45 protein-coding genes and 1 tRNA gene (2 of these 46 running past the window's edge) are annotated in these 57,671 nt (G+C 69.5%); 24 read left to right on the top strand and 22 right to left on the bottom strand.

The window, feature by feature from the left end:
• Window positions 1–1,311, bottom strand: partial view of a 5-methyltetrahydropteroyltriglutamate--homocysteine S-methyltransferase gene (gene metE, locus ACFO27_RS13980; protein ID WP_376817867.1) — the 5' portion only. The gene continues 987 nt to the left of window position 1, outside the view; the window shows 1,311 of its 2,298 coding nt (coding positions 1–1,311); its start codon is at window positions 1,309–1,311; its stop codon lies beyond the left edge, outside the window.
• Between the two features lie 102 nt (window positions 1,312–1,413).
• Between metE and ACFO27_RS13975 the strand changes: the two genes are divergently transcribed.
• Window positions 1,414–2,328: a LysR family transcriptional regulator gene (locus ACFO27_RS13975; RefSeq protein WP_376817866.1), complete on the top strand. Its 915-nt coding sequence runs from the start codon at window positions 1,414–1,416 to the stop codon at window positions 2,326–2,328.
• Here ACFO27_RS13975 and recX read toward each other — a convergent pair whose 3' ends face one another.
• Window positions 2,329–2,868 (bottom strand): recombination regulator RecX, encoded by a 540-nt coding sequence (gene recX / locus ACFO27_RS13970; RefSeq protein ID WP_376817865.1) that lies wholly within the window; start codon window positions 2,866–2,868, stop codon window positions 2,329–2,331. It lies immediately after the preceding gene.
• The gene (gene recA / locus ACFO27_RS13965; protein WP_376817864.1) at window positions 2,858–3,910 is read right to left on the bottom strand and encodes a recombinase RecA; all 1,053 of its coding nucleotides are present in this window, start codon (window positions 3,908–3,910) and stop codon (window positions 2,858–2,860) included. The genes recX and recA overlap by 11 nt, the downstream gene beginning before the upstream one ends.
• A 284-nt stretch (window positions 3,911–4,194) precedes the next feature.
• Between recA and ACFO27_RS13960 the strand changes: the two genes are divergently transcribed.
• The 4 genes from ACFO27_RS13960 to nirK all read left to right on the top strand — a co-directional run bounded on the left by ACFO27_RS13960 (window position 4,195) and on the right by nirK (window position 9,571).
• Window positions 4,195–4,896 carry a response regulator gene (locus ACFO27_RS13960; protein ID WP_376817863.1) on the top strand — a complete coding sequence of 234 codons (702 nt, stop codon included), beginning with the start codon at window positions 4,195–4,197 and terminating at the stop codon, window positions 4,894–4,896.
• Between the two features lie 15 nt (window positions 4,897–4,911).
• Entirely contained in the window at window positions 4,912–6,363 is a 1,452-nt protein-coding gene (locus tag ACFO27_RS13955) for a sensor histidine kinase (protein ID WP_376817862.1), read from the top strand.
• Window positions 6,364–6,377: 14 nt separating this feature from the next.
• On the top strand, window positions 6,378–8,042 hold the full coding sequence (locus tag ACFO27_RS13950) for an MFS transporter (RefSeq protein ID WP_376818067.1): 1,665 nt from the start codon (window positions 6,378–6,380) through the stop codon (window positions 8,040–8,042).
• A 344-nt stretch (window positions 8,043–8,386) separates the two neighbouring features.
• A complete protein-coding gene (gene nirK, locus ACFO27_RS13945; protein ID WP_376817861.1) occupies window positions 8,387–9,571 on the top strand; it encodes a copper-containing nitrite reductase in 1,185 nt (394 codons plus the stop codon).
• A 295-nt stretch (window positions 9,572–9,866) separates the two neighbouring features.
• On the opposite strand, the gene asnB is transcribed toward nirK, so the two are convergent.
• The gene (gene asnB, locus ACFO27_RS13940) at window positions 9,867–11,819 is read right to left on the bottom strand and encodes an asparagine synthase (glutamine-hydrolyzing) (protein ID WP_376817860.1); all 1,953 of its coding nucleotides are present in this window, start codon (window positions 11,817–11,819) and stop codon (window positions 9,867–9,869) included.
• Between the two features lie 119 nt (window positions 11,820–11,938).
• Between asnB and ACFO27_RS13935 the strand changes: the two genes are divergently transcribed.
• From ACFO27_RS13935 to ACFO27_RS13905, 7 genes are all read left to right on the top strand, one after another.
• Window positions 11,939–13,255, top strand: coding sequence for a hypothetical protein (locus tag ACFO27_RS13935; RefSeq protein ID WP_376817859.1), 1,317 nt, complete (start codon window positions 11,939–11,941; stop codon window positions 13,253–13,255).
• Complete coding sequence (locus tag ACFO27_RS13930; RefSeq protein WP_376817858.1) at window positions 13,248–14,036, top strand: hypothetical protein; 789 nt, start codon at window positions 13,248–13,250, stop codon at window positions 14,034–14,036. The genes ACFO27_RS13935 and ACFO27_RS13930 overlap by 8 nt, the downstream gene beginning before the upstream one ends.
• Entirely contained in the window at window positions 14,036–16,849 is a 2,814-nt protein-coding gene (locus ACFO27_RS13925; protein WP_376817857.1) for an ATP-binding protein, read from the top strand. Before ACFO27_RS13930 ends, ACFO27_RS13925 begins: the two co-directional genes overlap by 1 nt.
• Before the next feature lie 10 nt (window positions 16,850–16,859).
• Window positions 16,860–18,086 carry a DUF2399 domain-containing protein gene (locus tag ACFO27_RS13920; RefSeq protein WP_376817856.1) on the top strand — a complete coding sequence of 409 codons (1,227 nt, stop codon included), beginning with the start codon at window positions 16,860–16,862 and terminating at the stop codon, window positions 18,084–18,086.
• 182 nt (window positions 18,087–18,268) lie between these two features.
• Window positions 18,269–19,147, top strand: a complete 879-nt coding sequence (rfbA, locus tag ACFO27_RS13915) for a glucose-1-phosphate thymidylyltransferase RfbA (protein ID WP_376817855.1) — start codon at window positions 18,269–18,271, stop codon at window positions 19,145–19,147.
• Window positions 19,144–19,692 carry a dTDP-4-dehydrorhamnose 3,5-epimerase gene (rfbC, locus tag ACFO27_RS13910; RefSeq protein ID WP_376817854.1) on the top strand — a complete coding sequence of 183 codons (549 nt, stop codon included), beginning with the start codon at window positions 19,144–19,146 and terminating at the stop codon, window positions 19,690–19,692. Before rfbA ends, rfbC begins: the two co-directional genes overlap by 4 nt.
• Before the next feature lie 140 nt (window positions 19,693–19,832).
• Window positions 19,833–20,738: a recombination-associated protein RdgC gene (locus ACFO27_RS13905; protein ID WP_376817853.1), complete on the top strand. Its 906-nt coding sequence runs from the start codon at window positions 19,833–19,835 to the stop codon at window positions 20,736–20,738.
• A gap of 184 nt (window positions 20,739–20,922) precedes the next feature.
• On the opposite strand, the gene ACFO27_RS13900 is transcribed toward ACFO27_RS13905, so the two are convergent.
• A complete protein-coding gene (locus ACFO27_RS13900; RefSeq protein WP_376817852.1) occupies window positions 20,923–21,627 on the bottom strand; it encodes an SDR family oxidoreductase in 705 nt (234 codons plus the stop codon).
• Window positions 21,628–21,731: 104 nt separating this feature from the next.
• On the opposite strand from ACFO27_RS13900, the gene ACFO27_RS13895 reads away from it, so the two are divergent.
• From ACFO27_RS13895 to ACFO27_RS13885, 3 genes are all read left to right on the top strand, one after another.
• Window positions 21,732–22,619, top strand: a complete 888-nt coding sequence (locus ACFO27_RS13895; protein ID WP_376817851.1) for a LysR substrate-binding domain-containing protein — start codon at window positions 21,732–21,734, stop codon at window positions 22,617–22,619.
• 290 nt (window positions 22,620–22,909) lie between these two features.
• Window positions 22,910–23,812 (top strand): ChaN family lipoprotein, encoded by a 903-nt coding sequence (locus ACFO27_RS13890; protein ID WP_376817850.1) that lies wholly within the window; start codon window positions 22,910–22,912, stop codon window positions 23,810–23,812.
• 43 nt (window positions 23,813–23,855) lie between these two features.
• Complete coding sequence (locus tag ACFO27_RS13885; RefSeq protein ID WP_376817849.1) at window positions 23,856–25,058, top strand: YncE family protein; 1,203 nt, start codon at window positions 23,856–23,858, stop codon at window positions 25,056–25,058.
• Between the two features lie 125 nt (window positions 25,059–25,183).
• Here ACFO27_RS13885 and ACFO27_RS13880 read toward each other — a convergent pair whose 3' ends face one another.
• From ACFO27_RS13880 to ACFO27_RS13865, 4 genes are all read right to left on the bottom strand, one after another.
• Window positions 25,184–26,476 (bottom strand): aspartate carbamoyltransferase, encoded by a 1,293-nt coding sequence (locus tag ACFO27_RS13880; protein ID WP_376818066.1) that lies wholly within the window; start codon window positions 26,474–26,476, stop codon window positions 25,184–25,186.
• 195 nt (window positions 26,477–26,671) lie between these two features.
• Window positions 26,672–27,271: a hypothetical protein gene (locus ACFO27_RS13875; RefSeq protein ID WP_376817848.1), complete on the bottom strand. Its 600-nt coding sequence runs from the start codon at window positions 27,269–27,271 to the stop codon at window positions 26,672–26,674.
• Between the two features lie 55 nt (window positions 27,272–27,326).
• Window positions 27,327–29,606 carry a penicillin-binding protein 1C gene (gene pbpC / locus ACFO27_RS13870; RefSeq protein WP_376817847.1) on the bottom strand — a complete coding sequence of 760 codons (2,280 nt, stop codon included), beginning with the start codon at window positions 29,604–29,606 and terminating at the stop codon, window positions 27,327–27,329.
• Window positions 29,607–29,623: 17 nt separating this feature from the next.
• Window positions 29,624–35,599 (bottom strand): alpha-2-macroglobulin family protein, encoded by a 5,976-nt coding sequence (locus ACFO27_RS13865; protein WP_376817846.1) that lies wholly within the window; start codon window positions 35,597–35,599, stop codon window positions 29,624–29,626.
• 229 nt (window positions 35,600–35,828) lie between these two features.
• On the opposite strand from ACFO27_RS13865, the gene ACFO27_RS13860 reads away from it, so the two are divergent.
• A tRNA-Ile gene (locus tag ACFO27_RS13860) sits at window positions 35,829–35,907 on the top strand.
• A 157-nt stretch (window positions 35,908–36,064) separates the two neighbouring features.
• A complete protein-coding gene (locus ACFO27_RS13855) occupies window positions 36,065–36,319 on the top strand; it encodes a hypothetical protein (protein ID WP_376817845.1) in 255 nt (84 codons plus the stop codon).
• Here the strand turns inward: ACFO27_RS13855 and ACFO27_RS13850 are convergent.
• The gene (locus ACFO27_RS13850; protein ID WP_376817844.1) at window positions 36,301–38,268 is read right to left on the bottom strand and encodes a helix-turn-helix domain-containing protein; all 1,968 of its coding nucleotides are present in this window, start codon (window positions 38,266–38,268) and stop codon (window positions 36,301–36,303) included. The genes ACFO27_RS13855 and ACFO27_RS13850 overlap by 19 nt on opposite strands.
• A 151-nt stretch (window positions 38,269–38,419) precedes the next feature.
• On the opposite strand from ACFO27_RS13850, the gene ACFO27_RS13845 reads away from it, so the two are divergent.
• Window positions 38,420–39,712: a hydroxymethylglutaryl-CoA reductase, degradative gene (locus ACFO27_RS13845; RefSeq protein WP_376817843.1), complete on the top strand. Its 1,293-nt coding sequence runs from the start codon at window positions 38,420–38,422 to the stop codon at window positions 39,710–39,712.
• A 118-nt stretch (window positions 39,713–39,830) separates the two neighbouring features.
• Window positions 39,831–41,051, top strand: coding sequence for an ABC transporter substrate-binding protein (locus ACFO27_RS13840; protein WP_376817842.1), 1,221 nt, complete (start codon window positions 39,831–39,833; stop codon window positions 41,049–41,051).
• Between the two features lie 58 nt (window positions 41,052–41,109).
• Here ACFO27_RS13840 and ACFO27_RS13835 read toward each other — a convergent pair whose 3' ends face one another.
• The 4 genes from ACFO27_RS13835 to ACFO27_RS13820 form a co-directional block, all read right to left on the bottom strand.
• Window positions 41,110–41,985 carry a PAS domain S-box protein gene (locus ACFO27_RS13835; RefSeq protein ID WP_376817841.1) on the bottom strand — a complete coding sequence of 292 codons (876 nt, stop codon included), beginning with the start codon at window positions 41,983–41,985 and terminating at the stop codon, window positions 41,110–41,112.
• A gap of 13 nt (window positions 41,986–41,998) precedes the next feature.
• Window positions 41,999–42,619 (bottom strand): helix-turn-helix domain-containing protein, encoded by a 621-nt coding sequence (locus ACFO27_RS13830; protein WP_376818065.1) that lies wholly within the window; start codon window positions 42,617–42,619, stop codon window positions 41,999–42,001.
• 133 nt (window positions 42,620–42,752) lie between these two features.
• Window positions 42,753–43,832 (bottom strand): YkvI family membrane protein, encoded by a 1,080-nt coding sequence (locus tag ACFO27_RS13825; protein ID WP_376817840.1) that lies wholly within the window; start codon window positions 43,830–43,832, stop codon window positions 42,753–42,755.
• An 88-nt stretch (window positions 43,833–43,920) separates the two neighbouring features.
• Complete coding sequence (locus tag ACFO27_RS13820; RefSeq protein ID WP_376818064.1) at window positions 43,921–45,075, bottom strand: NAD(P)/FAD-dependent oxidoreductase; 1,155 nt, start codon at window positions 45,073–45,075, stop codon at window positions 43,921–43,923.
• Window positions 45,076–45,231: 156 nt separating this feature from the next.
• Between ACFO27_RS13820 and ACFO27_RS13815 the strand changes: the two genes are divergently transcribed.
• Window positions 45,232–46,203 (top strand): zinc-binding dehydrogenase, encoded by a 972-nt coding sequence (locus ACFO27_RS13815; protein ID WP_376817839.1) that lies wholly within the window; start codon window positions 45,232–45,234, stop codon window positions 46,201–46,203.
• A gap of 94 nt (window positions 46,204–46,297) precedes the next feature.
• On the opposite strand, the gene ACFO27_RS13810 is transcribed toward ACFO27_RS13815, so the two are convergent.
• Together ACFO27_RS13810 and ACFO27_RS13805 are read right to left on the bottom strand one after the other, a co-directional pair.
• A complete protein-coding gene (locus tag ACFO27_RS13810) occupies window positions 46,298–46,978 on the bottom strand; it encodes a class I SAM-dependent methyltransferase (RefSeq protein ID WP_376817838.1) in 681 nt (226 codons plus the stop codon).
• 126 nt (window positions 46,979–47,104) lie between these two features.
• A complete protein-coding gene (locus ACFO27_RS13805) occupies window positions 47,105–48,091 on the bottom strand; it encodes a serine hydrolase (protein ID WP_376817837.1) in 987 nt (328 codons plus the stop codon).
• Window positions 48,092–48,292: 201 nt separating this feature from the next.
• Between ACFO27_RS13805 and ACFO27_RS13800 the strand changes: the two genes are divergently transcribed.
• The 4 genes from ACFO27_RS13800 to ACFO27_RS13785 all read left to right on the top strand — a co-directional run bounded on the left by ACFO27_RS13800 (window position 48,293) and on the right by ACFO27_RS13785 (window position 52,824).
• Window positions 48,293–48,694 carry a DUF2946 domain-containing protein gene (locus ACFO27_RS13800; RefSeq protein ID WP_376817836.1) on the top strand — a complete coding sequence of 134 codons (402 nt, stop codon included), beginning with the start codon at window positions 48,293–48,295 and terminating at the stop codon, window positions 48,692–48,694.
• A gap of 94 nt (window positions 48,695–48,788) precedes the next feature.
• Complete coding sequence (locus ACFO27_RS13795; RefSeq protein WP_376817835.1) at window positions 48,789–51,107, top strand: TonB-dependent receptor; 2,319 nt, start codon at window positions 48,789–48,791, stop codon at window positions 51,105–51,107.
• Between the two features lie 29 nt (window positions 51,108–51,136).
• A complete protein-coding gene (locus tag ACFO27_RS13790) occupies window positions 51,137–52,348 on the top strand; it encodes a sialidase family protein (protein ID WP_376817834.1) in 1,212 nt (403 codons plus the stop codon).
• Window positions 52,345–52,824, top strand: coding sequence for a TlpA family protein disulfide reductase (locus ACFO27_RS13785; protein WP_376817833.1), 480 nt, complete (start codon window positions 52,345–52,347; stop codon window positions 52,822–52,824). Before ACFO27_RS13790 ends, ACFO27_RS13785 begins: the two co-directional genes overlap by 4 nt.
• Window positions 52,825–52,870: 46 nt before the next feature.
• Here ACFO27_RS13785 and ACFO27_RS13780 read toward each other — a convergent pair whose 3' ends face one another.
• The 6 genes in view from ACFO27_RS13780 to ACFO27_RS13755 are tightly spaced (at most 58 nt apart) and all read right to left on the bottom strand, a layout consistent with a single transcriptional unit that may run on beyond the window.
• The gene (locus ACFO27_RS13780) at window positions 52,871–53,503 is read right to left on the bottom strand and encodes an aspartate/glutamate racemase family protein (RefSeq protein ID WP_376817832.1); all 633 of its coding nucleotides are present in this window, start codon (window positions 53,501–53,503) and stop codon (window positions 52,871–52,873) included.
• A 16-nt stretch (window positions 53,504–53,519) separates the two neighbouring features.
• Window positions 53,520–54,209: a dipeptidase PepE gene (gene pepE / locus ACFO27_RS13775; RefSeq protein ID WP_376817831.1), complete on the bottom strand. Its 690-nt coding sequence runs from the start codon at window positions 54,207–54,209 to the stop codon at window positions 53,520–53,522.
• An 11-nt stretch (window positions 54,210–54,220) separates the two neighbouring features.
• Window positions 54,221–54,925 (bottom strand): AroM family protein, encoded by a 705-nt coding sequence (locus ACFO27_RS13770; protein ID WP_376817830.1) that lies wholly within the window; start codon window positions 54,923–54,925, stop codon window positions 54,221–54,223.
• 16 nt (window positions 54,926–54,941) lie between these two features.
• Entirely contained in the window at window positions 54,942–55,874 is a 933-nt protein-coding gene (locus tag ACFO27_RS13765) for a DUF1177 domain-containing protein (protein WP_376817829.1), read from the bottom strand.
• A gap of 31 nt (window positions 55,875–55,905) precedes the next feature.
• On the bottom strand, window positions 55,906–57,510 hold the full coding sequence (locus ACFO27_RS13760) for an OPT/YSL family transporter (protein ID WP_376817828.1): 1,605 nt from the start codon (window positions 57,508–57,510) through the stop codon (window positions 55,906–55,908).
• A 58-nt stretch (window positions 57,511–57,568) separates the two neighbouring features.
• A protein-coding gene (locus ACFO27_RS13755; protein WP_323024729.1) for an IclR family transcriptional regulator crosses the window boundary here: on the bottom strand, window positions 57,569–57,671 show its end. Its footprint extends 659 nt past the window's final position; the window shows 103 of its 762 coding nt (coding positions 660–762); its start codon lies off the right edge, out of view; the stop codon is at window positions 57,569–57,571.

The following is a 57,671-nucleotide window of genomic DNA, read 5'->3' as shown; positions in this document are numbered from 1 at the left end:
ATAGCGCGGCAGGCCCAGGCGCGCCTGCTGGGCGGCGATGCGCCGGGCGAACGGCGCGCGGTCGCGGCGGATCGAATCCGAGGCCGCGAGCCGCTCGGCCACGTCCCGGCGATGGATGCGGCTGGACACGGCGCGGTCGCGCACGGCCTGGCGGGCGGCCGCCAATGCCTGCCGGTCGTTGGCGTCGGCGTCGCCATCCACCAGGGTCCGCAACAGGCGCAGTTCGTCGAGCTTCTGCACGGCGAAGGACAGCCAGCCGCGCAGTTCGTTGTCCAGGGCGGTCTCCAGGCCCAGGTCGATGGGGCTGTGCAGCAGCGAGCACGAGGGCGCCAGCCACAGGCGATCGCCCAGGCGGTCGGCCGCCGCGCGGACCTGTTCATGGATGCGGTCCAGGTCGGCGCGCCAGACGTTGCGCCCGTCGATCACCCCCAGGGACAGGACCTGTTCGTCACGCAGCGCGGCCAGCACGGCTGCTCGCTGGTCCGGCGCCCGCACCAGGTCCACGTGCAGGCCGTGCACCGGCAGGGACTTGATCACGTCCAGGTTGTGTTCGATGCCGCCGAAATACGTCGCCAGCAGCACCTTCGGCCCCTGCGCCGCCAGGCGGGCGCAGACGCCGGCCAGCGCCTCGCGCCAGGCCGGCGGCAGGTCCAGCACCAGGATGGGCTCGTCGATCTGCACCCACTCCACGCCCTGGGCGGCCAGCCGCCGCAGCACCTGCTCGTAGACGGCCAGCAGGCCGGGCAGCAGGTCCAGCTTGGCGGCGTCGGCGGCACCGCCCGTGTAGGCGTCCCCCTTGCCCAGCCACAGCCAGGTCAGGGGACCCGGGATCACCGGACGGGCGCGATGACCCAGCGCCTGGGCCTCGGCCACCTGCTCGAACAGCGATTCGCGCGCGATGCGGTAGGTCTGGCCGGGATGAAGCTCCGGCACAATGTAGTGATAGTTGGTGTCGAACCACTTGGTCATTTCGCAGGCCGCCGCGGGGGTGCCCGACGGGGCGCGGCCGCGCGCCATGCGGAACAGGGTGTCCAGGTCGACCGGGGCGCCGTCCGCCTGGCCGAAACGCGCCGGCACGGCGCCCAGCAGCGTGGTCCATTCCAGGATGTGGTCGTACCAGGCGAAATCGCCGACCGGCACCCATTGCGCGCCGGCTTCGGCCTGGATCGCCCAGTGGCGGGCGCGCAGTTCGCGGCCCGTGGCCAGCAGGCTGTCCAGATCGGCCTTGCCGGCCCAATAGGCTTCCTGGGCGCGCTTCAGTTCCCGCGCGGCGCCGATTCGGGGAAAACCCAGATTATGAATGATCGTCATGATTAATCCTGATAACATTAAAATTATTCAATGAATGACATTCTGCCTGGGCAAATAAAAAATAAAAAATCAAATCCTGCACGGATAACATGAGAGAAATTCATGATTGAGCTTCGTCATCTGGAAACCCTCCTGGCCATCCGCAACGGCGGCAGTCTGCAGGAAGCCGCCGAGCGCCTGCACCTGACCCAGTCGGCCCTGTCGCATCAGCTGCGCGACCTGGAAGTGCGGCTGAAGACGCCGCTGCTGAACCGGCGCACCCGCCCCGCCCGCCTGACGACGGCGGGCCTGCGGCTGGTGGCGCTGGCCGAGGACGTGCTGCCGCGCGTGCGCGCGGCGGAACAGGAACTGCGCCGCCTGGCCGCCGGCCGCGCCGGCCGCCTGCACGTCGCCATCGACTGCCATTCCTGCTTCCAGTGGCTGATGCCCACGCTGGACGCGTTCCGCAAGGACTGGCCGGAAGTCTCGCTGGACCTGACGGCGGCGTTTTCCTTCGCCCCCCTGCCCGCCCTGGCGCGCGGCGACCTGGACGTGGTGATCACCTCCGACCCCGAACCGCTGGAATCGGTGGACTATGCGCCGCTGTTCGCCTACGAACTAGTGCTGGCGGTTTCCAGCCGGGGACCGCTGGGCGCGGCCGACCGGATCCGGCCCGAGAATCTCGCCGGCCAGGTCCTGATCACCTACCCGGTCGACCGGACCCGGCTGGACGTCTATACGGCCTTCCTGGATCCGGCCGGCATCGAGCCGGCCGCCGTGCGCACGGCGGAACTGACCCCCATGATCGTGCAGCTCGTCGCCAGCGGCCGGGGCGTGGCGGCGCTGCCCAGTTGGGCGCTGGACGAATACAGGAACCTGCCGGGACTGAAAATCTGCCGGCTGGGGTCGGGGATCTGGCGCACGCTGCAGGCCGGCATCCGCGCCGAAGACGCTGAAACCGCCTATGTCCAGGCTTTCCTGGAACAGGCGCGGCGCACGTGTTTCGAGACCCTGCCGGGCATCCGGGCGCCGGGCTGATCAACGGCCCAGCAGGCGCCGGATGCAATCGGCGGAAAAGCCCCGCCCCGCCATGAAGCGGTACTGCCGCGCATATTCGCGGGGGTCGGCGGGCGGCTGGCCGAACTTGCGCGCCCAGACGGCGCGCGCGCGTTCGGCTTCGGTGGCGCGCAGGGTGTCCCGCAAGTCGGCGAGCTGATCGTCGGCCAGCCCCTGTTGGCGCAAGGCGCCCAGGATGCGTTGCGCACCCTGGCGGGCGGCGGCGCGGTGGGCATAGGCCTGGGCGTAGCGCTGGTCGGACTGCCAGTGTTCGCGCGCCAGGTCGTCGAGCACCGCTTCGACGGCGGCGGGATCGTCGCACCAGGCGGACAGCTTGCGGCGCAATTCCTGGCGGGAATGCTCCCGCCGGGACAGATAGGCCACGGCCCGCGCCTTCAGGCTGAGGCCGGAACCGGAGCCAGGCCTGGCCCCGGACCCGCGCCGGGACGGGTCATCGCCGTCCGGCGATGCGGCATCGCCGCCGGACACGGTGCTGAACCCGCCGTCGGACCTATTCCCCATCGGCGGCGGAGGCCGCGGGCACGGCCCGGAGGGCGATGCCCAGGTGTTCGCGCACGCGGTTCTCGATTTCGAAGGCCATGTCCGGGTGTTCCTTCAGGTATTCGCGGACGTTGTCCTTGCCCTGGCCGATCCGTTCGCCGTTGTAGCTGTACCAGGCGCCGGACTTGTCGATCAGGCCGGCCTGGACGCCCAGGTCGATGATCTCGCCTTCGCGGGAAATGCCGGTGCCGTACATGATGTCGAATTCGACCTGCTTGAACGGCGGGGCGACCTTGTTCTTGACGATTTTGACGCGGGTTTCGTTGCCGACGACCTCGTCGCCCTTCTTGATCGAGCCGATGCGGCGGATGTCCAGGCGCACGGAGGCATAGAACTTCAGCGCGTTGCCGCCCGTGGTGGTTTCGGGGTTGCCGAACATGACGCCGATCTTCATGCGGATCTGGTTGATGAAGATCACCATGCAGTTGGCGCGCTTGATCGTGGCGGTGAGCTTGCGCAGGGCCTGGCTCATCAGGCGGGCCTGCAGGCCGGGCAGCGAGTCGCCCATGTCGCCTTCGATTTCGGCCTTGGGCACCAGCGCGGCGACCGAGTCGATCACGATCAGATCGACCGAGCCCGAACGCACCAGGGCGTCGGTGATTTCCAGGGCCTGCTCGCCGGTGTCCGGCTGGGAGATCAGCAGGTCTTCCAGGTTGACGCCCAGGCGCGAGGCGTACTGGACGTCCAGGGCGTGCTCGGCGTCGACGAAGGCGCAGGTGCCGCCGATCTTCTGCATTTCGGCGATGACCTGCAGGGTGAGCGTGGTCTTGCCGGAGGATTCCGGACCGTAGACCTCGACCACCCGGCCGCGCGGCAGGCCCCCGACGCCCAGGGCGATGTCCAGCCCCAAGGAACCGGTGGACACGACCTGGATGTCGTGTTCGACCTGGTTGTCGCCGTAGCGCATGATCGAGCCCTTGCCGAACTGCTTTTCGATCTGAGACAGCGCGGCGGCCAGCGCCTTGGCGCGTTCGGGGTTGGCCTTGCCGGAGCGTTCATCCATGGGGGAATTCCTATCGTGAGTGACAAGCCGCCGGCACCGTGGCCGCGGGGCGGCCGGGTCCGCCTGCGGCGGGGTTCGGGAAATTATGGCATTAAATTATACTGTATGGAAATACAGATATGCCAATCCGGTCCCGGAGAAACGGCGGGACCGGGCGGCGGGGACGCAGGCGGCCCCGCCGCGCCCATCGTTTACCCTAGATGACCTGACGAGGCCGGGCATGCCACAATGGTCATGGTATGGGCCGTTTCAGCGCCCGCCTCCCCCTGGATGTCATTTCCGCCATGCGTATCCTGATTGCCGAGGACGACAGCATTCTCGCGGACGGGCTGTCCCGATCGCTGCGCTACGAAGGCTATGCCGTGGACGTCGTCAACGACGGCTCCAGCGCCGATTCCGCACTGCAACTGCAGGCCTTCGACCTCCTGATCCTTGACCTGGGCCTGCCGCGCCTGGACGGCCTGTCCGTGCTGCGCAAGCTGCGCCAGCGCGGCACCCCCCTGCCGGTCCTGATCCTGACGGCCGCCGACTCCATCGAACAGCGCGTGGAAGGCCTGGACCTGGGCGCCGACGACTACATGTCCAAGCCCTTCGCCCTCAGCGAGCTGGAAGCCCGCGTACGCGCCCTGATCCGCCGCCACGGCGGCGCGCGCGCGTCCGTCCTGCGCCACGGGCGCCTCGCCTTCGACCTGAATGGACGCGTGGCCACCATCGACGACGCCGCCGTCGAGCTGTCCGCCCGCGAGACCAGCCTGCTGGAAATCTTCCTGTCGCGCAGCGGCCGCATGATCAGCAAGCACCAATTGGTCGACCTGCTGTGCGAATGGGGCGAGGAAGTCACCACCAACGCCATCGAAGTCTACATCCACCGGCTGCGCAAGAAGATCGAGCCGGCCGGCGTCCACATCCTGACCGTGCGCGGCCTGGGATACTGCCTGGAGCCCGACAGCCGCGCCGTGCCGGCGGACACGGCGGCCGTCGGCTGACGGCGCGCCCCCGCCATGTTCGCCGATCCGGTACCGCGCAGGCCCCGCCGACGGCACGCGACCCTGCTGGGCCGCATCCTGCTGTGGATGATCGTGCCGCTGTTCGTCCTGTGGTCGATCGGCATCGTCATCACCTACTTCATTTCCCTGAACATCGCCAACTCGCCCTACGACCGGACGTTGTCGAGCCACCTGCGCCTGCTGCGCCATGAAGTCGAACAGCAGCGCCTGGCCGGCGGCGTGACGCTGTCCGAATCGGCCCGCACGGTGCTGGCCGGCAGCGCGGACGAATCCGCCACCAGCTGGCAGATCCTGGACGCCAACGGCCACCTGCTGGCGGGCGACCCCGGCATTCCCACCCCGGAAAACTGGGGCTACGACATCGACCAGATCCGCTTCCGCAACGCGTCCCAGAACCACCAGTCCATCCGCATGGCCTACGTCTGGGGCGGACGCGACCAGGACGGCACCGGCTTCCTGACGGTCGTGGCGGAGCCGGCCGAGGCGCGCGCCACGCTGCAGCAGGAGATCCTGACCGGCATGCTGACGCCCCAGCTGATCATCCTGCCCCTGGCCGCCATGCTGGCCGGGCTGGGCCTGACCCAGGGCCTGGAGCCCCTCAGCCTGCTCCAGGAACTCATGCGGCGGCGCAAGCCCAGCGACCTGTCGCCCATCCGCGACGACCTGGCGCCGGCGGAGATCGTGCCGCTGATCGCCTCCATGAACAACGTGCTGCAGCGCCTGTCGGACTCCATCGAGTCCCAGCGGCGCTTCGTCGCCAACGCCGCCCACCAGTTGAAGACCCCGCTGGCCGGCATCCGCACCCAATGCGAACTGGCCTTGCGCGAGCAGGAACCCGAGCGCATCCGCGACAGCCTGCAGCAGTTGATCACTGGATCCCAGCGCGCCACCCGGCTGGTGAACCAATTGCTGCTGCTGGCGCGGGCGGAATCCATCGACCCCACCCAGCCGCGCACCACCGAATTGCTGGACTTGCTGCCGCTGGCCGAGACCTGCACCCTGGAATGGGTCGAGACCGCCCTGCGGCGCCGCATCGACCTGGGCTTCGAATCGCCCGGCGAGCCCCTGCCGATCTTCGGCAACGCGGTGATGATCCGCGAGCTGCTGAACAACCTGATCGACAACGCCCTGCTCTACACGCCCCAGGGCGGCCAGGTCACCGTGCGCGCCCTGCCCGAGGGCGACCGGGTCTGCCTCGAAGTCCAGGACTCGGGCCCGGGCATCCCGCCCGAAGAACAATCCCGGGTCTTCGACCGCTTCTACCGGATCCTCGGTCATGGAGCCGAAGGCAGCGGCCTGGGCCTGGCGATCGTGCGCGAAGTCGCCGAACACCACCATGCCACCATCGCCTTCCTGCCGCCCGGCAACCACCGCGACCCGGTCAGCGCCGGCACCCGGCTGCGAGTTTCCTTCCCCCGCGACGACGTGCCCAGGACCCGCACATGAACCGAGCCCGCCCCATGCCGCACGATGCCATGGACGAAACCAACCGTCCCATGACCCACGAGGAACGCCGCGTCATCCTGGCGTCCTCGATGGGGACCGTCTTCGAATGGTATGACTTCTACGTCTACGGTTCCCTGGCGGCCGTCATCGCCCAGCATTTCTTTTCCGGGCTGAATCCCACGGCGGGCTTCATCTTCGCCCTGCTGACCTTCGCGGCCGGCTTCGCCGTGCGCCCCTTCGGCGCCCTGGTGTTCGGCCGGCTGGGCGACATGGTCGGGCGCAAGTACGCCTTCGTGGTCTCGATCCTGATCATGGGCCTGTCCACCTTCCTGGTGGGCGTGCTGCCCTCGTCGGCATCGATCGGCACGGCCGCCCCCATGATCCTGCTGGTGCTGCGGCTGCTGCAGGGCCTGGCCCTGGGCGGCGAATACGGCGGCGCGGCCGTCTACGTGGCCGAGCACGCCCCGCCGGGCCGGCGCGGCTTCTTCACCAGCTGGATCCAGACCACCGCCACCACCGGCATGTTCCTGTCGCTGGTCGTGGTCCTGGGCACCCGCGCCACGCTGGGCCAGGAAGCCTTCGACGCCTGGGGCTGGCGGGTGCCTTTCCTGATCTCCGTGCTGCTGCTGGTGATCTCGGTCTGGATCCGCATGCGCCTGCACGAATCGCCGGCCTTCACGCGCATGAAGAGCGAGGGCCTGGTCTCGCGCGCGCCCATCAAGGAAGCCTTCGGGCGCTGGCGCAATCTGCGCCTGATCCTGCTGGCCCTGATCGGCCTGACGGCCGGCCAGGCCGTGGTCTGGTACACCGGCCAGTTCTACGCCCTGTACTTCCTGACCGAGACGCTGGGCGTGGACGCCAACATCGCCAACATCCTGGTGGCGCTGGCCCTGCTGCTGGCCTGTCCCTTTTTCCTGGTGTTCGGCGCCCTGTCGGACCGGATCGGCCGCAAACCCATCATCATGGCGGGCTGCCTGATCGCCGCCCTGACCTACTTTCCCGTGTTCAAGGGCCTGACGCACTACGCCAACCCGGCGCTGGAACGCGCCCAGAACCAGGCCCCGGTCTATGTCGTGGCCGACCCGAAGGACTGTTCGCTGCAGTTCAACCCGGTGGGCATCGCGTCCTTCACCAGCGCCTGCGACCTGCTCAAGGCCTTCATGGCGAGCCACTCGGTCCATTACGTCAACCAGCCCGCCCCCGAGGGCACCACGGCCTACGCCCTGGTGGGCGAACAGCGCATCGATTCCTTCGACGGCACGTCGCTGCCGCGCGCCGAATTCGCCCGCCGCAACGCGACGCTGCAGGAAGCACTGCGCCAGGCGGTGCGCAGCCACGGCTACCCCGCCTACGCCGATCCGTCCCAGATCAACTTCACCATGGTGCTGCTGCTGCTGTTCTTCCTGGTGCTGCAGGTCACCATGGTCTACGGGCCGATCGCCGCGATGCTGGTGGAGATGTTCCCCACGCGCATCCGCTACACCTCCATGAGCGTGCCCTACCACATCGGCAACGGCTGGTTCGGCGGCTTCCTGCCCCCGGTGGCCTTTGCCACGGTGGCCACGACCGGCAACATGTACGACGGCCTGTGGTATCCGATCGCGGTGTGCGTGATGACGCTGGTCGTGGGCCTGCTGTTCGTGAAGGAAACCCGGCACAACGACCTGAACGTGCCCTAGGGAACCTCCGGACGAGTCCCTGAGCCGCCCGAATCCGCGGCGCCCATTTTCCGCCCGGATCATCCGGGAAATTCCCTGGCGGACGATGCCCGGCCAGGACGGACATGAATGCGCGAATTTCCCCGATATTCTTCAGGGTTGAATTTTAAGCATTTTGTCAGATACCCGATGATTACGGCATGATTTCAAGAATAACGTCAGCCGCATCGAATTCCGGATTATGTTTTTAAGTATTCTGTCAGCTATCACTTATATTGACCATAATCAATGAGTATTATCCCTTGAAGAATAGAATCGATATGTGTCTGAAATGATCAGAATCACACGACCTTCAAGGAGTTCTCATGAAAGGAATACAGGAATTCGACGTCCGTCGGAGAACATGGCTGAAAAACAGCGCCATCGCCGCCACGGCCGGCATCGCTGCCGTTGAAATATTGCCCGGCACGGCGGCGCAGGCCAGCGGAACCAATGACGCGGGAAAGCCTGGCGCCAAAAAGCATGCGGGCAGCGATATTCCGGTTGAAAAGCTCGAACACATCCGGCCGAAACTGCTGCCCCCGCCTTTCGTGATGGAACATGAACAGGCGACCCGTGCGGCGCCGCGCGTGGTCGAATTCACGATGACCATCGAGGAAAAAGAGGTCGTCATCGACGAAGAGAACGGCACCACGCTCCAGGCGATGACGTTCAACGGCTCGATGCCGGGCCCCACCATGGTGGTCCATGAAGGGGATTATCTGCAATTGACGCTGATCAATCCCGCCACCAATACCCAGCAGCACAACATCGATTTCCACGCATCCACCGGAGCGCTGGGCGGCGGCGACCTCACCCACGTCAATCCCGGGGAGCAAGTGACGCTGCGGTTCAAGGCGACTCGGGCCGGCACATTCATCTATCACTGCGCGCCGCCCAATATGGTGCCCTGGCACGTGGTTTCCGGGATGAGCGGCGTCGTCATGGTATTGCCCCGGGACGGGCTGAAGGACGAAAATGGCCGCCCGCTGCGCTATGACCGCGTCTATACGGTCGGCGAATTCGATCTTTATATCCCGAAGGACGAAAACGGCAACTACAAGAAATATGGAACCGCCCTGGAAGGCTATGGCGACATGACGGCGGTGATGAACGGACTGATTCCCACCCACATAGTCTTCAATGGAAAAGTCGGTGCCCTGACGGGGGCCAACGCCATGAAGGCGAAAGTGGGCGAAACCGTCCTCATCATCCATTCGTCCGCGAACAGGGATACCCGGCCGCATCTGATCGGCGGGCACGGGGATTATGTCTGGGAAATGGGCAAGTTCAACAACCCGCCCGCGCTGAATCTGGAAACGTGGTTCATCCGGGGCGGGTCGGCCGGCGCGGCGCTCTATACGTTCCGGCAACCGGGGATTTATGCCTATCTGAATCATAATCTGATCGAGGCATTCAACCTTGGCGCGGCGGGCCATTTCAAGGTCGAAGGCAAATGGGACGACGATCTGATGAAACAGGTCAGCGCACCGGGCCCGATTCCGACGTAAGCACCGCACCGGAACCGGATCTTGCCGCCACGATCTTCCGGGTCCTGGCGGACAAGCGCCGATTCAGAGTACCGTCAGGCGTTCAGCCCTAGAATGGCTGCGCACGCCGATGGCCGCCCGGGCGCCTCGTTCCCCCTTGTCCGCCCGGGCATTCCCGCCGCCGGCTGCCGCCGTCCACGCCCCCCGCGAGCTCCTTTTCGTGTGCGCGGACGGACGCTCCTCACGGCCCGGCCTCGTCCGGGCCGTTTTTTTTGCCGCTGGGCCGCCGGGCCGCCCCAAGGCAAAAACACCCCGGCTATTTCTCCAGCCACGCCTGGAACATCAGCACGCCCCACAGGGGGTACTGCGCGTTGCGGCGTCCGGACAGGTGTTCCGTCCAAGTCCGCCGGATCGGTTCGGGATCGAAGAAGCCTTCCCGCCGCAGGCGCGATTCGTCCAGCAGGCTTTCCGCCCAGCCGCGCAGCGGACCGCGCAGCCAGTCGCCGACGGGCACGCTGAAACCCTTCTTGGGCCGTTCGATCAGCTCACGGGGCACGTGCCGGTACAGCACTTGCCGCAGGATCCACTTGGCGGCGCCGTCGCGCAATTTCATCGACTGCGGGATCCGCCAGGCGAATTCCACCACGCGGTGATCCAGGAACGGCACGCGGCCTTCCAGGGAGACACCCATGGCGGCCCGGTCGACCTTGACCAGGATGTCGTCGGGCAGGTAGGTGATCGCGTCCAGGGCCATCAGGCGCTGTATCCCGTCCAGGCCTTCCAGCGGCAGGGGATTCCCGCGCAGGCAGGTCGAAGGTTCCCGGCCGCCGATCACCAGGCCTGCGGGTTCCCAGCGGGAGATCGATTGCAGGTACAGGTCGTCGATGCGCTCGGCGGACAGCTTGCGGGCGCCCTGGTGCAGTTTTTCGCCGGGCGCGGCGCGCAGCGATCCGGGCAGCAGCGGCCGCAACGGCCCGAGCACGGCGTCCCAGGTCCGGGGCGGCAGCGCGCGGATGCCTCCGGCCGCCAGCATGCGCAGGCTTCGCGGCATGCGCGAGATCCGTTCCCAGTGCCGGCTGTTGCGCACATAGCGGCCGTAGCCGGCGAACAGCTCGTCGCCCGCGTCGCCCGACAGCGAGACCGTGACGTGCCGGCGCGCCAGTTGCGACACCAGGAAGGTCGGGATCTGCGAGGCGTCGGCGAAGGGCTCGCAATACAGGTCCGGCAGCCGGGGAATGACGTCCAGCGCCTGTTCCGCCGTAACGTACAGTTCGGTATGGTCGGTGCCCAGGTGCCGGGCAACCGCCAGGGCGTGCTCGGCCTCGTTGTAGCCCGGCTCGTGGAAGCCGATGGAAAAGGTCTTGACCGGGCGCGCGGACTGGGCCTGCATCAGCGCCACCACGGTGGATGAATCGATGCCGCCCGACAGGAAGGCGCCCAGCGGCACGTCGGCCAGCATCTGCTGGCGCACGGCGGACTTCAGCAGGTCCTCGAGCGCGTCGGTGGCCTCCCGGTCGGACCCGGCGAACGGCGCGCGGACGCCGGCCTCGGCGACATCCGCCAGCGACCAGTAGGGTTCCACGCGCGGCTCGCGCCGGTCGAGCGACACCGTCAGCAGGCAGCCCGCCGGCAGCTTGAAGATGCCGCGGTAGATGGAATGAGGCGCCGGGATGTAGTTGTGCCGCATCAGCAGGCACAGGGCGTCGCGGTCGATTTCCGCCGCGCAGCGCGGATGCGCCCGCAGCGCCTTGAGCTCGGAGCCGAACAGGAAGCAGGCCTCGTCCCCGGCGCCCTGCCAGCCGTAGTACAGGGGTTTTTCGCCCAGGCGGTCCCGCCCCAGGGTCAGGACATGCGCCTGGGTGTCCCAGACGGCGAAGGCGAACATGCCGATGCAGCGGCCCACCGTGGCCTGGACGCCCCAGGCCGCGAAACCCGCCAGCAGGGTCTCGGTGTCCGAATGGCCGCGCCAGTCCGGGGCCAGGCCGGCCTGCTCCAGTTCCCGGCGCAGGTCCAGGTGGTTGTAGATCTCGCCGTTGAAGACGATCACGTGGCGACCCGAGGGGCCGGTCATGGGCTGGTGCCCCGCCGCCGACAGGTCCAGGATGGACAGGCGCCGATGCGCCAGTCCGGCGCCGGAACCGTCGGCCCAGACGCCGGCATCGTCCGGCCCGCGCGACACGATGGTGTCGGCCATGCGCTCCAGGACGGCGGCGGCCTCGCGCGTGTCGCGCCAACGGCCGCTTCCCAGAAACCCCACCAAACCGCACATCGCGCTTTCCTTTCGATCATCGTTCGGCCGCCGGCCAGCCCGGCGCGCGTGGTACATTTTACGGCTGCCGACCGGCCACCCACCCCATCCCCTGGCGAACGATCGCGCCTGGCCCCGTCATGGATTTTCAGCCTCCCCTCGAAGAACAAGAAACCGGCTCGTTCGAGAGCCATTTCCGCGACCCCTCGCTCGCGGCCGAAGCGCCGCTCGCCTGGCTGCTGGGGCAGCGGCTGGACCTGCTGGACGCCTTGCGCGGCCTGCTCTCCGGCGGCCAGGCGACGGCCCGGCTGCGCCTGTGGGTGTTCCTGGAACTGGCCGCCCTGCCCCAGGGCCGGCTGCAGCGCGACGACCTGAACCAGCTGTTCTTCAGCCTCCGGCCCGAGGCCCTGGACGCGACACTCAAACGGCTGCGCGACCTGGACCTGCTGGTCTGGGACGCCACCGCCCAGGATTACCACCTGTCCGCGCTGGCCCAGCGGTTGCAGGGACTGCTGGCGCCGCTGGCGCGCGGCGCCGGCGAGGACGACGACATGGCGGCCCTGCTGGCCCAGGTGGCCGGCGCCCAGGCGCTGGGCCTGTCCGACGCCGGCCAGATCCAGCACCTGCACGCCCAGCTGGCGCGGCGCCACGACGAATTCGCCGACGTCATCGCCAGCGGCTCGGAAGCCCGCCTGCGGGACGCCCAGCCGCGCTTCGAGCGCGCCCTGCAACTGGTCGAACGGGCGGGCGAAGCCCTGACGGCGCTGATCCGGGGCAACCACGACGATCCGCGCCTGGAGCGCGAGGCGCGCGCCCTGGGCCGCGGACAGGCGCGCCTGCTGTCCATGGCCAGCCAGTTCACGCGCGCGCTGCAGCAGGCCGACCGCCAGCGCATCACGCTGGGCAGCACCGGCATCACCAGTTCCGACGTCCGGCAATGGCTGCAGGCGCGCGGCGGCCTGCACGAACTGCTGGGCGACGCCCTGTCCGCCGGCCTCCATCCCGTCTTCGTCAGCGGCCACGAGCTGGTGGACGTCGCCGAGGCGGAATTCGACCGCGACCGGCCCGATCCGGGGCGTGCCCAGGGCCTGCCTCCGGCCGCGCAGGCCGAGCCCGGCACGCTGGAAGCCCTGCGCATGCCGGAGGAGCTGGAAGCCCTGATCGGACAACTGGCCCGCTGGACCGAGGCCGCGCCCGCCGGCGCGCCGCCGCCCGCCCGCCCCGTCACGGATGCGGTGCTGGGCGGCCGCTACGCCCAGGCGGCCTACCGGATGCAACTGCTACCGCTGCTGGGCGACGCGCAGGCGCGCGCCCTGCGGGGACTGACGGGCGACCTGGCGCGCTCCCCCTGGCACGCCGCGCTGCGGCCCGAACTCGAGGCCGCGCAAGATCCCCACGTCGCCCTCATCAGCGCGGGCACGCTCGAACCCGATACACCGGATGAACCCCATGCATGACACCCTGGACGACGCCGCCCTGCTGATCGCCGAACTGCTCGCCAGCCGCTGGCTGCCCCGGCGGCATCCGCGCGTGCGCCGGGCGCTGATCGACGCCGAGCTCTGGCAGACCGTGCAGGACCGCCTGGCCCTGACGGGCCTGCGCCTGGTCGACAACATCCATGCCGACCACGTCTGCGTCGCCCTGCTGCGCGGCGCCGAGACCGCGGTGTTCGGCGAGACCGGACTGAACGCCAACAACAACGCCCACCTGCCGCGCGACGCGGTCTCGCTGCTGGTGCTGCTGTGGTCGCTGATCGTGCTGCCCAAGCGCGAGCGCCAGGCGGCCCGCGCCGCGACGGCGGACACCGGGGGCCAGACGGAAATGTTCACCGCCGAACGCCCGCTGCCCAGTGCGGCCAGCGTCAGCCCGACGGTGTCCTACAAGGCGCTGCTGGCCGACTTCGGCCCCCAGCTGGGCCGCAAGACCCGCATGGACGGCAACCTGAAGCGCCTGGAGACCCTGGGATTCATCCAGCGCCGGGGCGACGAGATCGGCGAAGGGCCGCTGCTGGACCTGCTGCTGGACTACGACGCGCTGGCGCCGCGCATCCTGGAAGGCGCGCTGGGCGACGTGCTGGCGCGCACGCGCCAGCGGGCGGAAGCGGAAGCGAAGGCGGACACGGACACGGCGGCCCCGGAAGACTGCGCCGCGCCGGCCGCCGATGATCCGGACGCAGCCGCCAAAGAAACCGCCGGACCGCCATCCGGCGCCGATCCGCACGCGAAGGACGAGGACTGATGTTTCACCTGCAATCCCTGGAACTGCTGCAGTGGGACTACTGCCAGCGCCTGACGCTGCCGCTGGACGGCGCCATCATCACCGTGGCCGGTCCCAACGGCTCGGGCAAGACGACGCTGCTCGACGCCATGCGCACCCTGCTGGGGCTGGACTGCTCGGGCGGACGCAACTACAAGACCTACGCGCGCCACGCCAACGCCGACACGACCTGGCTGCGCGCCGTGGTGGACAACCGGCCGCACGGCCGCCAGACCTCCAGCCGGCCGTTCGCGCGCAACCTGCTGTACGCGGACCAGGTGACGCTGGCCTGCCGCATCGACCGCAACGGCGGCGACTGGCAGCGCCGCTACCTGATGGCCGACGGCGACGTGCCCGTCGAAACCCTGATCCAGGCGCCGGACAAGGACTGGCTGGGCATCGAGCACTGGCGCAAGCGCCTGGAGGGCGCCGGCCTGTCGCGCGCCATCGCCCGCGTGCTGGCCCTGGAACAGGGCCAGACCGACCGGCTGTGCGAATATTCGCCCAAGGAACTGCTGCGCCTGGTCTTCGACGTGTTCGGCGACCAGGAAGTGCTGGACCGCTACGAAGAGGCCCGGCGCCACCTGCGCGAGCAGGAAGCCGAGGCCGAGGCGGCCGACCGCGACCTGGCGCACGGCCGCGCCCAGCTGGCCGAACTCGAAGCCCGCGTCACCCAGTACCGCCAGTACCAGATCAAGCTGCGCGAACGCGAGGAACTGGCGACCGAGGTCGTCCCGGTACTGGAGTGGCACGAAGATCGGCGCGGCGTCGCCGCCGGTTTGAATGAACTGCACCGCCAGCGCCTGCAGCACGCGGCGCAGAAACGCCAGCGCACCCAGGAGCGGACCGAACTGCTGCGCCTGCTGGAAGCCCGGCAGGCCGCCCAGGATCGCGTCCAGGACCTGGAACGGCAAAAGGACGCGGCGCAAGCCGCCCTGCAGCAGACCCGAGATGCCGAACGGCCGGTCGAAGACCTGGTCAAGCAAGCCGAGGCACTGCAAAAACTGGCGGCCATCGAAGGCGACGCAGCCCAGTTGTCCGAACGCGTGCGCGAGCTGGAATCGCAAAAATCCGAGCTCGACCGCGGCTGGCATGCGGCCAACGATCAGCGCGCCCGGATCCAGTCGGCCCTGGACGGCCTGCAGGGCTGCCGCCAGGCGCCGCCGCCGCCCGAGGTCCAGCGCTTCCAGCGCACGCTGCGCCAGCGCGACATCGGCCACCACCTGATGGCCGACGTCATCGAAATCACGGACGATACCTGGCGCGCCGCCGCCGAAGGCGTGCTGCGCGCCGCGCGCTGGGTGGTGGTGCTGGACGACCCCAGGGACGAAGGCCAGGCCATGGCCCTGGCGGAAAAGGAACGCTATCGCCACTACCTGGTGGCCGAGGCCGAACACGCCCCCGCCGCGCCGCCGCCCGACAGCCTGCTGGCCGTCCTGCGCTTTTCCGGCACCGCGCCCGGCTGGCTGCTGCATCAGCTGGCGCAGATCCGCCGGGTCGCCGACACCCAGGCCGGCGCCCGGGCGGGCGGCGAATGGATCACGCCCCAGGCCTATTGGCGCGACCGCCGGGGCGGACGCAGCGTCTGGGTCGATCCAGCCGAACATCAGTTCGGCGCCGCCGCGCTGACGGCGCGCGCCGAAGCATTGCAGCGGCAACTGGCCCAGCTGGACGGACAGCTGACGGAACTCGCCCAGCGGCAGAGAACGCTGCAACGCGAGCTGGACGCGGCGCGCCGGGCCGGCGAAGGCCATCGCGCCGCCGAAGCGCTCATCCGGGACAGCGAAGCCTTCGAGCAGGCGCGCCGTCAGTGGCCCACCCTGAAACAGGCCCGCATCGAGGCCGGTGAACGGTGGCAGTCCCTGCAGGAAGCGCACAAGAAAGCCGTCACCGAACAGGCCCATGCGGAAACCCGCTACGAAAGCCTGCGGCGGCGCCTGTCCGACACCGAAAAAGACGCCGAGCGGGCCGAACGCGACTGGCAGGCGCGCCGCCAGGAACTGCGCGGCCGGGCGGCGGCGTCCCAGGCTCAGAAACGGCGCTTCCCGGCGCGCTGGATCACCGCCGAAAAACGCCGCGTCTTGATCGAACACTACCAGAACGCCACGCAGGCCAGGCTGCGCGCCGAGAACATCGACAACGAACTGGCCGCGGGCGAATGGGAAACCGACGCCACCGTCGAGGAAAAACTGCTCCTGATGCAGGCCACGGTCGGCGACCAGACGGCCCGCCTGGAGACCTGCAAGGCGCGCAACGCGGCGGCGGCCACGGCCGTGGGCAACGCCCGCGAACGCTACATCGACGTACTGCGCGCCACGGTGCGCCGCTACCGCAAGAACATCACCGAGCTGGGCGCCCTGGCCGGCGTCGAGGTCGTCGCGGAACTGCCCCACCTGGACAACGACGACACCGTGCTGCGCCAGGCCGAGCTGAAGGTCGGCTTCAACTTCGACGGCAAGGGCCGCATCGGCCTGAACGACGGCGAAGCCTCGGGCGGCCAGCAGGTGATCAAGTCCCTGATCCTGCTGGTCGGCCTGCTCAAGGACGACGACATGTCCGGCGGTTTCGTCTTCATCGACGAGCCCTTCGCCCACCTGGACGTGCGCAACATCCAGCTGGTCGGCCATTTCCTGAAGTCCACCCGCGCCCAGTACGTGCTCACGACCCCGATCACGCACAACGTGGAAGTCTTCGAGCCGGCCGACATCACCCTGGTCACGTCCAAGAAGCCGCGCGACGCGCGCTGGGCGCCGCCCATCGGCGTGCTGCAGCGGCGGGCGGAAGCGGCGGTCTGAGGCGCGCGCCATGGAACCCCCCGGCTGGATCGACGAGGCCAGGAACAGGACCCGGCGCGAACGCCGCGCGGACGCGCCGGTCCCGGAGGCATTGCCTCTGCTCGACAAGGATCTGTGCGACCTGCTGCGCCGCTGGGTGCGCCACGATGCACTCAGGCGGACTCGCGGCGCGCTGATCAAGGACGCCGGTCCCTCCGGCATCGAACGCGCGGAAGCCCTCTGTGCGCGGCTGCTGGAGCAGGGCTGGATCATCCGGTGCGAACGGCTGACGGGCGGCGCCTGGCAATGGGACGCCCTGATCTGGCGCGATCTGCCGCGCCTGCAGACACTGCTGGACGTTGCCGGGCCGGGCCGGCGGGCCGAGACGCGCCAGTCGCTGCTCGATCAGGCGGAAAGCTGGCTGCGCGCCTGGCGCGCCGACGCGGCCGATCCCGACCCGGACCTGCTCGACGAACTGGAGCGAGCCCTGTCGCAATTGGCCGGGGACCGGACCCAGGGTCCCGATCGGCTCGCCTGGCGGCTGGATCTGCTGCGCGCCCTCGCGGCCTGGCACGACGCCGGGGAATCCGGCACACGGCGCGATTTCGCCCTGCGGGCCGGCGGCCGCACCAAGGCGCTGTCCGAGGCCGACTGGCGCTGGCTGGAAGCCGGCTTCGACCTGGAGCGCCTGCGCATCACGCGCTTCATCCTGATGGCCTGGATCGCGGGCGACGTGACCCTGGGCTGGGAAGCGGGACGCATGATGCCGCTGGACCATCTGCATTGCGTCGGCCTGCCGCTGGCCGATCTGGGGCGGATCACCGCCGCCACGGCGCCGCGACGCTGGTGGCTGATCGAGAACCGCGCCAGCTTCGAGCGCCAGGCGCGCGACCCGGAGCCCGGCACGGCCCTGCTCTGGATGCCCGGCCGGCCGCCGGCCGCCTGGCGGGAAGCCGTCGCCCGCCTGCTGCGCCTGGCGCCCGCGCCGGCCTGGATCAGCGCGGACGCGGACCCTTCGGGCGTGGACATCGCCTGCTCCGTCGGAACGATCTGGGAATCCCGGGGACTGGCCTGGACGCCGCACCGGATGGGCGTGGCCGAATGGACCGCCACCGCCCAGACCTGGCCGCTGAACGAACATGACCGGCGGATGCTGGAACGCCTGCTGGCCCGCCCCGCGCTGCCGGCCGGGCTGCGCGCCCTGTGCGAAGCCATGCGGACCGAAGGCCGCAAGGCCGAACAGGAAGCCTGGCTCTGAGGAAGCCTGGCTCTGACGACTGTCCGGCCAGCGCCTGCCGGAGCGCCCGCCCTCCGAACCCGAGTCCGTCCCCTCTCGGGCCGATCCCGACGATCCGCCCGGAAACCGCCGCCTGATCCCCGCATCGCCCCGCCCTGTTCCTCGCTACACTGGCGGCTGGTCCAGCTTCTTCCAGGCGCCCCATGAAAGGCATCATCCTCGCCGGCGGATCCGGCACCCGGCTGCATCCCATCACGCGCGGCGTGTCCAAGCAGATGCTGCCCATCTACGACAAGCCGATGATCTACTATCCGCTGTCGGTGCTGATGCTGGCCGGCATCCGCGACGTGCTGGTGATCTCCACGCCCGACGACCTGCCGGGATTCCGGCGCCTGCTGGGCGACGGATCGGACTTCGGCATCGCCCTGTCCTACGCGGTACAGCCCTCGCCCGACGGCCTGGCCCAGGCCTTCCTGATCGGCGCGGACTTCATCGGCGGCGACCGCGTCTGCCTGGTGCTGGGAGACAACATCTTCTACGGCTACGGATTCAGCGGCATGCTGCGCGAAGCCGCCCAGCGGGCCTCGGGAGCCACCATTTTCGGCTACCGGGTCGCGGACCCGCAGCGCTTCGGCGTGGTGGAATTCGACGCCGCCGGGCGCGCCGTGTCGATCGAGGAAAAACCCGCCCGGCCGAAATCCCCCTATGCCGTGACCGGCCTGTACTTCTACGACAACGACGTGGTGGGCATCGCGCGCGCAGTACGGCCCTCGGCGCGCGGCGAGCTGGAGATCACCGACGTGAACAACGCCTACCTGCGGCGCGGCGACCTGCACGTCAAGCTCCTGGGCCGGGGCTTCGCCTGGCTGGACACGGGCACGCACGAAAGCCTGCTGGACGCCGGCACCTACGTGCAGACCATCGAGCGCCGCCAGGGCCAGAAGGTCGCCTGCCTGGAGGAAATCGCCTTCAACAACGGCTGGCTGGACCGCGCCGGTCTCGAAGAGCGCGGCGCGCGGCTGGCCAAAACGGACTATGGCCAATACCTGCTGGCCCTGGCGCGCGAGGACGGCGGGCGATGAAGGTCGCCGATACCGCCCTGCCCGGCGTGCGCGTCATCGAGCCGCAAGTCTTCGGCGACGCGCGCGGCTTCTTCCTGGAATCGTTCAGCGCCCGCCGCTACCGCGAAGAGGCCGGCATCGAGCTGGATTTCGTGCAGGACAACGTCTCGCGCTCCGCGCGCGGCGTGCTGCGCGGCCTGCACTTCCAACGCACCCGCCCGCAGGGCAAGCTGATCCAGGTAATCGCAGGCGCCGTCTTCGACGTGGCCGTGGACATCGATCCCCGCTCCGCCACCTTCGGCCAGCACGTCGCGGTGGAGCTGTCGGCCGACAACCACCGCCAGATCTGGATCCCGCCCGGCTACGCGCACGGCTTCTGCGTCACCAGCGAGGCCGCGATCTTCCAGTACAAGTGCACGGACTACTACGATCCGGCCGACGAGGGCGGCCTGGCCTGGAACTGCCCGGACCTGGCGATTCCCTGGCCGATCCGGGATCCCATCCTGTCCGACAAGGACCGGCGCCATCCGGGGCTGAAGGACTGGGCGCGGACGCTGGCGCGCTAGGGCGCCTCCGGACGAGCCATCACGCCGCATCCGGGCCTGCCGGCGGGCGCCCGCCGCCCCGCCGGGACCGCCTCTTTTTTACCGCGTACAATCAAAATCCTTTTTTCACCGCCGCCCGCCGGCCCGCCGTACAAAAGACCATGTGGTTCAAGAATCTCAAACTCTATCGCCTCGCCCCCAACGCCTCCCTGAGCCCCGCCGATCTCGAAGCGGCCCTGGAGCCGCTCGCCTTCCAGCCCGGCGGCAGCCAGGACAGCCAGGTGTCGGGGTGGCTGCCTCCACGCGAGGACGGCCGCCTGGCCTATGAGCAGCACGGCCAGATCCTGCTGCGCCTGCAGACGGAAAAGAAGCTGCTGCCGGCCACGGTCGTCAACCAGGCCAGCCGCGCGCGCGCCCTGCAGATGGAAGAGCAGCAGGGCTACAAGCCCGGCCGCAAGCAGATGAAGGAGATCAAGGAGCAGATGACGATGGAGCTGCTGCCGCGCGCCTTCGTCATCGCCCACGACACCCGCGTCTGGATCGACACCGTGAACCGCTGGGTGGCCATCGACGCCGCCGCCACCGCGCGCAGCGACGAGGTCCTGGGCCTGCTGGCCAAGACTCTCACCCCCTTTCCCATCGTGCCGCTGCACGTGGAAATGTCGCCGGCCGCCGCCATGACGCTGTGGCTGTCCGAGGACGAGCCGCCCGCCGGCTTCACCGTGGACCAGGACACGGAACTGCGCTCCACCGGCGAATCGCGCGCCACCGTGCGCTACGTGCGCCAGACGGTCGAGCTGGACGAAGTCCGCCGCCACGTCCAGGCGGGCAAGCAGTGCACGCGCCTGGCCATGACCTGGAACGACCGCGTGTCCTTCGTGCTGACCGACAACCTGGACATCAAGCGCGTCGCGCCCCTGGACGTGCTGAAGGAGCACCAGGACGCCCAGGCCGCCAACGAGGCCGAGCAGTTCGAGGCCGACTTCGCCCTGATGACGGGTGAACTGGCGCGCATGCTGGACGATCTGGTCGCGGCGCTGGGCGGGATGCGGCAGGATACGAAGTAGTCCTCTACGGACCTTTCGTGCTGTCGCATTCCGAGCGGCTTGCAAGCCGCGAGGCGGAAGCGCTGTCCCAATCACAGATGTCTCCACGGAACACGGGTTCAGATGACGAAAGCCCGAGCCGGGGCGCTGCGCGGTCGATGCCAGTTCGGCCCATGAAGCTGTGTCGATGCAGGCCGGTTCAGACTCAGACGGCGCGGGTAAGCCCGCCATCGACACGGATGTTCTGGCCGGTGATGTAGCCCGCACCCTCCGACAGCAGAAAGGCCACCGTGGCGGCGATCTCCTCGGCCTTGCCGTAGCGTTGCATGGGCACGCTGTCGCGGCGTTCGGCCACCTCTGGCAGGCTGTCGATCCAGCCGGGCAGCACGTTGTTCATGCGAATCTTCCTGGCCGCGTATTGGTCGGCGAAGATCTTGGTGAAACTCGCCAGTCCGGCGCGGAACACCGCCGAGGTCGGGAACATCCCGGAGGGCTCGAAGGCCCAGGCCGTGGAGATGTTGACGATGGCGCCGCCGCCCTGGGCCTCCATGATCGGCGTGACCAGTCGCGCCGGACGCACCGCATTCAGAAAATAGACTTCCATGCCCCGATGCCAATCCTCGTCGGTGATGTCGAGGATGGGCGCGCGCGGGCCGTGGCCGGCGGAATTGACCAGTGCGTCGATGCGGCCCCACTTCTCCATCGCCAGATCGACGAGCCGGCGCAGGTCGTCATGCGACTGGTTCGAACCCGTGACGCCCACACCGCCCAGTTCCCGGGCCAGCGCTTCCCCCTTGCCGGATGACGACAGCACGCCGATACGGTAGCCATCCTGGGCCAGTTTTCTCGCGATGGCGGCCCCCATGCCGGAGCCGCCCGCGGTGACAAGCGCAACTTTTTCTACAGACATTGAAATCTCCCGATGTTCGATGCTGGAAATTATTCCATCTGCAAGAGGAAATTTCGCGCTATAAATAAACGCTTGATGGTGTAGAAAAACTACTGGCCTGACCCATGACTCGATCCCGCAGGCTGCCGCCATTGAACGCCTTGCGCGCCTTCGAGGCAGCAGGACGCCACCGCGGCTTCCGTGCTGCGGCGGAGGAACTGAACGTCACGCAGGGCGCCGTCGCGCAGCAGGTGCGTGGATTGGAAGACCGTCTCGGCCTTGCGCTGTTCCAGCGCCTGCCGCGCGGGCTGGCCTTGACCGGGCCTGGCGCGGCTTACCTCGCGGATGTCGGTCGCGCCTTCGACATCCTCGCCATCGCCACAGGGCGACTGCTGGCCCAGCCGAATACCGTGACGATCAGCGTCACTCCCACGGTGGCGGCCAAGCTGCTGATTCCCCGCCTGGCGCAATTGCAGGCCGACCTGCCCGAAGTGGAATTGCGCACCGTGGCGACAGAAGCGCTGTCGGACTTCGACCGGGATCAAGTGGACATCGCGGTACGAATGGCCCGATCGCCATTTCCGCCAGATCAGGAAGCACGGCTGCTGTTCCGCCAGGAATTGGTGGCCGTGGCGAGCCCGCATCTGGTGAAGGGCATGACATTGCCTCTGGACATCGGTCGGCTGCGGACGCTGCCGCTCTTGCACGATGCCCACCACCACTGGCCCGCATTCCTGCACTCTGGCACCCCATTGCCTGGCGCGGTGTTCAACCAGACCGCGCTGGCCCTCGATGCGGCCATGGCGGGGCAAGGCATTGCCCTGGCATGCCGGGCTTTCGTGGCCGCTGATCTTGAAGCGGGACGCTTGGTGCGGGTCACGGATGCCACAACCATCATGGAGCCGGATTACTTTCTGGTTCGCAAGCGAACACCCGCGCCGAGCAAAGCGGTGCAGGCGGTATGGGAATGGTGCGCGAGCCGGCTGCGTCTGCCTGCGCAAGACGTGAAATAACCTTCAGGAAATGCCCGAATCGCGCTGCCGCCCAGTCTCCCATGACACCCCGCGGCGCTGAACTGACATGGCACGCCTTGCTGGCTTCTGCGCCGCATCCAGTCCAGCAACGAGCCCTGCAGGCCACTTCGTGCACCATCTTGCGGCCCGCCGGGGCCATCTTCCACAGGAAGCCGGGCACCACGGCATCCCGCAGTCCTGGAACGCCCCGGTCATCGTCAACAGAAACCATCCTTCCGCTATAATTTGATATCAAATTGATTATTATTCTCATTAACCATTCATCGTAGATGACAGGCGCCGCTCACCGCTCGTTCCCGCTGTCCGCCGCCGCGCGGCGCCTTGCCTGCGGTCTGCTCGCTCTGCTGCTGACGGCGTGCCAGCACCTGCCGGATGCCGGAGATGCCGGCCATCGGCCGCGACCCCTGTCGCAGGCCGCCGCGCAAGGCCGCATCCAGTCATTGACCGGAGGCGGCACGCTGACCCCGGACACACTGCTGGAAGAACTCGCCCGTGCCGACATCGTCATCGTCGGCGAGCGCCACGACGCGTACCCTCATCATCAGATCGAGGAATGGCTGGTGCGAACCCTGCCCCTGCGCCGCCCCGCGGGCAGCTACGTGCTGGAAATGGCCACCGTCTCGCAGCAGGCCCGCCTCGACGCGGCACAGCGCGCCTTTCCGGAAGCGCGCCCCACCGATGAAGCGCTGCAGGCGCAGCTCGCCTGGAGCCGCGGCTGGCCGTGGCGCCAGTACGGCGGGCTGGTCACCGCGCTGATGGCGCAGCCGGCGCCGGTGCTGGCCGCCAATCTCGACCGCCCGGAAGTCGAAAACATCCTGCGCAGCGGCGCGCGGCCGGCCGGCACGCTCAGCGGCGACCCCGCGATCACCCGCACGCTGGCCGACACCATCGCCGACAGCCACGGCATGCGGGCCGGCGACGACAGGCTCGATGGCATGATCGCGGTGCAGATGCAGCGCGACCGGCGCATGGCCGAGACCCTGCTGCGCGCCCCGAAACCCGCCATCCTATTCACCGGCAACATCCATGCCTTGAAGACCCTCGGGGTTCCCGTCCACCTGCGCGACCTGCGGGCGGACCAGACCTTGCCCCGGGTCAAGGTCCTGCTGCTGGCCGAGGAATCGGCCGGCTTCGACGGCCGCCATGCCGATTACCTGTGGACGGGCCTCTGACCCACCCTCGATGCCCACCCTCCAACCCTCAGCGAGAACTCCCATGCGCAACACCCTTCGTTCGCCGTCCTCGCGGCGCACCGCCGCCATCCTGACCGCCGCCCTGGCGCTCTGCCTGTCCGGCGCCGCCTTCAGCGAATCGCCGCCTCCCTCCACCAAGGACCGGCTCTGGATGAGCGCCAATTACCTGGAACACCCCGAAGAAGGGCTGTACGAACTGCAATACAACGCCCCCACCGGCCTGGTGTTCGCCTCGGTCATGGACCGTGTGCGCCGGGACGACAACCTGGGCTATCTGTACGCCTTCGACGGCAAGACCCTGGACATCAAGGGCCGCTACGCCATGCCGTACCGCGCGTTCTCGCTGACGCAGGACGCGAAGGGCCAATGGCTGTACGTCGGCCATACCCAGGCCGCATCGCTGCGCATCAGCAAGGTCGACCCGAAGACCGGCAAGGTGGCGCTCACCAGCGAACGGCTGCACGTCGATCCCAGCGAACCGCAGCACGAACACCTGCGCCACGTCGTCCACAGCGCGCAGACCGGTGAACTGTTCACCGCCTACATCGGCAGCGTCAAGGAAAACGACAAATACCGGTCGTTCTACAAACTGCTGATCCTGGACGGCGAAACCCTGAAAATGAAGGGCGAGGTCGAGAGCGCGTTTCCCTCGGTCGGCTATGCGCTGCACCTGGATCGCGGCACCGGCCACATCTTCACCGCCGGGTCCGACTACATCAATGAAATCGACCCCGTCACACGCAGGGTCGTCCACACCATCCGCCTGGACGACAAGATCAAGCCGCGCGTGAACAACCTGGTGGGGCTGGCCGTCGACGCCAGGGGCGGCCGCATCTTCGCCTCGCAATTCATTCACCAGCCCCGGCCCGATGTCAAGGACGAGCAGGACGGCCTGTACGTGTTCGACCGGAACAACGGCAAGCAACTGGCCTTCGTCCCGACCGGAAAGGGCGGGGTCACGCTGTCCTACAGCCCGAAGCACAACGAGATCTACGTCAGCAATTTCCGCAGCGGCACCATCAGCGTCGTGGACGGCAAGACCTACCAGATCACCCGGCAGATCCCCGCCCACGTGTTCCCCAACATGATGGCGCTGGCCGCCGACGAAAGCGCGCTGTACGTCGGCCTGAAGCAGGGATTCAGCAAGCAGTGGAACCCGGACGAGTTCGTCGAGGGCGCCAAGGAGCAGATCCTGCGCGTCACGCTGGATCGGGACGCGCCCTAAGACTTCCGGCGCCGGCGCGGGCGGGATCCATCCGCGCCCGACGGCCGGCCCGTGGCGATGTTCGCGCATGGGCCGGCCCGATCCATCCGTTGGCCGTCGCGCGATGCGGCGGCCTCGTCATCCGGTCAGTCGATCCCGTGGAACACGCTGTCGTCCGGCCCGATGTGGGATGGCGGCGTCCAGGTCACGTCGCGCAGCGAATGCTGCACCAGGCCCTCGACACCCATCAGCACGGCGAAGATCGCCATGCGCACCGGAATGCCGTTGTCCGTCTGGCGGAAGATCGCCAGGCGCGGATCGTGGTTCAGGTCGGTGCCGAGATCGTTGGCGCCCTCGCGGCTGTCGCGCGGCAGCGGGTGCATGACGATGGTGTCCGGGCCGCAGCAGGCGTCCACGATGGCTTTGTTGACCTGGAAGTCGGCCGAATAGCCTTCCAGGCTTTCGCCGGAGAAGCGCTCCTTCTGCACCCGGGTGGCGTAGACCACGTCAGCGCCCTTCAGGCCGGCGGCCAGGTCGTGCGTCTGTTCGACGACGTGGCCGTTGCGGCTGGCCTGGTCCAGCAGGTAGTCCGGCATTTCCAGGCCCGGCGGGGACACCAGGGTGAACTTCATGCCGCGGTACAAGGCCAGCAGCTTGATCAGCGAATGCACCGTGCGGCCGTATTTCAGGTCGCCGGCCATGACGATGTGCGCGCCGTCCAGCAGTTTCCCCAGCCGCGAGAATTCCGTCAGGATGGTGTAGAGGTCCAGCAGCGCCTGGCTGGGGTGCTCGCCCGCGCCGTCGCCGCCGTTGACCACGGGGATGTTGGTCGCGGCCGCGAATTCGGCCACGGAGCCCTTTTCCGGATGGCGGATCACCATGGCGTCCACGTAGCCGCTCATCACGCGGCTGGTGTCGTAGATGGACTCGCCCTTGGCCATGGACGAGAAGGTGAAGCCGGTGGTGTCGCACACCGAGCCGCCCAGGCGGCAGAAGGCCGCGCCGAAGCTGACCCGCGTACGGGTGCTGGCCTCGAAGAACAGATTGCCCAGCACCGCGCCTTCCAGGACGCGGGACACTTTCCGCCGCCGAGCGATGGGCTGCATCAGGTCGGCCACGCGGAACAGTTCCTCGACGGATTCGCGCGTGAACTGGTCGACGGACAGGAGCTGGTGCTTGTTGTTGACCGCGATGCGGTCGCGCAGCGGACCGGATTGTGCGCTTTGCGCATACTTTTCCATCAGCGCGCCGTTTTCCACGATCTCGGTCACGAAGCGGGAGACGACTTCCGGCATGGCGCGGGCTTCCTGGGAGCCTTCCGGCAGCAGCCAGGTGTCCAGGGCGCGGCGCTTGACCCCGATGCGGGCCGCGAACACGTCGCGAGTCAGGTTCAGGCGGCGCATCGCGTCGCGCAGGAAGACTTGCTGGGAAATCGCCATCATTGGCTCCTATATACGCAATGCGTAGATTTTCACCGATCAGGCGTTATTGCCGCAAGAAAAACTTGCGGCATGGCGCCGCCCGCGCTGAAAAAACAACGCGACGTGGCCCGCAAGCGCATGCGGAGCGCGGATCCGATCAGACCGCGCGCACGTCATCCGCACGTGCCGCGCACGCCGCGCGGGGCGGCGGCCTCAGAATCCCCCGGCCGGCGGCGCGGCATCCACCCCGGCGACCGAACGGGCGGCCAGTTCGGCATTGCGCGCCGACCCCACGCCGAAGGCGAGCCGCTGCTGAGTGATCGGCGCCGCATAGCCCGGCGCGGCCAGCATGGTGTGGCCCACGACCAGGGCCAGGCGCAGGCCGGGATTGGCCGCCGTGGCCTCGCGCATCTTGCGCAGGCCCTCGTCGCCGAGGATCAGGACCAGGATGCCTTCGCCCTTCTGGTCGGTCGCCGACTGGATGCCGATCAGGTCGTCGCGGCCGATGACCGCCGTCGGCCGCACGTACAGGATTCCGGATGGCTTCAGGGTGACCGGCGTCCAGTCGGGCCGGGACCGGGTATCGGCCAGGAACACCCGCAGGTCCATGGCCTGGCGGTTTTCGGTGATGGCGTGCTGGGGCCCCATCGCCTGCGTCTGGGCCGGCTCGGCGGAGGCCGCGGGGGGGGTGGTCGCCGCCTTGCCCGCCCCGCCCTGCGCGCCGGGCAGGCCCTGACACCCGGCCAGGACCGCCAGCAGCGTCCCCGCCAGGGCCGCCGTCCATGGCTTGCGTTCAAAATGTCGGTTGCGCATTCCCCGTCTCCTTTTCATCCTGTCCACCGCCCAATGATGGCATATTTCGTCGTGTTCAATGTTTACCCTGCGCATCAGGATGGTTCCCCGCCTCCGGGCCGCCGGCCTGGCCGGCGGCGGGGCCCGGGCCGGCCACCCCGACGGCGAACCGTCCGCCCCGGACGATGACCCGGGCCCGGTCCAGCACCGCGCCACGCGCATCCCGCAGCTCGAACACATGCGCGCCCGGGCTGGGCGCCCAGTCCGGCGCCGCGCCCTGTCCATAGGGCCGGCCGTCCAGGAACCAGCGGGCATCGGCCACCGGCCGCGCGCCGGCATCCACCGCCCGCAGGCGCAGACGCTGGCGATCCCACGGGATGTCGGGATCCAGGGCCAGGAGGGTGCCGTCTACGGGCTCGGCGATGCGCGGCTCGCCGTGACCGGCGCCCTCGTCCGGCGGCGCGAACCGGGCCTGGGCCGTGTCGCCCAGGAAATACTCGGTGCGCGCGGGCTCCAGCCCCGCGCCGAAAACCACCGCCTGCGCCGCGACCCCCGGCGGCCTGGCCGGCGAAGCGGGCGCATGGTCCCGGTAGAGCCGATCGAGCACGTCGTGCCAGATGGGGCCGGCGCCGCTGACGCCCGACACATTGCGCATGCTGGCCCCGGCGCTGTTGCCCACCCACACGCCCACCGTGTAGTCGGCCGACCAGCCCACGCACCAGTTGTCGCGCATGTCGCGGCTGGTGCCGGTCTTCACCGCCGTCCAGAAGCGCGTGGTCAGCGGGCTGTCCAGGCCGAAGGTCCGGGCGCGCGCATTGCGGTCGGCCAGCATGTCGCCCACGATCCAGGCGGCCTCGGGTGAATACAGCCGGATTCCCGCCTGGGCCGCCGCGCCGGGCCGCGCCCGCAGGTTCACGGGCGCGTAGTCGCCTCCGCGCGCCAGCGCCCGGTAGGCGTTGGCGAGGGACAGCAGCGTCACGTCGGCCGACCCCAGCGCCAGGCTGTAGCCGTAGTAGTCCCCGCCCCGGGTCAGGGGCAGGCCCAGCGCCACCAGGCGGTCGGCCAGCGCATCGGGACCGACCAGCATCAGGGTGCGCACGGCCGGCACGTTCAGGGAAGACGCCAGCGCCGTACGCGCGCTGACCCAGCCGCCGAAACGATGATCGTAATTGTCCGGCACGTAGAGTCCCCCGCCCCCGTCCAGTCCCACCGGACTGTCGTCCAGCAGCGAGGCGGCCGTCAGGCGCCGCTGATCCAGCGCCAGCCCGTACAGGAACGGCTTCAGAGTCGACCCGGCCTGGCGGATGGCGCGCGCATGGTCCACGTCGGCGGCCCCGGACAGCGTGCCGGACGAACCCACGTAGGCGAGCACGGCGCCGCTGCGGTTGTCGAGCACCACCACGGCGGCGTCGGTCACCCCGGTGCCGCGCAATTCGCCCAGGCGGCGCCGCACGGAGCGCACCGCCGCTTCCTGCAGCCCGCGGTCCAGCGTGGAATGGATCTCGCCTCGCGCATCGGCCAGCCCGGCATCCCACAGCAGCCGCGCCCAGTGCGGCGCCAGCGCCGGCGCGTCGAAGCGCGTCTCGCGGGCGCGCGACAGGGTCGCCTGCGTGAAGTCCCGCAACCCCTGGCATTCGCCCGGCCGGCCCAGCTCGCGCAGCAGGGCGCAACCGCGCTGGACCAGCGTCGGGACCGGCGCGTTCGGCCCGCGCAGCAGCACCGCGGCCAGGGCGGCCTCGCGGAAGGTCAGGCCCGAAGCGTGCTTCTGGAACAGCACCCGGGACAGGGCATCGACGCCGACCAGTTCGCCGCGCCAGGCCGCCAGGTTCAGGTAGGCTTCCAGGATCTCGGGCTTGGTCCAGCGGGATTCGAGCGTCCGGGCCGCCTGCATCTGGTCGAGCTTCTGCAGAATGCCGCGCCCGCCGGGTCCGCGCCGCAGCGCGGGATCCAGCAGGGCCGCCAGCTGCATGCTCAGGGTCGAGGCGCCGCGCCGGGCGCCGTCGCCCCAGGCGGACGACCAGGCCGCCGAGGCGCTCGCCAGCCAGTCCACGCCGCCGTGTTCGTAAAAACGCCGGTCCTCGGACATCACCACGGCCCGCTGCAGGGCGACCGAGACCTCGGCCAGAGGCAGCCAGTCGCCGCGCCGGCCGGAGAAATCCGTGCGCAGGCGCTGCAGTTCCCGTCCATCTGCGGCCAGCAGGCGCGCGTCCGAAGGCCGCCAGGCCGCCCGGACGGCCGCGTAGTCCGGCGGGAAGGCGTCCGCAGGAGCCTGGACCTGGGCCTGAGCCCCAGGCTGCGCCGCCGCGGCCAGGGCCAGGGCCAGCCCCCGCGCGGCGGTCCGAAGTCTCCGGCGCATCCCGTCCATCCGCCCCATCAGGGCTGGGGCTCCACGCGCAGGGGCGCGTTGGGTGTACTGCCGAAGATATCCGGCTGGTACAGGGCCTCGGCGCGCGTCGGCGGCAGCTGGTAATCCCCCGGGACGTTCAGCCGCACCGTGTATTCCAGCGTCCGCTCGCCCGGTTCCATGACCTCGTAGTAGGCCCGGAACACCCCGGCGTCCCGTTCGACGAAGCTGGGCCGGTTCCACCAGTCCTCCTGGTTTTCACCCGCCGTCGACAGGCTGGAATCCCGCCCCAGGCCGCCGCCCAGGATGGAGGCCCCCGCCGGCACCGGGTCGCTGATCACGGACCAGACCAGGGCCTCCCGGGCCTGGACGCGCAGGCGCACGCGGTAGACATCGCCCGCCGACCAGCGATCGGCCCGCGCTCTGGACACCGGCACCACCGTGCGCTCGACCCGCAGGCCGGCATCCACGGCCTGGGTCTGGGGCACGGCGGCGCGCGCCGTGACCGTGGCCCAGCCGCTGCCCCGTCCCTGCTGGGCGATTTCCAGCGTACCCTTGCGCGCCTGGGGCCAGGCCAGGTCCAGGGAGCGGCCGCGGATGCCGTCAGCCTGGGGCATGTCGGACCAGGGCAGCACGGCCGGCTCGCCGGGCGGCAGGGACACGCGCACCGCGCCCTCGCCCGCATGGGTTTCCGTCGCGCGGGCGAACTGGTCCACCGCCAGGGTGCCCAGGGCATTGGCCGCGGTCGTGGACCAGGCGCCATCGCGCTGCATCGACAGCAGGCCGGTCAGCAGGCGCGGCAGGTCCGCGCGCCAGCCGGGCCGGTCCAGCACCGTCATCAGCAGGCGGGCCTGCGCCGTGGCGGGATTGCTCATCAGCCACCAGCCCGAGGTCACCGTATCGTCGGCCAGCACCAGCGAGGCGCCATGGCGCGACAGCCGCGCGCGCAGCACGGCCTCGGCCCGGGCCGACAGGGCCTCGCGGCCGTCCAGGTCCGGCACGTGCCGCAGGATCGACAGCCAGGTCACCACGGCGGCCGTCGGCCAGTCGTCGACCTCCAGCGCGAAGCTGTCCAGCATGCCGGGCTGCCAGGCGCCGGCCAGCGCCAGCGCGTCGACGGCGATCAGCTTGCGCCAGAAATCGTCCCGCACGGGCGCCCAGCCGTCTTCCGTCAGGCGGCCGGACACGTAGTCCTGCAGGGCGGCCAGCATGCCCTCGCGCGTCTCGGCCGGCAGATCGTAGGCCGAGGTCCGCGCCCGCGCGGCCAGTTCCAGCAGATGCGCCGTCAGCGCCACGCTGCCCCGCCCGTCCGGGAAATACGACAGCAGGCCGGACTCGGTCTGGTAGTCGGGCAGGCGCTTCATCAGCACCCGCCACGCGGCCGGGTCCCGCCGCCCCAGCGCCTTGGCGCTGAGCTGCTCGACGCAGGCATAGGGATAGGCGTCCAGCCAGGCGCGCACGCCCGGCAGGGAGCCCGCCAGACTGGACTGCAGACTGACCCGGATGCCGCCGCGCGGCACGCCGGCCGCATCGGGCAGCGCCCGCGGCGAGGCGTCCACCGGCACCCTCTGCGGCACCCCGTCCGTGATCTGCAGCAGCGTGGCCTGGCGCACCGTCACCGGCACGGCGGGCAGCAGCGTCTGCCCGACCGCGATCCGGTCGGCCGCCGCCTCGCCCTCGGTCGTCCGCGCCTCGAAGCGCCACTTCAGCGCCTCGGCCTCCGTCCGGCCGGACAGCATCGGCGCCGTCACCGGCCAGGCCACCGTCCGCGCCGCGCCCGGTTCAAGCCGCAGCGCCTGTTCGGGCAAGGTCTGTCCGGCTTCGCCTGCTGCGGACACCTGCGCCGACAGCGCCAGCGCCATCGGCCGGTCCGTGCGGTTGCGCACCGTCGCCCGGGCCTCGTAGCGGTCGCCCTCGCGCGCCACCTGAGGCAGCCCCGACACCACCTGCAGGTCCTGGGTGCTGACGATGTCGGTGAAGCCCGTGCCGAACAGGCCCTGCCCCTGATCGACCACGGCCACCAGCCGGAAGCGCGTCAGGGAATCGTTCAGCGGCACTTCCAGCGTGGTCCGGCCCTGTGCGTCCAGCGTCAGGTCGCCGCGCCACAGCAGGCGCGTGTCGAACAGTTCCCGCGTGGCGTTGAAGCCGCCGCCACCGCCCGCCACCACCGCCTTGCGGCCGTAATGGCGGCGGCCGACGACCTCGCCCTGGCCGGTGGCGGTCTCCACGCCGTAGTCGCGCTCCACGCGCATGGCCCGCAGCAGGTCCCAACTGGCGTTGTCGCGCAGTTCCAGCAGGGCCTCGTCCACGGCGGCGAAGGCCACGCCGGCCCCGGCGGCCGGCTTGCCGTCGGGCAGGGTCGCCTGGATACGGACCTTGGCATGCTGGCGCACCTGGTAAGTGTCGCGGTCGGCCTCGACTTCGACCCGCAGGCGGTCGGCCTCGCTCTGGACCCGGATGCTCGCCAGGCCGAAGCGGAACGCCGGCTTGGCCAGGTCGACCAGGCCGGTGGGTTCCGGCGCGTCGTCGGACCGTGCGGTGCGCGCGTCCATCCAGTCCAGCGGATGGCGCCAGCCCCATTCGAAGAACGAAGTCCAGGGCACCTGGCGGATCCGGCCGCGCACGGCCAGCACCGAGACGTAGACGTTCGGCCCCCAGTCGGCCCGCACGGGCAGGCGCACGACGGGTTCGTCGCCGTCCAGATCGACCACGTGCGTTTCCAGCACGCCCTCGCGCTCCACCGCCACCAGCGCGCGCGCCTGGCGGAACGGCATGCGCACCGTGAATTCGGCGGTCTCGCCGGGCTTGTAGTCAGCCTTGGCGGGGATCACGTCGATCCGGTCGTCATTGCCCTCGCCGAACCAGGCCTCGTCCCCCCACACCCAGATCGAGGTCGAGGCGCGCGACACGCGCGACCGCGCGTCCCGGGCCTGGGCGGACAATTCGATCCGGCCGTCCCGGTCCAGGCTGACCGGGCATTCCAGCTGGCCTTTCGCGTCGGTGTTCCCCTGGCACAGCGTGCCCAGGGAGGCGACCTGCTCATGGGAATCGTAGGCATAGAACCCGCCCACCAGGCGCCTGCGGGTGCTGTAGGTCGTGCGCACGCGCCCGTCCAGCTGGACCGGCACGCCGGCCCGCGGCCGTCCGGCCGTATCCAGCGCCAGCAGCGTGACACTGGACTTTTCCCCGCGCGACATCCAGCGGCCCGTGCGCAGGCCGACCACCACGTCCGAGGGCCAGACCTGCGCCGTCTGGGCCAGCGTCTGGATCTCGCCGGCGGGATCGGCGAAGGACGCCTCGAACAGCCAGGACTGGGGCTCGGCCGGGCGCGGCAGGTCCGCCAGGTCCACCCGCGCCCCGCCCTGGTCGTCCAGGCGCAGCGGTCGCCGATCCAGGATCAATCGGCGCAGGCCGGCGGACGCGGCTCCGGCGGATTCCGGATCCCCGGACTCCGCGGCATCCCCGCCGGCAGAATCTTCCACGCCGAAGCTGAAATCGCCATACCCGGCGAAACTCGGCGCCAGGGGCCGCGCCACCGCCGACAGCGTGGCGGACAGGTCGCGCGCCGGTCCGCCAGAAATCCAGGACAGCTGCAGATCGGCCCGCACCGACTCCGGCGCCACCAGGGGCCCCGCGGCCGATGCGTCGCCGCCCGTGATCTTCAGCGAGCCCGTCAGCAGCGGCAGCTTGAAGGACTCGACCCGGAAATCGCCGGCATGCAGCCAGGGCGTCCAGTCGTCATCCGACTGTCCCGCCGACGGCTGCAGCTCGATCGAATAAGAGCCCAGATGCGCCTTGCGCGGGATCGTGTAGTCGACCAGGGCGTACTGGCCGCCGCTGGGGCTGGTCCGCCATTCCAGGGCCAGGGTTTCCGAATCCCCCGAGCCGTCGTGCGTCAGGCGAACCTGCGCGGGCAGGCGATCGACGGGCAGGTTTTGCACGCCGGCGCGGCCCAGGCGGCGCAGGAACAGCTTCATGGAAACCGTTTCGCCCACCCGCAGCAGGGTGCGGTCCAGCACCGCGTGGGCCACCAGATCGGGATCCCGGGACCGGTTGACCGGCACGTTGAAGCGCCAGGGCTCGATGCCCCGGTCCCAGTTCGACCAGGCGAAGGAAAAATCCGCCTGGCCATGAGCCTGGGGATGGTCGGCGGGAATGCGCGCCGTGACGAACACCCCCGATTGCTCCGCGCCTTCGCAATACCGGTCCGTCGGCACGGGCGTGTCGGCATGCCAGATCCCCTGCGCGTCGGTCTCCCCGTCCAGCAGGCGCCGGCCATCGCAGTCGAGCACCGCCACCCGAGCACCCGCGACCGGCCGGCCCTGGTCCAGCGTCGTCACCCAGACCAGGGTGTCGTCGCGCCCGGCCTTCAGGTGGACCGCCAGGTTCGTCACCAGCACCGCCGAACGCACGTGCATGACCTGCCCGTCCGCCGCCGCGCCCTCGCGCTTCAGCAGCGCGGCTCCCAGGCGGGGCGAGGCGACCTCCAGCACGTGCAGGCCGGTCTCGGCCAGGGGGATGCCGACCATTTCGATGTCCTTGCCCTGCGCGTCTCGTACACCCGGCAGGGTCAGCGTTCGGACTTCGTCCTTGGGGCCGAACACGGAACGCGAACGCACGTCGATGCGGGGTTCGCCTTCCCGGGCCTCGCGCGGCGCGCGCAGCGCCAGCCGGTCGGCGAACTGGCCGGCTGTGAGCGAGCCTTCCTGGAGATTCCTCACCCGGGCATACCATTGCAAGGCCTGGACGTCGTCCGTGATCACCCGGTCGCTCACCTGGCCGGCGGACAGGACGAGTTCGCGGGTCTGCAATTGCGGCTCCACCCGCCGCAGGGCCAGCGGCGCCAGTACGGGCCGATCCTGGCCCGGCGCACCCTCGGCGAAACGTTCCACGATGCCGAACTCGCCGGACGCGAACTTCGCCAGCGGCGGCAGGGCGTCCATCCGGATCGTCAAGGGAAAGCGGTCGGCGTTGGCCAGCGGCATGCCCATGTCGTCGCGCAATGTCTCGGGCAGCGTCAGCGTGAGGGTCGACCGCTCCTCGAAGGGAGGATCGAATTGCAGGGTCTCGACCGCGTCGCCCGACGGCTCATTGTCATCGGGACCGAACTGCCGCGCCACACGCGGTTCCTGCGTGCCGTTCAGCGCAACGCGCGACGCCAGTTCCCGGGGCACGGGCCTGGAAAAAGCCACGAGGATGGGAAACAGCGGCGAACACGGCGCTTGCGCGTTCGTGCGCGTGCAGCTCATGACGGCATTGAAGGCGGTACGGACCTGGAAATCCTCGGCCAGTCCGGCCGTGGACGGCACGCCGGGCTGCCCGGCCTGCCCTGCGGAGCGCACGCCGGGCTCCAGCACCAGCCGTACCCGCGCCTTCGAAGGCAGCAGGCGCTTGCACTGCAGCAGGCGGGCGTCATCCCAGGCATCCGCCTCGTCCTCGCCCGCCACCGTCTTCAGGATCCGTTCACGGTCCGCGCCCGTGACCAGGCGCATCGGCACGGCCTCGCCCAGGCCCTCGACCTCGCAATAGGCATGCGCCAGCAGGGACCGCGTGTCCGGCGCCGCGTTGAAGCGCAGCACGAAGACCTGGTCCTCTGAAATCGTGCGGCTCCAGGGCCGCACCAGGCGGGCGCGCGGCCCGCCGGTGGCGAAATGGCGCGCGTCTCCGGCCAGCGGCTGCCCCTGCAGGTCGCGGAAATCCGGATTGGGCTTCGCCTGGCACGACACCGCCCCCGCCAAGGGCTTGTCAAAAACATAGACCCAGTGCTGCGGATCGGTCCAGCGGCCCGCGCCCTTGGCGGCGTCATCGTCGCACGCGATCAGGAACGGATCGGCCGCCCCGTCGTCGCCCAGCGCCACGGCGGGCGCGTCGAAATCGGCCTGCACCCGGGCGATCCGGGCCATCATGCCCTCGGGGGAAAACCGCGTCACCGACAGGGCCGAGGCGGAGGCGGAGCCGCACAGGACCAGCGCCGCCAGCGCGATGCGCGAAAGAAAATGCCGCATGGAGAACCCTCCCGGGTCGTTGCTATCCTTATGTCAGGGTGAGATTACCATCCGGACCGGGGCACGGCCATCGCGCGGCGGGCGACGGGTGGCAGGCCGCCATCCCTCCCTTTCCAGGGGGCGCCGTCCGCCTCTTCCATGGAGCACCTTCCGCATCCGCCACGGACGGCGCCCTATGCGATAATCCCGGACTTCCAGCCCCTGGGCGCAACGCACCACGGGCGGGAACGGGCCTCTAGCTCATGCCTGGTTAGAGCAGCGGACTCATAATCCGTTGGTGCCGAGTTCGACTCTCGGGGGGCCCACCAGAATCCTTTCCACCTGTGGCTGCCGCGAGACAGCGCCCCTCGCCCGGATGTGACCAATCATGGCGGCGACGGCACGAATGGGGAGAAATCCCGTAGCTGTGTAAGCGCCGGCAAATCCTCGCGCCCTCGCACCCGCGCCGGGCTCATAATCCTCCTCATGAAAACCCCGATCTCCCGCCGCGCCGGCCGGCTCGTTCTCGCGCTGGCCGTGGCATCCGCCCTGGGCGGATGCGCCGTCTACGAACCCGCGCCCGCCTACTACTACGGCGGCGACGGAGTCGTCTACGCCGGCCCTTCCGTCTATGTCGCGCCGCCCGTCTACGTAGCGCCGCCGACCTACTACTTCGGTTTCAGGTCATGGGGCGGCCGTCGGGGTCCAGGCTGGCACGGCGGTCACGGCTGGCGCCGCTGATCCGGGCCGGCGGCCGGCTCGTCCAGCGCCGCGAACCGCTGCGGATCGCGCAGCCGCCAGAGGCGCAGGGCCATGTGGACTTCGAGCGCGCGCCCCGCGTCGCGCCAGCCCTCCAGCAGCGCGTCGATCGCCTCCAAGCGCTGGCGCAGCGTATTGATGTGCAGGGACAGGCTCCTGGCCGCCTCGGCCGCGTTGTAGCCGTGGTCCAGGTAGGACAGCAGCGTGCCGGCCAGCACGGCGCGGCGTTCCCCGCGGGCATCGGGACCGGCGTACAGTCCGCCCAGCGTGGCCGTGAGGAATCCCTCGATGGCGGCCGCGTCGGCGCGGCTGAAAAGCGGCGCGTACAAGGCGAGCCGGCCCTCGTCGAAGATCTCGCCCCGCCGATCCAGCGCATCGAGCAGGTCCAGGCAGCGTTCGACCCTTTCGAACGATTCCGGCAAATCGTCGGGACGGATGATGGCCTCGCCCACGACGCCCGAGAACGGACCGCGATGATGGCGCAGGCAGGCCCGCATCGCCGCGAGCGCCGGCTCCATCCGTGCCGCGTTGGCCAGCACGACCAGCGAATCCCCGACATCGTCGAACAGCGCGCCCGACATCCCCAGGCGATCCATCAGCTGCCGGCGCAAGTGGGCGCAGCCGTCGCGCCCGGCCCGCACCACCAGCAGCCGCATGGACCGATGGATGTCGACGCCGTACTTTTCCGCCTGCCGCGCGAAGCGTTCGGACCGGCCTCCCGGTCCATGGACGAGGCCGTGCAGCACGGCCGGCGCATCGGACATCAGGGACAGCGCCCGCTGCGCCTTGAGCAGCAGCACGACACCCGTCACCATGGCGCCCCGCTCGAAGATGCGGGCCGCCACTTCGCCCAGGGGCTCGGCGGTATGCAGCACCAGGCCTCCCAGCGGCCCCTCGCCGCCCACGACGGCGCACACCCTGCGGGATTTCCGATAGGCGACGGAACGCCCGGTCCGCCGGCTCTCCGCCAGGGCCGCGTACGCGGCGTCCTCGATCCAGCGTCCCTCCTCCGCCGGATCCTCGACGCCCTCTTCCCCGCGCGCGGCGGCGATCTCCCTGCCCCCCTCGTCGCAGACGGCCACCCGCCCGCCCAGCCGGCGCGCCAGCATCGCGCACACGTCCGGCAGATCGCCGCCGCGCGCCACCAGAGCAGTCAACTGCTCGTGCGCCTCGGCCGCCGCACGGGTGTCCGCCGTCTGGCGCGACAGCAGCTCGTTGGTCGCGCCCGCCCGCGCCAGCGCATCGCGCGCCTGCTCGAACAGGCGCGCATTGCCGATCGCCACGGAGGCCTGCGCACCCAGCGTCGACAGGATCGACGTCTCCCACGCCGTATACGCGCGCACGTAGCGATCGCCCACGAACAGCACGCCCGAGACCTCGCCGGCGCTCAGCAGGGGCACGCCCAGGATCGATGCAATGCCCTCGTCGCGCATGGCGCCGTCGATGAAGTCCGAATGATTGAAACGGCTGTCGCCCGGGTAGTCCGACGAGGAATACGGGCTGCGATGCCGCGCCACATAGCCGCATACCCCGGTGTCCAGGCCGACGCGGATCCTGCAGAAACGCTCCGAGAACGCGCCGTCCGTCGCCCGCACGTAGAAATCGCGGCGTTCCGGATCGTAGACGGACAGGTAGCCGACGTCGCAGCCCAGCAGCGTCCGGGCCCGCTGGACGATGACCCGCAGCACCGCGTCGATATCGACGATCCGGGTCAGGTCCTGCGCGGTCTCGATGACCGCCATCAGGCCGCGCTCGCGCTGCTGGTGCTGTTCGAGGCGCTCCTTGACGGTCAGGCCCATGGACAGGATCTCCAGCGCGCGGGTCCGGGCCGCTCCATCCGGCAATCGAGACAGCCGGTCGCGCAGAGCCTCCAGGTCGCTGCGCCCCGCGTCCCGGTGCAGCAGGCGGACGACTTCGCTTCCGATTTCCATGGATGAAAAATATATGAATTAGTCGCAAATATGTTTTGTTCAACTATATATCCATCACCGGCTCCCCTCTACACTTCTTTCACGCGCTCTTCCGCGTCTCCGGCCGCCCCGGGCGGTCGGCCCTCCTCCACTCCTTCCTGGACACAGCGGCATGGATTCCCAGATCCCCGATTTCCGTTCCTTCACTCCGGCACAGCGCCTGGAGGCAATCGCCCTCAAGGCGGGGCTGGACGCCGAAGACGTCCGGCGCCTGTCCCGGCCCGGCGCCCTGCCCCTAGAAACGGCCAACGGCATGATCGAGAACGTGCTCGGGACCTTCGAGCTGCCCTACGCGGTGGCGGGCTATTTCCGGATCAATGGAACGGACGTGCTCGTTCCCATGGCGGTCGAGGAACCCTCCGTCGTGGCGGCCGCCTCCCACATGGCGAAGATCGCCCGCGGATACGGCGGATTCCAGACCTCCAGCACGGGGCCCATCATGCGCGCGCAGATCCAGGTCCTGGGCATCGCCGACCCCTTCGGCGCGCGCCATGCGATCCTGCTGCACCGCCAGGAGATCATCGACCACGCCAACAGCCGCGACCGCGTGCTTACGGAACTGGGCGGCGGCTGCAAGGACATCGAAGTGCACGTCTTCCCGGACACCGCGCGCGGCGCCATGGTCATCGTCCACCTGCTGGTGGACGTGCGCGACGCGATGGGCGCCAACACCGTCAATACCATGGCGGAAGCCGTCGCCGGCCGCATCGAACGGATCAGCGGCGGCCAGGTGCGGCTGCGCATCCTCTCGAACCTGGCCGACCTGCGCCTCGCCCGGGCCAGCGTGCGGATCCCGGCCTCGGCGCTGGACAGCGCCGGCTACCCGGGCGGGGATGTGGCCGCCGGCATCGTCGACGCCTGCGAATTCGCCGCCGTCGATCCCTACCGCGCCGCGACGCACAACAAGGGGATCATGAACGGCATCGATCCGATCGTCGTCGCCACCGGCAACGACTGGCGCGCCGTCGAGGCCGGCGCCCATGCGTACGCCTGCCGCCAGGGCCGCTACACCTCGCTTTCGACCTGGGAGATCGCGGCCGGCGGCGACCTGGTCGGCACGCTCGAAATGCCCATGCCCGTCGGCCTGGTCGGCGGCGCCACCAAGACCCATCCCCTGGCGCGGCTGTCGCTCAAGATCCTGGGCGTGCGGACGGCCCAGGCGCTGGGAGAGATCATCGTCGCGGTCGGCCTGGCCCAGAACATGGCCGCGCTGCGCGCGCTGGCGACCGAAGGCATCCAGCGCGGCCACATGACGCTGCACGCCCGCAACATCGCCCTGATGGCCGGCGCCCAGGGCGACGAGATCACCTGGGTAGCCGCCCGGATGGCCGAGGCGCGCGACGTGCGCGCGGATTTCGCCCGCGAGCTCCTGAGCGAGCGGCGCGGCGGCGCCCGCGCGGAGTGACGGCAACCCGGGGCGAACCACCCGCAACGGCGCACCGATCGCGTCCCGTCCGCAACGGCGCGCCTGCAACGAAAACCCGGACGACGAGCCGGGATCCCCACACAACCAGGAGACGACCATGAAGACCCGCATTCCACGCCACACCCTGCTCGCCACCGCCCTGCTCGGCCTGATCGCCGCCGGCGCGGTCCGGGCGGCGCCCGATCCGGACGTCGTCCGCATCGGCTTCATCACCGACATGTCCGGCCCCTACGCCGACACCGACGGTCCCGGAGGGCTGGAAGCCATCCGCATGGCCGTGCGGGACGCCGGCGGCTCCGTGCTCGGCAAGAAGATCGAGATCCTTTCGGCCGATCACCAGAACAAGCCCGAGATCGCCTCCGCGCGGGCCAGGGAATGGATCGACCAGCAGGGCCTGTCCATGCTGATCGGCGGCGTGAACTCGGCCGCCGGGCTGGCGATGAACGGGATCATCAAGGAAAAGCGCGTCCCCTACATCAACATCGGCGCGGCCACGGCCCGCCTGACCAACGAGGACTGCACGCCCTACACCGTCCACTACGAATACGACACGGTCGCCCTGGCCAAGGGCACCGGTTCCGCCGTGGTCAAGCAGGGCGGGAAATCCTGGTATTTCCTGGTCGCGGACTACGCCTTCGGCCATTCCCTCGAAGCCGACACCAGCGCCGTCGTCAAGGCCAACGGCGGCACCGTGGTCGGCTCGGTGCGGCACCCGCCCACCTCGCCCGACATGTCGTCCTACATCCTGCAGGCCGCCTCGTCCGGCGCCCAGGTGCTGGGGCTGGCCAACGCCGGCGCGGACACCATCAACTCCATCAAGGCCGCCAACGATTTCGGCCTGGCGGACAAAATGAAGCTGGTCGGCCTGCTGATGACGATCAACGACATCCACGGCCTGGGCCTGCCCATCGCCCAGAAGCTGCTGATGACCGACAGCTGGTACTGGGACAAGGACGATGCGTCCCGCGCCTTCGCCCGCCGCTTCGGGAAGACCATGCACAAGATGCCGAGCACGCACCAGGCCGCCGCCTATTCGGCCACGGCCACGTACCTGAAGGCGGTCAGGGCCGCCGGGACGACCGACGCGGACAAGGTCATGGCGCAGCTGAAAAGCATGCCGCTCGACGACATGTACAGCAAGGGCTACATCCGCGCCGACGGCCGCTACATGCACGACATGTACCTGATGCAGGTGAAGACGCCCGGGGAATCCAAGGGCGACTGGGACTACATGAAGACGGTCGCGACGATCCCCGCCGACGAGGCCTTCACCAGCCCGAAGGATTCGACCTGCCCGCTGATGAAGAAGGCAGGCTGAGCCAGCCGCGCGGCGGCGCCGCGCCGGGGACGGCGAAGGACCAGGGCGTTCCCGGCCATCAGCTTCCCTGCGCCTGCGCCTTGCGCGCGGCGCGTTCCCGTTCCACCCGTTCCGTCACGTCGCGCGCCATGGCGACCGAGCCGATGGCGGCGCCCGTCTCGTCCTTGACCAGGGCGAAGGTCATTTCCACGTACAGCTTCCGGCCGTCCCCGCACACCCCGCGCGTCAGGGTCGGGCGGCCTTCGAGCTTCGTGCGGCCGCTGGCCAGCGCGGCATCGTAGCCGGCCCAGTGGGCGGCTCGCAGGTGCTCGGGAATGATGAGGTCCAGGCTGGCGCCCAGCGCCTTCTCCCGGGAAAAGCCGAACAGCCGGCAGGCGGCCTGGTTCCAGCGCGTGATCCGGCCCGCGCGGTCGGCGTAGATCAGCGCGTCGGTCGTCTGCTCCACGATCCGCTCCGCCAGATCCTCGGGTTCCGCCGCGGCCTCGCGGATGTCGGTCAGGATGCGGCAGAACAGGGCCGCCGGCATCGAAGTCTTCTCCGGCTCCGGCTCCGGCTCGCCGGTCTGGTGCAGGATCTCCAGGTCCCGGGTGGAGCGCAGCACGCGGCGCAGGCCCTCGTTCTGGGCGAAGCGCGCGCGCAACGCCCGCTCGACCAGTCGGTGATGCTCGTCGGATCCGAAGTCGATCCGCGCCTCGCCCCAGTAGGCGTGGCGCTTGTCCGCCCCCTTGCCGCATGCCTTGGCCTCCCAGGCCGAGGACGCGAAGGCCCGCTCGCGGGCCGGATGGCCCGGAGGAAACTTGATGCCCTGGATGAAGCCTTCCACGGAAGCCAGCGGCACGCCGTCCAGCTCGAAGGGCGACAGGCTGAAATTGGACAGCGCGACACCGCGCCAGTCGTCGGACGTGAATGCGACATTGATCGTCTTGCGGGTCATGCGGGTCCTCCCATCAACAACAGACCGAAACCACCTGCGCCGGCTGCCGGCTGAGGCTGACGTAAACGTGGCCGACGCCGCTGTCGAAGTAGGCGGCCTCGTGGCGGCCGAGCTCGACGGCCTCGCCGTTCTCGAACAGGATCCGCACCCGGCCGGAGAGCACCATGACGAATTCCTGGCCCGGATGCCGGATGGTTTCCGAAAAATCGCGCGCCTCGCGCGCATTGATCAGCGCCACGAGCGGCTGCATCTTCTTGCCCGGGAACGCGCCGCACAGCACGCTGTATTCGTACTGGTCGGTCTCGTAGCGCTGCACGTCGGCGAAGCGGTCCTTGACGACCGTCGGGCTTCCGGCCGCGTCCGGCTCGAGCCGCGCGTCCGCCTGCATGAACAGGCGTGTCATGTCGATGTCCAGCGCGCGGCCAAGCTGCAGCACTTTCTCGTAGCTGAGCGCGATCTGCCCGCGCTCGGCCTTCGAGACGGAGGACACCGCCAGGCCGCTGCGCCGCGCCACCTGCTGCAGCGTCAGCCGCCGCTCCTTGCGCGCCGCGCGGATCCTGGCGCCGACTTCGTGCCGGCCCGCCAGCCCCGGACTGGCGGCGGAGGCCGGCGGCGCGGCCGCGCCGGGGAGCACCTTGGAAAGGACCTGGACTGCGCAGATTTTCTTGTTCGTCGGGCCGGGCATGATGGCGAGGGTTGCGATGCGCCCGGATCGGGCGCTTGCGACATTCTATGTCGATCCGGGCTCCGGCACCGGCGCTACGGCCTCAGGCGCGGGACGCGGCGCCGTCCCCGCGGCGCGCCACGCGCAGCCAGCCCACGAACGCCAGCGCCATCAGCACGAAACCGATATAGCCGTAGACCGGATACACGATCCCCACCAGCTGGATGAAGCCGACGAAGCTGCCCGCCAGCGCCAGCACGCCCGCCGCGACCGTGCCGGCGCGGAACTTCCGGGTTCCGGCGGGCACGATGCGCGCCATGAAGGCATAGAGCATGCCGACCGCCGTATTGAGGATCATGCCGAAGATCACCAGCGACATCAGGTGGCCCAGCCAGGGCGAGAGCTGCGCGGCGATCGAGAGCATCGGCATGGGCAGCCCGCCGATCGTGTCCATGCGCAGGTACATCGCCACGGCGATCAGCAGGATCAGGACGCCCAGCAGCAGGCCGCCCAGGACGCCGCCCCACAGCGCGGTCGCCCGCGACCGGGCCTGCCCGCCCATGATCACCAGGAACGGCATCCCCGCCACGATGTTGTAGGACACGTACAGCAGGGCCGCGACCAGCCACTGGCCGGCGCCCCGGGGCTGGGTCTGCGCGGCGGCCGCGAGCGCCTCGTGACCGGCGTGCGGCGACATCAGCACGTAGCCGGCCACCACGACCGTCATGAACATGAGGAACGGCGTGACCGCGCCGATGAAGGCGATCACGCTGCGGATGTCCAGGCACACGATGAGGATAGTGGCCACGGTCGCCAGCACGCTGCCCCAGACTTCCGGGATGCCCAGCCACTGATTCAACAGCGAGCCGGCGCCGGCCAGCATCACCACGGTGATCGCGAACAGGAAGAACGTGATCAGCACGTCGAACACCAGGCCCAGATGGCGGCCCAGCATGGCGTTGACGACTTCCTTGTGCGAATCCGCCGCCAGGCGCTGGCCCATGGTGGAAAAGGCCATCGACAGCAGCGCGAACAGCACGCCCGAGACCACGCAGCCGACCAGGCCGATGGCGCCGAAGCCGGCGAAGAACTGCAGGATCTCCTGCCCCGAGGCAAATCCCGCGCCCACGATGACGCCGACGAACGCGCCCGCGATCCTGCAGACGTCCTTGAACGAATCCATGCCTTTGTCTCCCGATGGTCTAGTGATGATGGAACGAATCAGCGCGCCCTGGGCGCGGGCGCCCGGCGCTCGCGGCGCCGGGCGGGTTTCAAGTCCGGCCGGCGTCGAAGCGGCGCGGGCTCAGCCGATCGGCGACGACGCCCTGCCGCGCCAGGAATTCCGGCAGTTCCCGGCCCAGCAGCAGCGCGCAGGCGGCCGCCGACGCGCCCGCCGAAGTCTGGATGCCGTAGCCGCCCTGCCCCGCCAGCCAGAAGAATCCCGGACGCCGCGGATCCCAGCCGATGACGAAATCGCCATCGGGCGCGAAGCTGCGCAGTCCGGCCCAGACATGCCGGGGCCGCCGGATGCGCAGGCTGGTGAGCGATTCGATCCGGTGGATCCCCAGGGCGATGTCGAGTTCCTCGGGCACGACGTCGTGCGGCGCGACCGGATCCGCGTTGGCCGGCGAGCCCAGCAGTTGGCCCGCGTCGGGCTTGAAGTAGAAACTTTCATCGACGCCGATGACGGCCGGCCAGGCACCGACGTCCGCTCCATCCGGCGCGGCGAACGTGAACGCTGAACGGCGCCTGGGTTCGATCCCCAGCGTCCGCGCGCCGCACAGCGCCGCGACCGGATCGGCCCAGGCGCCGGCGGCGTTCACCACGACGCGCGCCCGCACGGTGGCGCCGCCGCCCAGCGTCAGCGTCCATGCGCCATCCCGCCCGTCGAACGTGGCGGCGGCCAGTTCGGCGTTGCAGCGCAGGCGGGCCCCATGCTTCGCCATGCCGCGCAGGAACCCCTGGTGCAGCTCGGCCACGTCGATGTCGGTCGCGTCCACGTCATGCACGGCGCCGACGAGCTTGTCCGCTTCGAGGCACGGCGCCATGGTCTTCGCCCGGGCCGCGTCGATCCTTTCGGCCCGCAGGCCCTCGCGCCGGTACATCGCCAGCGCGTCGTCCAGCAAAGACTCCTGCCCCGCCGTCCCGACGTACAGCACGCCGCGCGGATGCAGCAGGGGATGCTCGCAGAAACCCTCCGGGGGCCGCTCGAAGAACGCGCGGCTGGCCCGCGTCAGGGCACGGATCTGCTCCGTGCCGTAGCTTTCCATGAACATCGCCGCCGAACGGCCCGTGGAGTGATAGCCGGGCTGGGATTCGCGCTCCAGCACCGTCACGGACGCCCCTTCCCGGGCCAGGCGGTAGGCGACGGAAGCCCCCGCCATGCCCGCGCCGATCACCGCGAAGTCGAACACCTCGTCGTTCATTGCCTGCATTCCATTTTTTCCAATAGGAAAATTATCTTATAGGAAAAAAATCCGGAACACCATGGTTTACCCCCATCCATGCGCCGCCGGACGGCGAGCGCCCCCCGTCGGGCCCGTGCTACCGTATTCCCTCCCTTCCCGCCAGAGAGGCCTCGCATGCGCGCCCACGCCGCCCGACTCGTCGACGACCGCATCCGGATCGAATCCCGGGACGTCCCCATGCCCGAACCCGGGCCGCGGCAGCTGCTGGTCCACGTGCGCGCCGCCGGCCTGAACCGCGGGGAACTCCTGGCGCTGCGCAAGCAGCCCGCCGGCACGCAGGCCATCCTGGGCATCGAGGCGGCCGGCGAAGTCGTCCGCGCCGGCGCCGATGCCGGGCCTTTCAAGGCCGGCGACCGCATCATGGGGCGCTGCCGCGCCGCCTTCGCCGACTACGCGCTGCTGGACGCGCACGACGCTCTGGCCGTGCCCGAACGCCTGTCCTGGTCCCAGGCCGCCGCCCTCCCCATCGCCGCCATGGTCGTCTACGACATGCTGATCGCCCAGGGCCGCCTCGCCGAGGACGAGTGGCTGCTGGTCACCGGGATCTCCTCGGGCGTGGGCGTCACCGCCCTGCAACTGGCCAAGGCCCTGGGCGCGCGGGTCATCGGCACCTCGGGCTCGGCCGGAAAACTGGCGGTCCTGGAACGCCTGGGCCTGGATGTCGGGCTGCGCACCCGCGCCCCCGATTTCCACGACGCCGTGATGGCCGCCACCGGCGGCCGGGGCGCCGACCTGATCGTCAACATCGCCGGCGGCTCCGTCTTCGCGGAATGCGTCCGCTCCCTGGCCTTCGAGGGCCGGCTGGCCACGGTCGGCTACATGGACGGCGTGCTCGAGGGCCGGCTCGATCTCGCCGCCCTGCACGCCAGGCGCCTGACGATTTTCGGCGTGTCCAGCAAGGGCTGCGGCCCCGAACGGCGCCAGCGCATCGTCCAGGGCGTCGCCGAACGGGTCCTGCCGCTGGTCGCCGACGGCCGGCTCGCGCCCGTCATCGACCGGGTGTTCCCGTTCGACGAACTGGAAGCGGCCATCGCCCGCATGGAGTCCGACGAGCAACCGGGAAAAATCGTGGCGGGCGGGACGTGAAGACTTTCCCGCTCTACCTCGCCACGGCGTTCGCCGAGATCGCGGGCTGCTACCTGCCCTGGCTCTGACTGCGCCAGGGCGGATCGAACAGCGACTAGCCTGCGCGCTCCAGCACGACCACCCGGGCGGGCGGCAGGTTGGTCCAGACGGCCAGATCGCCGCGCACCACGAAACCATCCGACAGCCCGGCATCGGGCAAGCCCCGCGGCGCATAGGTGAACTGCACCAGCGGACAGCCCGGACGCAGGAGCGCCCGGCACTGGCCGAGCACGGCGGACACCACGTCCGGTTCCAGGGAGCGCAGCGGCAGGCTGGACACAATGGCGTCGACCGGACCGCCCGCCGCGCTTTCGTCCAGCACGTCCGACAGCCGGGCCGCGTCGCCCCGCAGGACCGCCACCTCCGGGAAGCGCTGGCGCAAATGCCGCGCGAACGCCGGCGAACGTTCCACCACCCGCAGGCGATCCGCCGGCACGCCCCGGTCGAGCAATGCCCGGGTCACCACGCCCGTACCGGCGCCCAGTTCCACCACCAGGCCGTCGCCCCGGGGATCGACCTGAGCCGCCATGCCGCGCGCCAGGCGCTCCGAACTGGGCCAGACGGCCCCGACCCCGGCCGGCGTTTCCAGGAGTTCGCGCAGGAACAGCCCCGCCGGCGCCGCGCGGATCGCATCGGCCAGACGGCGCGAGTCGGCCGCATACCGCAATCCGACGGCCCCGGCGGCCCGCAGGCCTTCGATCAAAGGCAGCAGCGTGGCACCCGCGTTTTTCAGCATGGAATCCCCATCCGGTTCTCGATGAAAAGACTACGGTGCCCAAGGTATCAAATCCCCGGCCGGACCACGGTATGCGTTCGTGACACGACCTCTCGGAGCCATACAGCGCCCCGCCCTTCCGGCGCGCTATTTCGCCGCCACCCGGCTGTCCAGGACGCGGCGCAAGCGCACCGCGTCGCCGAAGCGCGAGCCGCTCAATCCCTGCGCATTGAGCAGCACCATGGCCAGATTGCGGCCGCCGAGCCGGACCATCATCACCAGGCAGTCGCCCGCCTCGCGGGTGGTGCCCGTCTTCGAGGCCAGGATGTCCCAGCGGGGGCGCCCCACCAGCATGTTGGTGTTGTGGAAGGTCCGGCCGTCGATGCTGTACTGGGCGTCGGTGGTGAATTCCCCGATCAGCGGCTGCCTGGATGCCGCGTACACCAGCCTGGCCAGATCCCGGGCCGAGGACACGTTCTCATTGGACAGGCCGATGGGCTCCACGAACCTGGAATCGCCCATGCCCAGCGCGACCGCCCGGGCGTTCATCGCCTCGACGAAGGCCGTCATGCCGCCCGGATAGGTGCGCCCCAGGGCATGCGCCGCGCTGTTCTCGGACGAGGCCAGCGCCAGGTGCAGCAGGTCGGCGCGGCTCAGGCGCGCGCCGGCCGCCAGGCGCGAGGGCAGCTCGCTGGGCACGTCGACGTCGCTGGCGTCGATGGTGATCATCCCGTCCATGGGCAGGCCGGCCTCGATCACCACCAGCGCCGTCATGAGCTTGACGATGGAGGCGATCGGCCGCACGACGGCCTCGTCGCGCGCGAACAGGACCTCGGACGTGTCCATGTCCTCCACGAAGATCGTGGTGGACTTGAGCTTCTCGATTTCTCCCGCCGGATCGCGCGTGGCCAGGGGCGCCTTGGCCGCGGCATCGGGATCGAGCGGCTCGGGCGGCGCACCCCAGCGCTTCGCCGCGACGCGCCGGCCGTAGCCATGCTGGCAGATCGGCAGGGCGGGCTGGGCATTGCAGGGATGGAAATTGGCGACCTGGGCCGACGCGACGGACGGCCAGCCCGCGCCGGCGGCGGAAACCGCCGCCACGCAGAACGCGGCCCGCAGAAGCCTCGATGCCATGACCCGTTCCTCCGGCGCAAGACAGGTCCACGCGCCGCCCGACGCGCGGTGCAGGACATCTTACTAGCAAATGCCGGGCTTCCGGAATCGGGGCCGCCCCACCCGCCGTTCGCATGGCCTGGAACGATTCTCAATCGTGTATGATGCAGCAAATTTTCATCACGGCTTTTCCGACCACAGGATCATCCGGGCCCCGCAGCCATGTCTTCCGGACCTCGCAAACGCTCGACCCGTCTGGCCGCCTGGTTCGGCCTGCTCGCGATGTGCCTGCTCGTCGCCGCGCCGACCATCAGCTGGCTGGTCGAGGCGCCGTCGCGGGAGGTGGCCGTTTCCGTCTGCTTACCCGCCGACTCGGCGAACCAGCCCGCGGCGGATTACCGCATCCAGGTCGGAGGACATCACGACGGCCCGGCCGACGGGCTGGACGCATGCGGCTATTGCGGCCTGCTCGCCCACGATGCCACCCTGCCCGCCACGCCCCCGGCCGCGCCGGCCGTGCTGCTGCTGGCACTTCTCCTCCTGACGGCGCCCCGATGGATCGGCCATGTGCCGCTGGGCACGTTCCCCGCGGGCCGCCCGCGCGATCCCCCACATTTTTCCTGACACTTCCGGCCTTCGCGCCGGCTCCATGTCCGCGCCACGGGCCTTGCGGAAAGGCCCGGCGCGGCCATTCCTCCATCGTCAGGAAAAACACATCATGCATCCTGCTTTCAAACGGGAGGCCCCGCGCGGCTCACGGCCGGGCGCCGGGATCCTGTGCGTCCTCGCATCCTTCGCATTCGCCTTCGGACCGGCCCGGGCCGAGCCCGAAGCGCCCGCGGCATCCCTGTCCGCCATCAAGGTCACGGGCACGGCCGAACGCCCCTCCACCGACCCCGACATACCCGCCTCCGTCGAATCCGTCACGCGCGAGCAGTTCCAGAGCTGGAACGTCATCAACAGCGAAGACACGCTGAAATACCTGCCCAACCTGGACGTGCGCAAGCGCTTCATCGGGGACCAGAATTCGATCATCGCGGTGCGCGGCACCAGCAACACGCAAAGCGCCCGCGGCCTGGTCTACGCCGACGGGATGCTGCTGAGCAACCTGCTGGGCAACAGCTACTCGTTCCCGCCCCGCTGGTCGATGGTGTTCCCGGACGACATCGAGCGCGTGGACGTCGCGTACGGCCCCTTCTCCGCCCTGTACCCGGGCAACGCCATGGGATCGACGGTGCTGATCACCACCCGCATGCCCACGCGGTTCGAGGCGCGCGCCAACGTGAAGGCGTTCACGCAGCACTTCGACCTGTTCGGCATCGACCGGGACTTCGAGGGCCACGAAGCGTCCGTCACGATCGGCGACAAGATCGGGCGCCTGTCGTATCTGCTGGGCGCCAACCGCCTGAAAAGCACCAGCCAGCCGATGCAATTCGCCACCCTGGCACAATCGAGCCAGTCCGCGACGGCGTCCGCCACACCGGTGACGGGCGCGCATTTCTACGACAACCAGACGGGCCAGCGCACGGCGGTCCTCGGCGTAAGCGGGGAAGGCATCAAGCACACGACCCAGGACCAGTTCAAGCTCAGGCTGCAATACGACCTGGCTTCGGATCTGCAGGCGGGCGCGTCCGTGGCGTACTGGCACGAGCGGTACTCCAGCGACACCTCGACGTTCCTGGAGGACGGGAACGGCAATCCTGTCTATTCCGGCAAGGTGGCCATCGACGGACGCGAATACGACATCCCCGCCGCCGCGCTGGCGGAGAGCCAGGGAGAAAGCGACAACTGGCTCTACGGCCTGTCGCTGAAGACCAGCCGCGCAAGCGGCTGGAACGGAGAGGTGAACGCCTCGGCCTTCGACGTGACGCGCAGCATCGGGCGGCAGGCCAATGCCGGCGGGTCCGGCAACGGTCCCGGCACCATCACCTATGGCGACGGCACGGGCTGGAAGACGTTCGATCTCAAGGCCGACTACACGCCGCTGGCGCAGTCCGGCCCACTGGCCCACAGGCTGGCGCTGGGCTACCACTTCGACCACTACTTCACGAACAGCGGCACGTTCGGCACGTCGAACTGGCGCACCGGCGCCTCCGGCGCCCTGAAGAACGCATTCGAAGGCAAGACCAGCACGCAGGCGCTGTACGTCCAGGACAGATGGCAATTCCTGCCGCGCTGGAAACTCGTCTACGGCCTGCGCTACGAAGACTGGCGGGCCTACGGCGGTTCGCAGGCCTCCCCGGCCGCGCTGCTGGCGTATCCCGGGTCCTCGCGGCGCCACGTGTCGCCCAAGGCGTCGCTGTCGTTCGACGTGTCCGACGACCTGACGCTGCACGCCTCGATCGGACGGGCCTACCGTTTCCCGACCGTCGGAGAATTGTTCCAGGGCCAGATCAGCGGCTCGTCCATCGTCAACAACAACCCGGATCTCCGGGCGGAAAACGACCTGGGCAAGGAGCTTTCGGCCGAGTGGTGGCACTGGAACGGCGTGTTCCGCTTCTCCCTGTTCCAGGACGACGTGCGCGACGCCATTTTCCGCCAGACGGACACCACGGTCATCCCGAACGTCACCAGCTTCCAGAACATCGACAAGGTGCGCTCGCGCGGCGCCGAACTGGGCTACCAGGGACAGGACGTCGGGATGGAGGGCCTGGACGTCACCGCCAGCGTGGCCTACACCCAGTCGAAGATCCTCGCCAACGCGTCCAATCCGGCATCCGTCGGCAAGTACTTCTACCGGATCCCGCTGTGGCGCGCCAAGCTCCTGGCCACGTACCGGTTCGGGGAACGGGCCTCGGCGAGCGCGGGCGTGCGGTATTCCGGCCGGCAATACAACACGCTGGACAACTCGGACACCAATCCCGACGTCTACGGCGGCACCAGCACCTACACCGTCGCCGACCTGAAGTTCACCTACAGGCCCGACCGGCGCAGCGAAGTGAGCGTGGGCGTGGACAACCTGTTCGACGAGCGGTATTTCGTCTACCACCCCTACCCCGGCCGCACGCTCTACGTGCAGGCGGCGTTCCGGATGTGAGACGGCCCCATTCATCGGGAGACATGAAAATGAACAAATGGCTGTATCTGCCGCTGTCCGCCCTGCTCGCGGCGGCCTCCTGGAGCCTTTCCGCCCGGACGCTTCCCCCGGCGGCTTCTCATCATCACGGAACAAGCGGGGCGCCGGTCATGGCCACCAGCGCGGCGCTCGGACCGGACGGGCGGCTCTGGACGGCATCCGCCGACGACGGCCGCCTGTCGGTGCGCCACTCCGACGACCTGGGGCGGACGTTCAGCGCCCCCGTCACCATCGACGTCTCGGCCGGATCGATCCTCACCATGGGCGAGGACCGGCCCGCGATCGCCCTGGGCGGGCACGGAGAGATCTACGTCGCCTGGACCCGGTCGCTGCCCAAACCGTACACGGGGCACATCCTGTTTTCCCGCTCGGTGGACGGAGGCCGGCATTTCTCGAAACCCGTCCGGGTGCATCGGGACGACGCCGAAATCACCCACCGCCTCGCGGCGATGTCGGTCGACGCCGACGGGCGCGTGCTGATCGCCTGGATCGACCGGCGCGATTTCCAGGCGGCCAAGGCGCGGGGGGAATCCTACGCGGGAACGGCCGTCTACTACGCCTGGTCGGACGATGCGGGCGCCCGCTTCGGACCGGAACACCGGCTGGCCGGCCACAGTTGCGATTGCTGCCGGATCGCCGCCGCGCGCACCCCGGAAGGCGGCATCGGGGTGCTCTGGCGCTTCTCCGACGCGGACGACCTGCGGGACCACGCCTACGCGGAAATCCGGGACGGGACCGTCGCACGCGAGCCCGCCCGGGCGACCTTTACCGGATGGCGGGTGGACGCATGCCCCCACCAGGGCCCCGGCCTGTCCATCGCCGCCGACGGAACCCGCCACGCGGTCTGGTTTTCCGCCAAGGACGGCGAGCCGACCCTCTGGTACGGGCAGCTGAAGCCGGGGCAGCCGCCCGGCCGCCTGCTGGCCGTCGCCCATGACGGCGCGGCGCACGCCGACGTGGCGGCGGCGGGCGACCGCGTCTGGATCGTCTGGAACCAGGCCGACGCCGAAGGCCTGAAGCTGATGGCGCGGGTCTCGGACGACGCGGGCGCGCATTTCGACGCCCCCCATGAACTCGCCCACACCGCCGCGGACGCCGGGTCGCCGCAACTGCTGCCCGGCCGCGACGGCCGCGCCTACGCCGCCTGGGACACGGCCGACGGCCTGCGCCTCGTCCCGCTCACCGGAACAGGAAAACCATGAAAACCCTCGCAATCAAAACCCTCATCCCACTGCTGTCGCTGCTGATTTCCCTGCCCGCGGCCGCGGCGGCCCTGGAGCCCTTGACGGCCGAGGACATACCGGCCCTGCTCGAGCCGCCCGCGCGCGGCGTGCGCATCATCGAACTGTGGGCGCTCTATTGCACCTATTGCGAGACCAACCTGCGGGCCGTGGCCGAGCTGAGCGCGGCCGACACCGACGTCCAGGCCGTGACGGTCAACACCGACCGGAACGCCTCCGACGCCGCCATCCTCGGGCGCCTGCGGTCGGCACGGGCGACCGGCGTCCCCGCGCGCGCCTACGCGGGCGCGTCGGTCCAGCGCCTCAACTACCTGATCGATCCGCACTGGGGCGGCGAGATGCCGCACACGGTGGTCGTGCGCGCGGACGGCACCCGGCGCGCGGCCAGCGGCACGCTGACCGCCGAACGCCTGAAGGCCCTGGCCGGCGGCCGCTGATTCAGGCCGCGGGATCTTCCGAGGCCTGCAGGCCCCGGCGCCGCGCTCACATCCGGATCGCGCTGGCGAACAGGCCGGCGGCCCGCACGGCGTCGATCGCCACGCAGTCCAGCTCGCGGCGGACGTCCGCCGCGAGGTCGATGGTCGTCAATCCGGTGCATGAAAACACGATGACCCGGGCGCCTTCTTCATGCAGGCGCCGCGCGCAGTCCAGCGCGGCCTGCCGGCCGTCCGCGGTCAGCAGGTCGGTGGTCTTGGCCACTCCGGACGGCCGTGCATAAGGCACGGACTCGCCCAGGACATGCCGGTAAGGCGCGGGGGCTTCCTCGCCGATGCCGATGACCGCGCAGGGCCTGTCCAGGAATCCGGCCACCCGCGCGGCCGCGCTGCCGGCCGAAATGACCGGGATGTCCACGGCCTCGCGCAACTGCGCCAGCCCGGGGTCCGCGGCGCAGCTCAGGAACAGGCCCGCGCAGCCGCTTTGCTGCAGCCGCCGGCCCAGGCGCACGATTTTCGGGATCGCGAGCGCCTCGCTCTGCGCGTCGTAGATGCCGTCCGGCTGATCGGGGATGCACTCCGTCACGGTGCGCAGTCCGTATTCCCGTTCCAGGATGCGGCCGTGCTCGAACAACACCGCCTCGTCATCGGTCGTCAGGACCCGGATGATTCCAAGCGTCATGGTCTTGCCTCCCGATTCAGATCCGCACCGGTCCACCCGCCGGCACATCCTGCGCGTCCTCGCCCTGCCTGAAGAGGCGGGCCGGGAACGGGCCGCCCAGATGAATGCCCGCATCATCCACGCGCAGCCAGTCGCCTTCCGGCAGGCCGATGACGCGGGCGTCCGGATTGGCGGCCAGGAATTCCGCGAGACGCTGGTCGCGCGTCTCGCCCTGGTGACCCGGCGGCAAGGCGTTGGTGTAGTGCGGATTGATCTGGAAATCGACCAGCCCCAATGCTTCGAACCCTTCGGGATCGACGATCGGCATGTCATTGGTGGTGCAGATGGTGGGGCACGCCAGGTTGGCGCCCGCGCTCCAGCCGATGTACGGCTTGCCGCCGCGCACGTGCGCGCGCAAGGCCTCCAGCAGCCCGCGTCGGCGGCACTCGCGCAGGAGCTGGAACGTATTGCCCCCGCCCACGATGATCAGTTCCGCAGCATCCAGGGCGTCGGCGCCGGCCGCATGGGCTCCGGTCAGTTCGATGCCCAGCGGCTCGACGACCGCCCGCACTTTGGCGGTGTATTCGTCCCAGCTGAACGTGACGCCGGCGAAGGGCACGAAGAACGCGGTGCGCCGCGATCCCGCGGCCGCCCGGATCAGGTCGGACGCATGCGTCAGATAGCCCCCGTCAGGGGAACGCGAATTGCTCAACAGCAGTAATTCCATGACCATCCTCTTCAGGCAAGCAGTTCCGACGCCAGCTTTGCGACGACGGCATTCGACAGCAGGACCGGCAGGCCGCACGCCTCCCGGGCCACCCGCTGGTGCGCGCGCACGAATCCCATGCAATCCAGCACCAGGATTTCAGCGCCACGATCGCGCAGCGCCAGGGCGGCACGCGCCACGGCATCTGTGTCGCCGCCGTACGGCAGGGCGACTTCGCACAGCGGCGGACGCGCCAGCACGGAAAATTTGCCCGCCTCGCTGACGGCCTGCTCGGCCAGCGGCACGATGACCCCCACCTGGCGCGAACCCGCCAGCGCCGCGACCGCCGGCGGCACCAGGCGGTCCGGCTCGATCAGCCAGGCATGCGACAGTCTCAGGTCGTGGAACTCGCCCGTGCACAGCACGAGCACCGCGTCGCAACCCCGGGCTTCGAGCTCGTCGAGCTTGGGCTGCATGGCCTGGCGCACCGCGGCCTTGTCGAGCGTGACGTGCGTGCCATCGAGCAGACGCGACACCAGCACCGGCCGGCCGTCCCGGACGGCGAACCGCTGCGCGATCTGCCGCGGATCGAGTCCATCCAGCACGCCGGCATGGACGCAATCCGTATCCGGAGGCAGGCAGGATTCCAGGATCGGCGTGATGTCCGGACGCGGCGCCTGGCCGATCGTCAGCGTACCCAGCAAACGCCGCGGCGGCTTCCCGGGATGAGCGTTCATGGCGTGCCCCCTCTTTCTACGCCTGGCGCTGCAGATGCGCCATGGAGCCGTACAGCGACACCAGCCGGTCGTATTCGGCCTGATCGTGGAAGCGGCAGGTTCCCCGGCCGAATTCCTTGGCCACTTCCACCACGAACCGCACCACCGCCGCGATGTCGGCCTCATCGCTGGCGCCCGTGCCGCAGCCGGGCACGGCCGTCACGGTGGAAATCGCGACGCCCACCGTGGGCGCCTCGGTGGCGATGGAAGGCTGCAGGATGCTGTTGATGTGGTAGACATCGTTGCCATAGGGCGTGATGTCCTGCGTCGTGATCGGGAACGTGACGGCGGGCCGTCCGCTGGTCATCTCCATGATCCGCACCAGGTCTTCGGAGACACGCAGGATGTAGCCCTGCTTGACCGTGGGCGAGAGCGCATAGCCTTTATGGTTCAGGATGCGATTGCCCTTGGTGGTGTCGATGGACAGCACGGCGTCCATGTCCGGCGTCACTTCGTGGGCATTGAGCGTTTCGGTGTCCACCGGCGAATCCATGAAATCCACCGGCTGGTGCGGACGCGTCGGCGCGTCGGCGCAAATGTGGGTGCTGATGATCACATCGCCCGGCAGCGCGTCGCCCTGCTCGGCCATGCTGGCGAGTTTCAACGCGGCGGCCACCGCGGCCACGGCACCGTCCCCGTCCGACACCAGGCCGATGCGGGTGGGCCGCGCGCCGACGCCGCCCAGACGGCCGACGATGCCCAGCGTGGGCGCCGTGCCGCCCTTCTGCTTGCCTGCCGTGCCCGGCACGACGACGCGGACGAAATCGGTCTTGCCGCGAGGCCCCTGGATGGTTTCCACCGACGCCCGGACCGACCGGTCATGCGGCGCCAGCAGGTCCAGGACGGTCTTTCCGGTTGCGTACGCGCTATCGAGCGCATCGAATGCCTTCAGCGTATGCGACAAACTCATTGTGCTTCCTTGCTATGACGAAATGGACGATTCATCGGGTCTTGGCCTGATACTGGAAGATGGAATGGAAGAAGCCGTAGATGGCGTCGCCCGCGATCGCTCCGGCGGCGAACACTTCCATCGTGTTCTGGATCTTGTCACCCCAGATCCGCAGCACCAGCAGGCGCAGGCCGATGCCGATCAGCACCGCCCACCCGGCCAGGGGACTGAAAATGAGCAGGCCCGTGGACAGCAGCACCCCGATCTGGCGCTTCGGCCCGCCCAGCCACTGGACGATCGCCCCCGGAATGGCCCACATGGCCAGGTGCATGCCCACGTCGCCGGAAATGCCGGCCTTGATGGTCGCGGCATACACGCGCGCCACCGGCGGCACCAGCCCGCTGGCGAAATAGCTCTGGAACGACAAGTACACGATGGGGATGGCCACGACGAAGGCGATCATCGCGCAGATCAGCTGCTGGCGGCGCCCCTGCAGCTCGAACCGTGGATCGGCATTGTTGCCGCGCAGGATGAAGCCGGCCTTCAGGTCGTACCCCATGTCGGCGAAAGCCGGGCCGGTGGCGGCCGCGAAGCCGCACAGCATGGTCAGGCCCAGCGGAGGAAAGCCGATCAACATGCCGACCAGCAGGGTGATCAGGGCCACGGCGAAGGCGGGAAACCAGCCCGAGTGCATGGCGGCGATGCCCACGATCAGTTCGTGCGCCAGCGCGGCAAACGCGGCGTACACGACGAAGGCGGCCAGCATCGGCCAGGACAGCTCGGCATGGATGCCGCTGCCGAACGCGATCAGGGCGGCCAGAACGATGTACGCAACGGCGCCGAACTGCATGGCGGAACGGACCCGGTCCGCGCTGTCGGACTGCGTCGCGTCCTTCGGGTCGGCGGCCCTCGGGCCGGGGACGGATTTCTTGCGGTGATGGCGTATCTGCGCGATCACCTGGACGAGCGCCACCAGCCCGGCGCCGATCATCAATCCATGCGGAATGTACAGGGCGTTGATGTCCACCCCCAGGACGGGATTGGAATATCCCCGGACCAGCAGCCCGACCCCGAACATCGTCAAAGCCCAGATATTGCCCAGGAAAGCAATGCCGAAAGCCGACATCGGCACGTGCAGCCAGGCCCCGATCACCCCCACGCCGATGCCCACGCCCAGCACCTTGGCCTGCTTGCCCCCGCTGTCGCCCGCCTTGATGGCCTCGGCCGCGGCGACCCCGGGCGGCCAGGCGCCCGTCGCCGGAAACACCCGGGTGTCGAACAGGCGATACAGCATGAAGCCATCCAGCAGCATGGCCAGGCCGACCCCGATGAACATGGGCAGGATCAGGTCGGGCCGCCCCATCAGGTAGGGAATGGCGATCGGCAGCAGCAGGCTGTTCGCCGCGCCGAACGTGGCCGACGAAATGGCCGTCTGTGCCAGGTTCTGCACATGCACGTTGCGGAACTGGCGCAGCAGGCTCAAGGGCACCCGCGCCAATATCATGGCCGCCAGGGCGCCGATGATGGACGTGTTCGGCGTGACGCCCAGGGTCGTGAGCAGCTGGATGCCGATGATGGCGCCGAAAACGCTCAGCAGCACGACGAACACGAAGGTGCTGCCCTGGAAGGTGCTTGGATGGTTCTGGGGAGTGTTCATGGGGATCTCTCGGACTGTATTCATTCGGATCGGGACGGGCATCCGGCACCGGAATCCGTCATCGGCTCCAGAACGGATCGCCGATGGCGCGGCCGATCTTGCGCGCTCGGTCGGCCAGGCCGCGGGCCAGGGCTTCAGCATCCACGGGGGGGATTTGCCTC

It is taken from the genome of Castellaniella denitrificans (assembly GCF_042653765.1).
GTDB classification, from domain to species: Bacteria; Pseudomonadota; Gammaproteobacteria; order Burkholderiales; family Burkholderiaceae_B; genus Castellaniella; species Castellaniella denitrificans.
The sequence above is the reverse complement of the archived record's forward strand: the minus strand, read 5'-3'. Positions and strand labels throughout refer to the sequence as shown.

Bases quoted from the DNA above. Each gene is read 5' to 3' on its own strand.
- pbpC (WP_376817847.1), bottom strand. From the start codon at position 29,606: ATGCGCCGGAGACTTCGGACCGCCGCGCGGGGGCTGGCCCTGGCCCTG.
- recA (WP_376817864.1), bottom strand. From the start codon at position 3,910: ATGGATGAACGCTCCGGCAAGGCCAACCCCGAACGCGCCAAGGCGCTG.
- ACFO27_RS13920 (WP_376817856.1), top strand. From the start codon at position 16,860: ATGGAACCCCCCGGCTGGATCGACGAGGCCAGGAACAGGACCCGGCGC.
- rfbA (WP_376817855.1), top strand. From the start codon at position 18,269: ATGAAAGGCATCATCCTCGCCGGCGGATCCGGCACCCGGCTGCATCCC.
- recX (WP_376817865.1), bottom strand. From the start codon at position 2,868: ATGGGGAATAGGTCCGACGGCGGGTTCAGCACCGTGTCCGGCGGCGAT.
- ACFO27_RS13820 (WP_376818064.1), bottom strand. From the start codon at position 45,075: ATGAACGACGAGGTGTTCGACTTCGCGGTGATCGGCGCGGGCATGGCG.
- ACFO27_RS13840 (WP_376817842.1), top strand. From the start codon at position 39,831: ATGAAGACCCGCATTCCACGCCACACCCTGCTCGCCACCGCCCTGCTC.
- ACFO27_RS13880 (WP_376818066.1), bottom strand. From the start codon at position 26,476: ATGGCGATTTCCCAGCAAGTCTTCCTGCGCGACGCGATGCGCCGCCTG.
- ACFO27_RS13845 (WP_376817843.1), top strand. From the start codon at position 38,420: ATGGATTCCCAGATCCCCGATTTCCGTTCCTTCACTCCGGCACAGCGC.
- ACFO27_RS13800 (WP_376817836.1), top strand. From the start codon at position 48,293: ATGTCTTCCGGACCTCGCAAACGCTCGACCCGTCTGGCCGCCTGGTTC.
- ACFO27_RS13925 (WP_376817857.1), top strand. From the start codon at position 14,036: ATGTTTCACCTGCAATCCCTGGAACTGCTGCAGTGGGACTACTGCCAG.
- ACFO27_RS13935 (WP_376817859.1), top strand. From the start codon at position 11,939: ATGGATTTTCAGCCTCCCCTCGAAGAACAAGAAACCGGCTCGTTCGAG.
- ACFO27_RS13865 (WP_376817846.1), bottom strand. From the start codon at position 35,599: ATGCGGCATTTTCTTTCGCGCATCGCGCTGGCGGCGCTGGTCCTGTGC.
- ACFO27_RS13785 (WP_376817833.1), top strand. From the start codon at position 52,345: ATGAAAACCCTCGCAATCAAAACCCTCATCCCACTGCTGTCGCTGCTG.
- ACFO27_RS13960 (WP_376817863.1), top strand. From the start codon at position 4,195: ATGCGTATCCTGATTGCCGAGGACGACAGCATTCTCGCGGACGGGCTG.
- ACFO27_RS13780 (WP_376817832.1), bottom strand. From the start codon at position 53,503: ATGACGCTTGGAATCATCCGGGTCCTGACGACCGATGACGAGGCGGTG.
- ACFO27_RS13825 (WP_376817840.1), bottom strand. From the start codon at position 43,832: ATGGATTCGTTCAAGGACGTCTGCAGGATCGCGGGCGCGTTCGTCGGC.
- ACFO27_RS13770 (WP_376817830.1), bottom strand. From the start codon at position 54,925: ATGAACGCTCATCCCGGGAAGCCGCCGCGGCGTTTGCTGGGTACGCTG.
- ACFO27_RS13810 (WP_376817838.1), bottom strand. From the start codon at position 46,978: ATGCTGAAAAACGCGGGTGCCACGCTGCTGCCTTTGATCGAAGGCCTG.
- asnB (WP_376817860.1), bottom strand. From the start codon at position 11,819: ATGTGCGGTTTGGTGGGGTTTCTGGGAAGCGGCCGTTGGCGCGACACG.
- ACFO27_RS13900 (WP_376817852.1), bottom strand. From the start codon at position 21,627: ATGTCTGTAGAAAAAGTTGCGCTTGTCACCGCGGGCGGCTCCGGCATG.
- ACFO27_RS13895 (WP_376817851.1), top strand. From the start codon at position 21,732: ATGACTCGATCCCGCAGGCTGCCGCCATTGAACGCCTTGCGCGCCTTC.
- ACFO27_RS13760 (WP_376817828.1), bottom strand. From the start codon at position 57,510: ATGAACACTCCCCAGAACCATCCAAGCACCTTCCAGGGCAGCACCTTC.
- ACFO27_RS13955 (WP_376817862.1), top strand. From the start codon at position 4,912: ATGTTCGCCGATCCGGTACCGCGCAGGCCCCGCCGACGGCACGCGACC.
- ACFO27_RS13890 (WP_376817850.1), top strand. From the start codon at position 22,910: ATGACAGGCGCCGCTCACCGCTCGTTCCCGCTGTCCGCCGCCGCGCGG.
- ACFO27_RS13905 (WP_376817853.1), top strand. From the start codon at position 19,833: ATGTGGTTCAAGAATCTCAAACTCTATCGCCTCGCCCCCAACGCCTCC.
- ACFO27_RS13805 (WP_376817837.1), bottom strand. From the start codon at position 48,091: ATGGCATCGAGGCTTCTGCGGGCCGCGTTCTGCGTGGCGGCGGTTTCC.
- ACFO27_RS13975 (WP_376817866.1), top strand. From the start codon at position 1,414: ATGATTGAGCTTCGTCATCTGGAAACCCTCCTGGCCATCCGCAACGGC.
- ACFO27_RS13790 (WP_376817834.1), top strand. From the start codon at position 51,137: ATGAACAAATGGCTGTATCTGCCGCTGTCCGCCCTGCTCGCGGCGGCC.
- ACFO27_RS13885 (WP_376817849.1), top strand. From the start codon at position 23,856: ATGCGCAACACCCTTCGTTCGCCGTCCTCGCGGCGCACCGCCGCCATC.
- ACFO27_RS13855 (WP_376817845.1), top strand. From the start codon at position 36,065: ATGAAAACCCCGATCTCCCGCCGCGCCGGCCGGCTCGTTCTCGCGCTG.
- rfbC (WP_376817854.1), top strand. From the start codon at position 19,144: ATGAAGGTCGCCGATACCGCCCTGCCCGGCGTGCGCGTCATCGAGCCG.
- ACFO27_RS13835 (WP_376817841.1), bottom strand. From the start codon at position 41,985: ATGACCCGCAAGACGATCAATGTCGCATTCACGTCCGACGACTGGCGC.
- ACFO27_RS13765 (WP_376817829.1), bottom strand. From the start codon at position 55,874: ATGAGTTTGTCGCATACGCTGAAGGCATTCGATGCGCTCGATAGCGCG.
- ACFO27_RS13850 (WP_376817844.1), bottom strand. From the start codon at position 38,268: ATGGAAATCGGAAGCGAAGTCGTCCGCCTGCTGCACCGGGACGCGGGG.
- ACFO27_RS13875 (WP_376817848.1), bottom strand. From the start codon at position 27,271: ATGCGCAACCGACATTTTGAACGCAAGCCATGGACGGCGGCCCTGGCG.
- ACFO27_RS13930 (WP_376817858.1), top strand. From the start codon at position 13,248: ATGCATGACACCCTGGACGACGCCGCCCTGCTGATCGCCGAACTGCTC.
- nirK (WP_376817861.1), top strand. From the start codon at position 8,387: ATGAAAGGAATACAGGAATTCGACGTCCGTCGGAGAACATGGCTGAAA.
- ACFO27_RS13950 (WP_376818067.1), top strand. From the start codon at position 6,378: ATGCCGCACGATGCCATGGACGAAACCAACCGTCCCATGACCCACGAG.
- pepE (WP_376817831.1), bottom strand. From the start codon at position 54,209: ATGGAATTACTGCTGTTGAGCAATTCGCGTTCCCCTGACGGGGGCTAT.
- ACFO27_RS13815 (WP_376817839.1), top strand. From the start codon at position 45,232: ATGCGCGCCCACGCCGCCCGACTCGTCGACGACCGCATCCGGATCGAA.
- ACFO27_RS13795 (WP_376817835.1), top strand. From the start codon at position 48,789: ATGCATCCTGCTTTCAAACGGGAGGCCCCGCGCGGCTCACGGCCGGGC.